The following is a 57671-nucleotide window of genomic DNA, read 5'->3' as shown; positions in this document are numbered from 1 at the left end:
TTCGACTTGACCCCAATCTGATCACCGTTTGCTCCAATAAGACGTACTTCACGCGCACGAATCCCTTCATTGACCAACATGTCTTTACTAATAATGAGCCACCTCCAAAGGATTTTAAACGGATCAAAGCACTTCACGCATATTGCTTCCATTCAGAACAAGAAATGTTGCATGCTCCTCATTCCTCATTCAATATAAAAAAAGTGCAGGCACAATACGCCCACACTTTGTTCATTTGAAAAATGAATGTTAATGTACCTGCCAACTGCCATTCGCGTCAATCAGGTGAGAAGCGGGCGCTTCTGCTTTGTGTCCAATGTGTAATTGTTTACTTGCCAACTATAGCATACCCGTTGATAGGTGTCAACTCGTTTAGCGACCGACCTATTTATTTTAACGTTAACAGGCTGAGATTGCAATGACGAATTTTTTCTATTGCTGCTTACTTCTTTACTTCCGCACTCAGCTGCTCAATGAACTGCGCAAGTGGGACGGATTGCGAGTCCTGCTCCCCGTACTTGCGGACGTTGACGGCGCCTGCTTCCATTTCCTTATCACCGATAACGAGCATATAAGGAATCTTCTGCATTTGCGCTTCGCGGATTTTGTAGCCGATTTTTTCATCGCGCTCGTCAATATGAACACGGGCCCCGAGCTGCTGCAACTGCTCCTGCACCTGTTTTGCATAGTCCAAATGGACATGCGGTGAGACCGGAATGACCTGAACCTGCACCGGCGCGAGCCATGTCGGGAAGGCGCCCTTGTATTCCTCAAGTAAAAAGGCGACAAACCGTTCCATGGTTGAGACGACACCACGGTGGACGACGACTGGTCGATGCTGTGCGCCATCCTCGCCGACATAAGTTAAATCAAAGCGCTCCGGCAGCAGGAAGTCAAGCTGGACGGTGGAAAGTGTTTCATCCTTGCCGAGAGCGGTGCGGACTTGCACATCAAGCTTCGGCCCGTAGAAAGCAGCTTCTCCTTCCGCTTCATAATAGTCGACATCGCCAAGCTCATCCATCGCTTCCTTCAGCATTCCCTGCGCTTTTTCCCACATCGCATCATCATCGAAGTACTTCTCCTTATCCTCTGGATCGCGATAGGAAAGACGGAACTTATATTCCTTGATGCCAAAATCCTCGTACACTTCGCGAATGAGGTGAACGACACGGAGGAATTCCTCCTTAATCTGGTCAGGACGGCAGAAGATGTGAGCATCGTTTAACGTCATCCCTCTGACACGCTGCAATCCGGAAACCGCACCTGACATTTCATAGCGGTGCATCATTCCAAGCTCGGCAATCCGCAATGGCAACTGACGGTAGCTGCGCATGTCCTGCTTGTACACCATCATATGGTGCGGGCAGTTCATCGGACGGAGAACGAATTCCTCGTTATCGCGCTCCATGACTGGAAACATATCATCCTGATAGTGATCCCAGTGGCCGGATGTCTTGTACAGCTCGGAGCTGCCTAGAATCGGTGTATACACATGCTGGTAGCCCAGACGCTCTTCTTTATCGACGATGTAGCGCTCGATGATGCGGCGTACCGTCGCTCCTTTCGGCAGCCAGAGCGGCAGCCCCTGTCCCACTTTTTGCGATAAGGCGAAAATACCAAGCTCTTTTCCTAGCTTACGGTGATCCCGCTCCTTCGCTTCTTCAAGCAGGCGAAGATGCTCCTGCAGGTCTTCCTTCTTAAAGAAAGCTGTCCCGTAAATACGTTGCAGCATTTTATTTTTGCTGTCGCCACGCCAATAGGCGCCCGCCAAACTGAGCAGCTTGAATTCCTTCACCTTATTCGTGCTCGGGATATGAACACCGCGACAGAGATCAAAAAACTCTCCCTGCTCATAAATCGTCAGCTTTTCCCCTTCCGGAATTGCCTCGATTAATTCAAGCTTGTACGGGTCACCAAGCTCTTCGTAAATCCGAACCGCTTCATCCCGGGTGACTTCAACGCGCTTGACTTCAAGATTTTCGGAAATTATCTTTTTCATTTCCTTTTCGATCTTCGGCAGATCCTCTGCCGTAATTGATTCCTCGGCATCTATATCGTAGTAAAAGCCGCCTTCAATGACCGGCCCTATCCCTAAGTGAACATTTTTGTGCAGCCGTTTAATCGCCTGGGCCATAATATGAGCCGTGCTGTGGCGCAAAATGTCCAACGCATCCTCGCTATCCTGCGTGACGATTTCAATCTTTCCATCCGTCTGAAGCGGTGTTCTTAAATCAACCAGTGTACCGTTATGCTTCCCAGCCAGCGCTTTCTTTTTCAGTCCCGGACTAATCGAAGCCGCAACCTCTTCTGTCGTTGTCCCTTTGGGAAACTCCTTTACCGCGCCATCGGGAAACGTTAATTTCATTGTCATGACTGTCCACTCCTTCTTTCTGATTTACTTGAGTACAACAAAAAACACCCATCCCTCTATTGACATAGAAGGGACGCGTGTCATTCGTGGTTCCACCCTTATTCAAGACTGAAAAATTCCTTTAGTCTCCTCATTTGATGCAGGATAACGGCTGCATGCCGGCGCCAGTTTCCACAATGCTGTGTTCCCCTCGCGCAGTTCAGAGGTGGTAAGCGTGCGATTCATGTTAAGAAGCTCCCAGCAATCACTTCTCTCTCTGAAAACAGAATTTTCCGCAGCTCGTGTCCTCGTCGTGACCCTTACTCATTTGACTGTTGATATGTAGTATTATAGGGAGCGCAAGCTGGAAAATCAAGAGGATTTCAAAAGTTGGTTGATTCTGGCTCATAAGCCCGCAATGGATAAAGGCGCAATCTTTCTTCAAAAATAGCCTGCAGCGTCAGGATCACCCCGTCATCCGGCTCATCGGTGAAAAGATAAACCCTCCTTGGCAGCAGACTGACAAGCGGGCTCACGACCATTTCCTCAACTTCAAGCGCTTCTTCAAACATAAGCTCGACATTCAAATGAAACAGCAGCTCCTCACGCGTCAAACGACGGAAGTGCTCATCATAGAGCGTGAAGCCCTGATCATGGACGATATGCAAACATGAAAATTTCGGCTGATGCGATTTGACATAATGCCGGAGGTCTTCAATCATATTTTGATATTCCTGCTCAAGCATATATTCATCAATCGCCATTTCCACACAATCAATCAGCATCTCTCCATATTCCCGCAGGCGGAACGTCAGAAAAGGCTCATAAAAAAAGCTCGTTTCTTCTTCGACATGATTGGCAAATGCTTCATAAATATAGGCGCGGCGATTGAAAAACGTCTTCATCATCGGCAGATCATCGCGATCTCCTTCTAAAATGGCTCGAGCAATGGTGATAATTTCCTGTTGCTCCTCCTTGGCTGTAAAATAGAACATCGTTTCGACGATATCAAGCAGCCATTCCTCTTCCTTCGTACTGATCACATAATCGGTCAGCACGGAAACGAGCAATGGGTGAAAGGAATCATAGAAATTAACAAACTGATTTTCATAGTTCAGTAAAATCGTCGTTTCTCCTTCTTTTTCCACCGTTCCTTTCAATCCATAGGCAGCGTAATTTTGGATATACGTTCTAAGCTGATCGAGCAGCTGCTTGCAATCATCGGTCTCTTCAAAATGGATTGCGATCAACGCTTATTCCCCCTTACCGTCTAACGAACTTCTTCTGCTTCCTTTTTCCTTATCCGTATTCAGACAGGCTCTACTCCATCCTATGACCGCTTTCCAAAAAAGATGATGGGGAATATGCGAAAAACGCGTCTTTCAGTAAGAAAAACGCGTAGCTTCCTTGCTAGCAGCGGCGTGTGGAGCCGTTACCATCGTTTAAGAATGAAGAATCTTGAAATTTTTTTACTTTCTTACTCCTAAAAAAAAGCTGTCCCAAAGGCTTTCCCTCTGGAAACAGCTGATTTTCGTTTTTTAATTTTGCATAATAAAGTCTTTCTCCGCCTGCTCCTCACCTTCAAACACGTGAAGAATTTCATACTTTGTATTGCGCTGAGCCGGTATTTTCCCAGCTTCGCGAATAAGCTTGAGAATTTGGTTCGTGTTAACCTTATGTGTTGTACCCGCTGCCGAGACGACATTTTCCTCCATCATCGTGCTGCCGAAATCATTGCAGCCGTATTGCAAGGAAAGCTTGCCGACCTCTGGTCCCATCGTCACCCAGGACGATTGGAAATTGGCGATATTATCGAGAAACAGCCGCGAGATCGCGACGTTTTTTAAATAGTCTCGTGAGCTGAGCTTTTTCGTTTTCCACATTCCTGTATTTTCCGGCTGAAAGAGCCAGGAAATAAAGGCGGTAAAGCAATTTGAGCGATCTTGAGCATCACGGATGCGTTGGAGATGCAAAGCGCGCTCCTCATAGGATTCACCAAAGCCGATGACCATCGTCGCCGAGCCAAACATCCCGACGCGCTTCGAAGCTTCCATCGCTTCAATCCATTGCTCCCACGTGATTTTCAATCGGCTGACACGAAGTCTTGTTTCCTCGGTCAGGATTTCCGCCCCGCCGCCAGGCATGCTGTCAAGCCCCGCTTCGTGCAGCTCGCGTAAGACGTCCTCAACACCAAGTCCTGACACTTCGGCGATTTTCCACACTTCAGCCGGAGAAAAGGAATGCATCCATATCGGGAAGCGCTTTTTGATCTCGCGCAGCAAATCGGTATAATAGCTAAGAGGGAGATCCGGATTCGTTCCTCCCTGCATTAAAATTTCTGTTCCGCCAACAGCGACGGTTTCTTCGATCTTTTTGAAAATCTCTTCATCTTTTAACACATAGCCTTCTTTGCTGCCAGGCGCCCGGTAAAACGCGCAAAAACGGCAATACGTGTCACAAAAGTTCGTATAATTGACATTTCGGCCAATCACAAATGTCGTAACCGGTTCCGGATGCCATTTCTTCATGATCGTATTCGCCGCTTCGCCCATCTTCTCCACTTCATCGCTCTCATAAAGAGCAACCGCATCTTCCATCGACAACCGCTCACCATTGACCGCGCGCTCTAAAATCGCATCAATGCTCATATATATCGTAACCCCCGAATCTTTCAAAATAGGATACTGTTATCGTATCATAGAAAAGCTGATTTATCTAACGCGAGCGGCGGTTTTTCCCTTCTACCGTCACAAACGCCGTGAAATGCTTGATCCGCTCCATAATCCGCTTCGCCTTCAGTTCCTCAATCCCACCGCGGTCCGAGTAAGCAAGATGCTCCTCCAGCTCCTCATAATCATAATTGGATGTAAATAAGGTCGGCAGCTTTTCCAGCATCCGGTGCTGCAAAATCGCACCAAGTACATCGTCTCGAATCCAGCCGGAAATCGTCTCGGCGCCGATATCATCCAGTATGAGCACCTGGACATTTTTGACCATATCCAGCTTCTGCTGAAAGCTGCCGTCGCCGATTGCCTGCTTCATTTCCCGGAAAAAATCAGGCGTGTAGACAATCATCGAGCTGATCCGTCTGCCTTTTAACGCATTCATCACCGCGCCCATAATATGTGTTTTGCCGACGCCGAATTTCCCATAAAGGTACAGTCCTTCTCCGTTCTCGCCCGGGTTCGCATGCAGCGCAAACGCAAGTGCCTTGCGACAGGCTTCCGCCCTGTCCTGGTCGCGGTCAAGCGTATCGAAGCTCGCTTCGAGAATCTCTTTCGGCACATAGAGAGAGCGCATTAGCTGCTGCTGCTGCTTCTTTTCATCCTCTTCACGCTTTAAATGACACGGATGGTAATGGAGGTCGAGCGCCCCTTTCTGGCTGATCAGCTCCGGCCGGTAGCCTTTCATCATGTTCGGACAATTCGCGAGCCCCGGACATGTTTCGCAATGATAGCTTTCCTTGCGAAATTCATATAACTTAACAAGACCCTGCTCAATACTTTCCTGAGTAATGTCCGGATTGCGTTGTAAAGCAGACTGCACGAGAGGGTCCGTCAACAATTCCTGCATCGCCTGATCAAGCCGCTCTCTCAGGCTGCTGCTTTGCATCCAGTCGGTTAACGATGATTGAATCGATTTCACTTAGCTCTCTCCCTTCCCGGCCTTACTTTTCTTCAGCTCTTCCAGCATCTCTTCAAAGCTCTTATCCCCCGAAACCGGAAGTTCGTTTCGCCCGGAAGGAGGAGAGGCCGCCGCTTTAGTATCCTGCTCTTTCTGCTTTTCGGCAAGCAGCCATTTCGGCAGCTTGTCCCGCCGCGGATTCGCTTTGCCCTTCGTTGAGGCTTTCGGATAAGAACCGGACCGCCGGCTGTTTTGATTTGACTTATTCTGCTCAAGCAGAGCAAGCTGCATCGCTTCCTTCACCGTTCGCACTTTCTTTCTCGCCCAGTGACTGGCGATTTTATCAACCAACGCCTTGCTGAGCTTCATATCCTGACTCCAAAGAATAAAATCGAGCAGCACGTTGATCACACCAGGCAACAGCTTATGATCAAGCATCAGTGATTCTATTATTTTAACATCCGCCGCCGCGACTTTGGCTCCATCAGAGCGGATTTCCAGCAAGGTAAGTGGTGGCGTCGTTTCATAAAAATGGATGATCCGCTCCTCCTCTGTCGCCGGCTCGCGGGCAGTTATGCTCCGTTCCTTTAAAGGATGAGTCCGTAAGCCGAGAGCAGGCGGCTCTGTTCCCTGTTCAATTTTGTACCATTCCTGCACCTTTTTACGCAGCTGCTCGCTGCTGACCTCCTCCTCATGGATGAAGGTCTGTTGAACGATACTGCTCATCTCCAGCGGCTCGATTTTATAGACAAAGGCGAGCCTGATAATCGCCGACTTGATCTCTTCCGTCAACGCCGAGTCCGGGACAATCGACTTCGATAAGCTTTTTTCAAACAGCTCAAAGTCGAATTGATTCGAAGCAAAGGTGACATCCTGTTCATCCTGCCTGCTTATGAGCGCTTTTCGCTCATCAACATGCAGCACCTTCCCCGTTTCCGACTTCAGGTTCGAGACCATTTCAGAATGGTGGAGCGATGCGTATACTTCATCAAAGGCGTATGTCAGCTCTGTATATTCCTCACGTGCGACTTCATCAAGCATAAATCGTTCGCGCAGCTGACGGTAATAGGTCTTACCGAGGCGATTAAACAAATAAACGCTCAGAACATCATTTTCAAAAAACTGCCTTGGTGTCATCGGCGGCTGCAATTCATATAAATACGTTGACCCTTCCTCATCCTTGCGCTTGAAGGTTTTCAGTAAGCCGATCGCCTCCAGCTTCTTCCGCTCCTCATAAATCACCTCGAGCGATTCACCAAGTAAGAGCATCAACTGGCGGTGAGTGAGTTCCCCGCTCCAATATTGATCGCGTTCAAGCTGGGAAAGAAGCGTCAGATAGAGACTATGGGCACTTGCTCCGATTAAAGGCTGATACAGTAAAGTAAGTGTCAACCGATCCTGTTCTGCCAGGTAATAGCTCGTCCGCACGGTAAACCGATCAACAGGTAGTAACTCTTTCCAATGCCATGTCACCAAAGGTCCCCTCCTTTTCATGATGTCTGTCGTGCTCTCTGATTGGTATGTACAGCAGGCCAAAACAGCGTAAAAAGAGCTTGCAGCGCTAGTTCGCTTTAAGCTCCATCGTTACTCGTTCTTATTCATCAAATCGGTCAGCTCTTTAATAAACACATTAATATCTTTAAATTGACGGTACACCGACGCAAAACGTACATAGGCGACATCGTCGACATCGGCAAGACGCTCCATCACCAGCTCTCCGACATCATGACTGTGTACTTCGTTTTTTCCTCTGCCTCGCAGCTCCCGTTCAACACTGCCTACAATCTGTTCAAGTGTTTCGAGCGAGACCGGTCTCTTTTCACAGGCTCGAATCAGACCGCGAATGATTTTATCCCGGCTGAACTCCTGGCGCGTTCCGTCTTTTTTGACAACGATAAGAGGAACCTCTTCGACCATCTCAAAAGTCGTAAAGCGGTGGTTACAGGCTTCGCATTCCCGGCGGCGGCGAATCGAGCGCCCTTCATGACTTGGTCTTGAATCAAGAACCCGAGTTCCATTATGGTGGCAGGCAGGACAACGCATTGAATCATCTCCACTTTCCCCAGTCGTACTTTAACATTATTATCTTTCATCATATAGAAAAAAGGAATCGCTGACAAGCATCGTTATGATAATTCGTCCCCTAAACCCGATCCTATGTACGGCAAATTTTGGTCTAACGCTTTGTAAAAAGCCAAAATCGCTTTCCGGCTTTGTCCAAAATCGGATGGCAGCACCGTGTCAATCGAACAGGACACATCGACCGCTGTCCGGAATGGTTTAACGGTAATGACCGTTACGATAAAAAGATTTTTCCCGTTTACGCTTGTCGCAACAATTTCACCGCGCTCCGCCTCGACTCTTTTCACCGTCCACTGCTGATTCTCTATGACCTTCCCAGCTGCCTCGAGAGCCTTGTCCTTCGTCGTTTTATAATAACGGGTCTTCAGCTCGTTCAGCGCGTGCTGTTCGCCCGTCTCCGTCCGTTTGCTAAAGAGCTGCCCGAATGTGTCCTTCAGTGCCATTTTTCCTCCCCCGTCCTTGTTGGCTTGATATCCTTATCATACCATACCAAGCCTGGCAGCGCGTGAAAAGACGACGGAATTGCTTAAAGGGGCGCCCCAAAAGCTACCGCTTCTAGGACACCCCTCTTCTTATAGTGCTTGTACTTTTGATTTTTCAATTTTGACCGGGCCCATTCCTCTAGGTACCTCAATCACTTCTGTTGTGGTAGCTCCAAGGGCCTCTGCAATATAGTTAGATGCCACGTTAGGATCGATGCGATCCCCACACGTATAAACATCAATGCTCGCATAGCCATGTTCTGGAAAGCTGTGAATTGTCAAGTGAGATTCAGAGATAATCACTACCCCGCTCACACCATGTGGTGCAAACTTATGGAAAGCAACCTCCCGGACTTCCGCTCCTGACTTTAATGCAGCATCCACAAAAACCTGTTCAATATAACCCATATTATTCAACTTCTCCACGTTACAACCCCAAAGCTCAGCAATGACGTGACGACCCATAGTGTCCATAAGTTGAATCCCCCTTTACAAAGAAATGTCATGCCTTCTCAAACATGTAGGAACGTCTATTTACACGGGGGAAAGTTAGTCCAGAGAGGTCCTAACCCTTTCTGCAAATGAATCATCCCTAATTAACTGTAATTGAAGTTCACGAAAATCAGTATACTTCGTTTGTAATTTGATTGCAACAGTTAGAATTAAATTTTTTTGAAGACTTTTGCCAAGCAAGGATCCTCCTCCCATTCCAACAGCAAAAAGGAAGGAGCCCGGGGCAAAAGGTTGATTTTCCCTTTTGCCCCGGGCTAAAGCAGTAAGCGAATACCATACTGATGTCTCAAATCCGTACCGATGGAACGACTTTCCGCACAACGGAGCCGCTGTCACCTGTTTCATCTGAACTCAGCTTCTGTCCCAGCCCTAAAATTAGGATGTCTCCAGGCGCTGAACACTATGCATTGCTCTTCCGTAGTGAACAACCGCCTACGTCCGTCTCTGAACATCGCTTGTAGCCGCTTTTATGAAGCAGAATGAACCTCTTCCTTTACTAACAGCTTCCCGGCGACGAGATGAAGCAGATCGACAACGCGGCAGGAATAACCCCATTCATTGTCATACCAGGCCAGCACTTTCACTTGCCGCTTATTCATGACCATAGTCGACAAGCCATCAATAACCGATGACTGTTCTTCCCCGTTAAAGTCAATCGAAACAAGCGGTTCATCTGTAAATCCAAGAATTCCGTTCAGAGAACCGGCCGCCGCCTGCTGCAATGCCGTGTTGACTTCCTCAACGGTTACATCCTGCCCGACGGTCACGACGAGGTCGACAAGTGAAACATTTGGTGTCGGAACGCGAAGCGCCATCCCATTCAGCTTTCCTTCGAGCTGTGGCAGCACCTTCGAAATCGCCTTGGCCGCTCCCGTCGACGTCGGAATAATCGACTGTCCGCAGGCCCGGGCACGTCTTAAATCCTTATGCGGATTGTCAATGTTCTTTTGATCATTTGTGTATGAATGAACCGTAGTCATCAGTCCGCTTTCGATCGAAAACGCCTCATCAAGCACCTTGGCGACAGGAGCCAGACAATTCGTTGTACAGGAGGCATTCGAAAGAATGTGGTGCTTGTCGCTATCATAAGACTGCTCGTTAACGCCGATCACGATTGTCTGGTCTTCTTCCTTCGCCGGAGCAGTGATGATCACCTTTTTTGCGCCGGCCTCAAGATGATAGCCCGCTGTTTCCCGCGTTTTGAATTTCCCCGTTGCTTCAATGACAATATCGACGCCAAGCTCCTTCCACGGCAGCTCACGCGGGTCTCTTGATTGAAGCAGTTTCACTTCTTTTCCATCTATAATAAGCGATTGCTCTTTAGCCTCAACCTTTAAAGGAAAGGTTCCATGTATGCTGTCATACTTAATGAGATGAGCCAGCGTTTCTGCAGGGTAGCTCGCATTAATCGCTACGATATCAACTTTTTTCTCCTGCATTGCCTTTCGAAATACCATTCGCCCAATCCGCCCAAATCCATTTATGGCTGCTTTTGCCTTCATTAGAACGACTCCTCTCAGAAATAAGCTATACTTTATATCCTCTATTTTCAAAAATAGTATATCACATTATATGATTAAGTACGATTATTTTCTGCCCAAAAGTGAAATTTGTTGCATTTTTGGACGAATGCCACGGATAAACTACCTTAAGGGAAAAAAGGGAAGGGAATGTAGAACGTCGCAATCGATAAGAATCCGATCTCTTCATAAGGATGTATAATTAAATCGCGATGTTACGAAGGAAAGAAAGGGCTAAGGCTATGATTAGTAAAGCTGCTCAACTAACAATCCTTGTGAAGGATCAGGAGGCGGCCAAACAATTTTACACAGAACAACTTGGTTTTGCTGTTTGTATGGATATGGAATTTGGTTCAGGTGCTCGCTATTTGGCGGTTGCTCCAAGAAGGGATAATGAAACCTTATTCGAACTCGTAAAAGCGACCACACCGGAGCAAACAGCTTTGATCGGCAAACAGAGCGCAGATCAGGTTCTGATTATGTTTGAAACAGACGATATCGAAAGAGCGTACAGGGAAATGAAAGAACGTGGTGTCAGCTTTCACGGAGAGCCCACTGCCGTTCCCGGGGGAAAGGGAGTCGGCTTTGAGGACTTGTACGGCAATCAGTTTGATTTGTTTCAAGCGGATAAAAAAACGCAGAGCGGCTTTTTTTAAAAGCGGCGTGCGGAGTCGCCGCCCTTCCTAATATCAACCCGGAAATTTTATCCTTTCTTACCTTTTAAAAAAAGAGACAAACAAAAGGTGGATCGCCTTTTGCTGTCTCCCGTTCCGTGAGCGAAGCTGTCAGCGCATGCTGACTCCCCATTGCTGCAAAATTTCTTTCAGCTGCGCCTCGGTCTCCCCTTTTGTGCCTGAATTGTCAATCACCGCATCGGCCCGCTTGCGCTTTTCCTCCAACGACATTTGCGACGCGATGCGTTTGCGTGCGTCCGCTTCCCCTGCCTGATCACGCGCCATCAGCCGGGAAAGCTGCGTCTGTTGATCAACATAAACGAGCAACACTTTATCCACTAAATAAAACAGCTCACTTTCAAACAGAAGTGGAATATCATAGACAATCGTCGTCTCTCCCTGTGCGAGATAATCGTCCTTCCACTCCGCCATTCTCTGTCTGACAGCTGGATGAATGATCGCGTTGAGCGCTTTCCGTTCAGCCTCATCCTGAAAAATAATCGCTCCGAGCGTTTTTCGCGCCAGTGTCCCATCCTCATTCAACACACCTGGACCGAAATGATCGACAATCCGCGCCAGTGTGTCAGTGCCGGGCTCGACAACATCGCGCGCCGCCTGGTCGGCATCAATGACCGGAATCGAATACGAACGTAGCATTGCGCTGACCGTTGATTTCCCGCTGGCAATTCCACCTGTTAAGCCGATAAACAAGAGACATCCTCCTTACAAGCTGCATACCCCTAATGTAATTAACAATAGGCCAGGCAAAAATGAAAATTTCTTCAGCCATCGCGAATCAGAAAAGCGGTAGCCGCTTCTCATTCCGAGCGTAATAAACAACGCGCTCATTCCGGCGACGCTGATCGCCATCCAGACAGGAGAAAAGCCGATCAGGGCTGCTCCAAGCCCTGCTCCAAAGGCATCGAGAGATAACGCAATTCCCAGCAGTAATGCTTCAGGTCCATTAATCGTCCCGGAATTGTCAAAATCGGCAATCATCGGTTTTCGTAATATGCGAATCACGACGCCAAGTACTTTAATTTCAAAGCTGAGAATGACTTCATCTTCTTTTGTTTTCTCAGTGTTTTTTGCTGGCCTATACACCTGATAAAGGGCCCAAGCTCCTATTGTTATTAAAATAATTCCTCCGATAGACCCTGCCACCTCCGGCGAGAGGTAGGCCTCCATAATCGTACCGAAAAACATCGCAACCAAAATCGAAACAGCCGAACAAGCCGCAATAAACAGCAAGGATCGCCAAGGAAGCTTCATTTTACGCAACCCGTAGGTTAATCCGACACCGAAGCTGTCAAGACTAACGGCAAGGGCAAGAGTCAATAAGGAAACTATTTCAACCATCGTGATAAGCCCCTTCCTTTTCAACACTATGATAGTATATGGCAGGGGCCTATTCGATGTACGTTACTTTTTTTGACAGCTTGAGCAGAAATGCGTTCCTCGTCCGCCAACAACCGTTTTGCTAATGAGCGTCCCACAGCGGACGCAAGCTTCATCTTTTCTTCCATATACTTGCAGCCGCTGCTGAAACATGCCCATCTCTCCCTGGCCGTTGACATAGGATTTGATTGAGCTTCCTCCCTGCTCAACGGCGTCGCGCAACGTCTCTATAATGTCCTTGTGGAGCCGGACAACCTCTTCTTCCGTTAAAGAAGCCGCCGTTCTTTCAGGATGAAGTCCGGCGCGAAACAACGCTTCATCGACGTAAATATTTCCGAGTCCGACCACTGTTTTTTGATCAAGCAAGAACACCTTTATTGACCTGTTTTTATGTCGGGTTGCTTCATATAAAAGCGCCGCTGTAAACCGATCCGACAACGGCTCAATTCCGAGCTGCGAAAGAGGCAGCGCGCCCTCCTCCTCACCCTTTTTAAAAATGTGCATCGTTCCAAACTTCCGCACATCCTGATAACGAAGCTCCGTCCCATCGGTAAATGTAAACAGGACATGTGTGTGCGGCAGCACCTCATCAGTCTCCTGATAAAGCCCGTAGCGCCCTTCCATCCGCAGATGGGAGACGAGTGTCAGCTCATCAAGCACAAACAGCAAAAACTTCCCTCTTCGCTTCATCGCACGAATCGTCTGGCCCACTAAGGCATCCTGAAACTGCTCAACCTCGCGTGGCTGCTTAATAATATTCGCCCATCTCACCTCGACGGCGTCAATCGTTTTGTTTACAACGAGTGTTTCCAATGTTCTTCTGACTGTTTCAACCTCTGGTAGTTCCGGCATCCTTCTCTCTCCTTACTTCGCGTCATACCATGTATCGCCGAATGACACATCGGCTTTCAGCGGAACCGCAAGCTCCATCGCCTGTTCCATCACATCCGGAACGAGCTTCATCACCTCGTCTAGCTCCGCTTCCGGCACTTCAAAAATCAATTCATCATGCACTTGCAGCAGCATGCGCGTCTTCAGCTTCTTATCATCTAGCGCAGCGGCCATATCAATCATCGCCTTTTTAATAATATCGGCAGCCGTTCCCTGAATCGGCGTATTCATCGCCGTCCGTTCGGCAAAGCTGCGTTTATTGAAATTACGGCTTGTCAAATCCGGCAAATAGCGGCGCCGCTGCAGGAGGGTCGACACATAGCCTTTCTCCCTTCCTTCTTCGATGATAGTGTCCATATATTCTTTTACCTTCGGGTAGCTTGCAAAATAGCGCTCAATAAAGGAGGCCGCTTCTTTTCTCGTAATGCCGAGGCTTTGCGACAATCCGTAATCACTGATTCCATATACGATGCCGAAATTCACGGCTTTCGCGCTCCGTCGCATATTGGCCGTCACTTCCTCTTTTTCGACATGAAAGACATCCATCGCTGTTTTTGTATGAATATCCATGTCCTTCCGGAACGCTTCGATCAACCGATCATCCTTGGAAATATGCGCTAAGACGCGCAGTTCAATTTGCGAATAATCGGCCGCAACAACTTTCCAGCCCGCTTCAGACGGCACGAAGGCTTTGCGGATTTTCCGGCCTTCTTCCAAACGGATCGGGATGTTTTGCAAGTTCGGGTCGGTTGAGCTTAATCGGCCGGTCTGCGTCAATGCCTGGTTAAAGCGGGTATGGACTTTCCCGGTTTCCTTCCGCGTCACTTTAAGCAGCCCCTCAATATACGTCGAGCTTAATTTGCCGAGCTGTCTGTAATGCAATATATGCTCAACAATCTCATGCTGGGGCGCGAGCTTTTCCAGCACATCGGCCGAGGTCGAATAGCCGGTCTTTGTTTTCTTGATCGGCGGCAGACCGAGCTTTTCGAACAAAATTTCCCCAAGCTGCTTCGGTGAATTAATATTGAAAGCCACCCCAGCCAGCTGATGAATCGTCTCCTCAAGCTCCCGAAGCCGGCGCTCCAAATCTTCGCCCATCGCCTTTAACTGCTCCGTATCAACCTTCACACCGGTCGTTTCCATATGGCCGAGAATAACAGAAAGCGGCATTTCGAGCTCGCGGTAGAGCTTTTCCTGCTCGTTCTTTTGCAGCTCTTCTTCCAGCAATGGCTTGAGCTGATAAAGCGCGTGCGCTTTGCGGGCGAGGTGCAGACCAAGCTTGTCCTGCTCCGGCACCTTCAGCTTCGCTCCCTTCCCATACACGACTTCGTCCTCCTGCACATCCTCAATTCCCTTGCGCTTTGCGACATCGGTTATTTCATGTGAGGAGAGCGATGGATCAAGCAAATAAGAAGCCATTTGCACGTCAAAATCAATCCCATCCAACAGCAAATCACGCCAACCGAGTACAACCACAGTCCGCTTTGCGTCAAAGACCCATTTTTTCGCTGTAGCGTCCTTCGCCCATGCGCGGAACAGCTCCGACTGTAAGGCAACCTCTGTCGGCACGAAAAAATGGCCTTCTTCATTTGAGATGGCGATCCCTTCAATCTCGGCCTGATGATAATTTTCTTTAAGCACTTCGACAATTAAAGCCGCCGGGCTCGTCAAATGTCTTTCTTCAATTTGACTGACGGTCTCATAATCGAGATCAGCAAGCTCTTTTTCCTCTTCCGCTGTCCCGTCATGATCAAATTTTGCCAGCAATGATGAAAAATCCAGCTCCTTCAGCAGTGCGACAACCTGCTTTGAATCATAATCGCCGAATTGCAGCTCTTCCAGCTCCTTCTCGTAAGGCACCTCCGTGTATATCGTCGCCAGCTCTTTACTCATCAAAGCCTGCTCTTTATGCTCTTCAAGCCGCTCCTTCATTTTCTTGCCTGAAAGTTGCTCAATCGAGGAAAGCACCTTTTCCACTGTACCGAATTCCTTTAACAGCTTCAGCGCCGTCTTTTCGCCAATTCCTGGTACTCCGGGAATATTGTCGGAGCTATCTCCCATCAGGCCTTTCATATCGATAATCTGCTCCGCTGTAATGCCGTATTTTTCGGCAAGCAATGCTTCATCATAATAATCGACTTGTGTAATCCCTTTTTTCGTCAAGGCAACCGTAATCCGTTCCGAAACGAGCTGCAGCAGATCTTTATCGCCGGAAAAAATTTTTACTTCCCAGTCTTTGTCCGCCGCCTGCTTTGCCAGCGTGCCAATAATGTCGTCCGCTTCATAATTCTCAGCTTCATAGCGGGCGATGTTAAAAGCATCAAGCAGTTCTCGCACTAAAGGAAATTGTTCGGACAGCTCAGGCGGCGTCTTCTGCCGGCCCCCCTTATATTCACTGTAGGTTTGATGCCGGAATGTCGTTTTGCCCGCGTCAAAGGCGACGAGCATATGCGTCGGCTTCTCTTCTTCAATAATTTTCAGTAACATCGTCGTAAAACCGTAAACAGCATTCGTATAAACACCTTTGTCATTATTTAACAAAGGCAAGGCAAAAAAAGCGCGATACGCAATACTGTTTCCATCTATTAATATGAGCTTCTTCAATCAAAAGGCCCCTCTCTGTTTCAAGTTTCGCTGTTTCTATTGTAGCATAGGCGTGTAAAAATGAGAAAAAGAGGGCGTGTTAAAAGGAGTTACATTCCTTTTAACACGCCCCTGGAACTTGAAGGCTGATGTCACTCGCCGAGTTTTAGCCAAACGGTCAAAAACCAACCATTTGGCTAAAACTCTTAATCAATATACCCCATCAGGATGCGGGCGTATGGTGAGTCGGCTGGGAGAACTATGACAGTGTCGTCGCCGATTGTTGTTTCATAGGATTGGAGAGTACGGTACAGCTGATAAAACTCCGGGTCGCGGCCGAAAGCATCATTGTAAATCCGGGCGGCTTCCGCTTCCCCTTCCCCGATGATTTCATTGGCGTCTGCTGTTGCCGTCGCAATCATTTCCTTCACTTCACGGTCGGTATTTGCTTGAATCCGGTTCGCTTCTGCTTCCCCTTGAGCCAAATACTCCTGAGCTGTCGAGTGACGCTCCGATATCATTCGACGATAAACCGCCTCTTCATTCTCGGCAGGTAAATCGGTTCGCTTCATCCGAACATCTGTTAACAGAATCCCATAATTGTTTCGTTCAAGTGCTTCGTTCACCCGATTAAGCACCAATTCATTAAAATTGCCTCTTGTCGGCGTCATCTCTTCATTAATAATTTCATCAAAGTCAAGCTGACCGAGCTCTGCCCGGATCGCCGAGAAAATCAATTCACCCATGATCGCTTCTGCCTGCTCCAAAGTTCGGGCATTGGCGATCATCATTTGCGGATTGTCAATCTTCCAGAGCGCGTAATGATCGGCAAGCATCCGCTTTTTATCGCGCGTATTAATTTCGGCGGGAGGGATATCATAAACCATCTGATATTTAGGCAATGTCGTCACCGATTGGATAAATGGCAGCTTATAGTTCAATCCCGGCTCGTCTTCGATCCGCACAACTTCCCCAAACTGTCTGACTACTTTGTATTCGCCTTCTTCGACAATGAAGAGGTTGCTGATAATGATCGCCAAAATGGCCACTAATACAACGGCAATAGCCCCAAGCTTAATATACTTACGCCACTCCCCATTCGGACGGCGTTCATTTAAATCAACAATGTTTTCATCACTCATTTAGTTCGTTCCTCCTTCTGCAGCAGCTTCCGTGCGCCGCTCAAGCGGTCGAATCGGTAAATAACTTACTGTATCTCCATTGCTGTCCATAATATATATTTCTGTCGACGGTAATACGCTCTCCAAAGTCTCCAGCACAAGCCGCTGGCGCGTGACTTCAGGGTTCACTAAATACTCATCATAAAGCGCCTCAAACCGGGCAACATCCCCGCGCGCCCGTTCAATGCGCTCAGTCCGTGTTCCTTCCGCTCTGGACATAATTGCGTCCTTTTCTCCTTCAGCGACATTAATTTCTTGATTGCGGTACTTCGTCGCTTCATTTATCTTTGTTAAACGCTCCTCACGCGCATCAGTCACTTCGGTAAAGGCCCGGCGCACTTCCTCAGTCGGAAGCTCAACGTCCTGAAGCTTCACATCCTGGATGCTCACACCGATTTGGTAGACTTCCAGCAGTTCAACAAGATTTTCAAACACCTTCGCTTCAATCTCAGGACGCTGGTCGGTCAGCGCATCATCAATATTTGAGCTGCCGATAACCCCACGCAACGAAGCAGAAGTCGCATTGTAGAGCACTTCCTGTGGATTCTCCGTGCTGTAAAGATACTGTTCCGGATCAGTAATCCGCCACTGGACGGCCAAATCGGCAAATAATATATTTTCATCACCGGTAATCATTTTGGCCTCATCCGTAAATTCAATCAATTCACCTTCATTTTCCTGATAACCTACTTGAAGGTTATATGTACCCCGTGACAAAATTTCCACTTTTTGAATCGGCCACGGCATTTTAAATTTCAGACCCGGCTCTGTAATCGTTTCATCCACTTTACCAAATGTAATCAGGGCCGCTTGCTCTGACTCGTCGACAATATACCAGCCTGTAATTAAAAATAATGCTAAAATGGCAATTCCAACTAACGAAACAAACCCTACTAACAATTGCTTAATCGTCATCTTATCATCCTTCCATTCTTTCTACCTTTATTTACGAATATGCAAAAATAAAGGTTTCATTCTTTTTTAAGATTCCTCACCCTTTTCTCACATTCTTATTCATTATAGTACAAAGCACTGAAGAATTGGGTAGAAAGAAATTGTAAATTGTCTGTATAAACGAAAAAAAGGACGGAAGCTAAAGGGGGTGCTTCCGTCCTGCCTAAGGGGATGTAACAACTTCACAAAAAGGAGTCCTCTTTGTCAAGCATGATAAAACCGTTCAGTCTTTATTTTAGAAAACAAAGATTAAGCAGGAATAAACGTCGTGTAAAAAGTTTGTAAAGACTTAACCCGATTGTTCTTCTTCCTGTTTGCGGGGAAACGTCAGGCTAAAGCAGGTTCCTTCTCCAGGCTCGCTTGTCACATGGATGCTGCCGTGATGGGCCTCCACGAGATGTTTAACGATCGCCAGCCCTAAACCGGTCCCTCCGGAATTCCGGCTTCTCGCGCGGTCAACCCGGTAGAACCGTTCAAAAATGCGCGGAATTTCTTTTTCACTGATGCCGACGCCTGTATCCTGCACAAGCAATTCAACCTCATTCTCCTTCCCCTGAAGGAAAAGATCAATTTTCCCACCATCCGGGGTGTACGTGATTGCATTGTTTACGAGGTTGATGACAATCTGCTTCATCCGCTCCGGGTCACCTTCTATTCGGCTTTCCCCGTTTGCATGAAGCGAAAGAGAGATACCCTTCTCCTCTGCTTTTTCCTTTAAAATGACGATAACATCCTCAATCACACGCTCGACATTCGTCGGCTGCCAATTCAATTCAAAGTACTGCTGTTCAATCCGCGAAAGCTCAAGAAGATCATGAATTAACCCTTGCAGACGTTCGCTTTCCTTATAAATAATATTTAAAAATTTCTCCCGCAATGGAGCAGTCTCCATCGCCCCGTCAAGCAATGTTTCGCTAAAGCCTTTGATCGACGTAACCGGCGTTTTCAATTCATGGGAGACATTCGCGACGAAATCCTTTCTTACTTGCTCAAGCTTTTTCAACTCTGTAATATCATGGAGGACTAGAGCGATTCCTGTCAGGCGATCATTTCGGCTCATAATCGGCGCGGCATAAATATCGAAATGCCTGATTTCCTGTTGAACGACAAAATGGATTTGCTTTCTCTGCCTTTTCTCCGTAATAAAGATCGCCTGCACGATCTTGTTCAGCTCTTTATGCTTAATAACATCATGATAAAGCTGATTGATCCATAAATCAGTATTCTCGTGAAAAATATCACGACAGGTCCGGTTCATCAAGGTGATATCTCCGCGGACATTGATCAAAATCAGTCCGCTTCCCATATTCTCAATTAATGTCTCCAGCCGTTCTTGCTGTGTTTGATAGCGGGTCGTCATTTGCTCCAAATTATGGGCAAGCACATTAATGGAGCGGGTCAGCTGACCAACCTCGTCTTTTCTGCCTTCCGATGTCCGCGCTTTATAGTTCCCTTCAGCCAGCTCATTAGCCACGGCGGTAGCACTTTCAATCGGTGAAATCATTTGGTTGGCGACACGGTAAGTGACGGCAACAATGATAATAAAAGCAACGGAAAAACTGATCGCCAGGATGCCCCAAATCGTCTGATTCATCTCGGCGAGTGTCGTTGTCGGAAGGCCAAGGCGAACAAATCCGATTTCCTCATTCGCCTCGCCGACGATTGGAACCGCATAGTAGAGCAGCTCTTCTTTCACCGTTTCGCTAAAGCGAATGCTTTGACCTTCCTGCCCTTCCAACACCGCCTGAATTTCAGGCCTTAAATCATGTCTGCCCATTAAAGCTGGGTCTGTCTCCGATTCGCCGACGACTGTGCCATCGGCCAAAATAATCGTCACCCTGGCCTGCAGCTCTTCCGAAAAGTCAATCGCCAGCTGCTGAACCTCGTCTGAAGCAAGGTCCTCCTTCGCCAGCATATACGCTGTTAAATCAGCTTCCTTTTTCAGACGTTCGGTTAAGCTGTTTAAATAAAAATCTTCATAGAGCTGACCGATAATAAAGCTCAAAGTCGCCATGACGATCAGTGTAATACTGACGACAGCAAGAACAAGCCTGAACCTAAGCCTTAGCATGGAGCTGTGGTTCCTCTAATTTATAACCAAGTCCACGGATCGTCTTAATGTAAATCGGCTTTTTTGTATTCGGTTCAATCTTTTCACGCAAATGGCTAATATGAACGTCGACAATCCGTGTGTCACCGACAAATTCATAATCCCAGACAGCGTTCAACAATTGATCGCGCGTCAGGACCCTGCCCTTATGGTTGGCAAGATAAAGCAGCAACTCAAATTCCTTTGGCGTCAGCTCTAATACCTTGTTTTGATAATGCACTTCATAGTTATCCGGGAAAATTTCGACCTCGCCACATGTCAGGACCGTGACAGCCTCTTTCTCCGTTTCTTCCTTTTGTGAAATAGTCGACTGCTGCTCGACTCTGCGCAAAATAGCACGAACTCGTGCGACAACCTCACGCGGGCTGAACGGCTTTGTCATATAGTCATCAGCCCCCAGCTCGAGGCCCAGTACTTTGTCGAATTCATCATCCTTTGCCGTCAGCATCAAAATCGGCGTCAAAATCTTTTGTTGTCGAAGCTGCTTGCATACTTCAATCCCGTCCAGCCCAGGCAGCATAAGATCAAGAACGATCAGATCAAACGGCTCCGAACTGGCGAGCTTCAATGCCGAAGCGCCATCCATCGCTGTTATGACATCATATCCTGACTGCTCTAAATTGAATTGTAATAACGTAACGATTGATTCTTCATCATCCACTACCAATAAACGCTGTGACATCATTCCATCCTCCAAACTTAAACTTCCCCCAAAGTTCAAGCTAATATTGTAACGGTTTTTCCCTCTTCTCCTTTTTTAATAGTATATCAAAAAAGAGACTGCTTTTCCTTGTTAGGACAGCTTTTTTCGAAGAAAGCGCTTCCTTACCTTTTTGGTGAATGTAAAAGAAGAGAGGCGGCCTAAAAAGCGAACGCTTTTCGGACAACCTCTCTTCATGCAAGTGGCAGGGGCACGGCCTCTTCTGCACCCGCCATCAGTACAAACAAATTCTGTTTATCTGTTTACTCCTTCGGTAATGCTTCCATCACATTACGAATCGATTGAATTGATTTGGCAAGAGCCACTTTTTCATCCTCGGTTAATTCAAGCTCAATTACCTTTTCAATTCCATCCCCGCCGAGAATCGTCGGCACACCGGCATAAATATCTTCGTAGCCATACTCGCCTTCAAGGTAAGCAATTGTCGGAATGACACGCTTTTTATCCTTAATGATCGCTTCAACCATTTGTGTCAGGGAAGCGGCAGGCGCGTAGTAGGCACTACCGTTTCCGAGCAAGCCGACGATTTCGCCGCCGCCTTTGCGTGTCCGCTCGACGATTGCATCAAGACGGTCCTGCGGAATCAGCTTCTCCAGTGGAATGCCACCGGCATAGGAATAGCGGATAAGCGGAACCATATCATCGCCATGCCCGCCAAGGACAAAGCCGCTAATATCTTCTACCGACAAGTTAAGCTCCTGGGCGACAAATGTCCGGAAACGGGCGGTATCAAGTACCCCGGATTGACCGATGACACGGTTTTTCGGGAAGCCGGACTCTTTGTAAACCGTATATGTCATCGCATCAGCCGGATTCGTTAAGACGATGATATAACAATTCGGCGAGTACTTCACAACTTCTCTCGTTACGGCCTTCATAATTCCCGCATTTGTATTGACCAGATCATCGCGGCTCATTCCCGGCTTACGAGCAATCCCCGCCGTAATAACAACGACATCTGAGTCCTTCGTATCTTCATAATTTGAAGTTCCGACAATCGCTGAATCGATTCCTTGAACAGGAGTCGATTCAAGCATATCCAATGCCTTTCCTTTTGTCGGACCTTCCATTTGTGGAATATCTAATAACACGACGTCTCCAAGCTCTTTTTGGGCAACCATCAGAGCTGTTGTAGCTCCAGTAAATCCACCGCCAATGACTGAAATCTTGCGACGCTTTATTGCCATCTGCATCCACTCCAATTTTTATTTAATAATCTAACCTCTTATCCGTTTCCTGATTAAAGGTTCTTAATTAATTCATCTGCAAAACCAGAGCATGATACTTCTGTTGCGCCATCCATCAGACGAGCGAAGTCATATGTGACGACCTTGCTGGCAATCGTTTTATCCATTGACGCCATAATCAGATCAGCCGCTTCTGTCCAGCCAAGGTGACGAAGCATTAGCTCACCTGAAAGAAGAACAGATGAAGGATTTACTTTATCAAGTCCGGCATACTTTGGCGCAGTACCGTGAGTCGCTTCAAAAATAGCGTGTCCTGTTGCATAGTTGATGTTCGCGCCCGGTGCAATCCCGATTCCGCCAACTTGTGCAGCAAGCGCATCAGAAATGTAGTCCCCATTCAAGTTCATCGTCGCAACAACGTCGAACTCTTTTGGACGAGTAAGAATCTGCTGTAAGAAAATGTCGGCGATTGAATCCTTAACGATAATCTTTCCAGCTGCTTCGGCATCCGCCTGTGCTTTATTTGCTGCGTCTTTTCCTTCTGCTTCGGCAATCTTGTCATATTGAGCCCATGTGAAGACTTTATCGCCAAACTCGCGCTCAGCTACTTCATATCCCCAGTTTTTGAAAGCTCCTTCAGTGAACTTCATGATGTTCCCTTTATGAACAAGTGTCACGCTCTTGCGGCCTTCATCAATTGCATACTGAATTGCTGCACGAACCAGTCGGTCTGTTCCTTGCTCAGAAACTGGCTTAATTCCGATACCAGATGTTTCAGGGAAGCGGATTTTCGTTACGCCCATTTCGTTTTGAAGGAAATCGATTAGCTTTTTCACTTCATCTGAGCCTTCTTTGTACTCAATACCAGCGTAAATATCTTCAGAGTTTTCACGGAAAATGACCATGTCCGTATCTTCAGGACGCTTTACCGGTGAAGGTACACCTTTGAAATAACGAACCGGGCGAAGACATACATAAAGGTCAAGCTCTTGACGAAGAGCAACGTTTAATGAACGGATTCCGCCGCCGATCGGAGTTGTTAACGGACCTTTGATTGCGATCATATATTTACGAACCGCTTCAAGCGTTTCTTCAGGTAACCATTCACCTGTTTGATTATATGCCTTTTCACCGGCAAGAATTTCTTTCCATTCGATTTTCTTTTCGCCATTGTATGCTTTCTCTACTGCTGCATCCATGACTCTGGAAGCTGCCGCCCAAATATCAGGACCGATTCCATCTCCCTCGATAAACGGTACAATCGGGTTATTTGGTACATCAAGAACACCATTATTCACTTTGATTACTTCTGCCATATTGAATGACCTCCTTCATATATTGTAAAACAGCAAGGAATGAAAAAATACTATGTACAAGGAGAGAATTGCTCCTCCTGATGTACGCGATTAACGTTGTTCGACCGGCACGTATGAGCGCTTATCGTGACCAACATATTCAGCGCGCGGACGAATTAGTCTGTTGTTGCTATACTGCTCCAAAATGTGGGCAAGCCAGCCGGATGTACGGCTCACGGCGAAAATCGGAGTGAAAAGATCATGCGCAAACCCCAAGGAATGATAGACGCTCGCAGAATAAAAATCCACGTTAGGCAACAGCCCTTTTTCCTCGGTGATCATCTTATCAATTTTGACGGACATTTCATACCATTTTGGTTCGCCGGTAATTTCAGTTAAACGTTTGGACATTTCACGCAGATGCTTCGCACGCGGATCGCCGTTTTTATAAACGCGGTGACCAAAGCCCATAATCTTTTCTTTATTATCCAATGCTTTACGGATATAAGGCTCAACATTTTCAATCGTGTCGATCTCCGTCAGCATCTTCATCACACCTTCATTGGCTCCCCCGTGAAGCGGGCCTTTTAAAGCACCGATCGCCGCTGTCATCCCGGAATAAACATCAGATAAGGTTGCCACGCAGACACGCGCTGTAAATGTGGAAGCATTCAACTCATGATCCGCATGTAAAACAAGTGCTTTATTCAAGGCATTCACAGCAATTTCATCAGGCTCTTCGCCAGTTAACATATATAAGAAGTTAGCGGCGAAGCTTAGGTCGTTACGCGGAGACACCGGCTCAAGACCGTCCCGTAAACGCGAGAAAGCTGCCACGATCGTCGGGATCTGAGCTTGAATTTTAACCGCTTTGAGGCGATTTGCTTCCTCTTCCATCACATCAGCTTGTTCATCAAATAATGCCAGACTTGAAACAGCCGTACGCAATGCAGCCATTGGATGGACTTTGTCTAACGGAAGTGCTTTCATCTGCTCGATGATCTCATTTGGAATTTCTGCATGGTCAGCCAGCTGCTGTGTAAACTGAGTAAGCTCAACCTTTTTTGGTAAGTCGCCATTCCAAAGGAGGTAAATTACCTCTTCAAAACTCGCATTATCTGCTAAATCATCAATGTCGTACCCTTGATAGGTCAGGACACTATCAATTATCGAACTAACACTTGAAGTCGTTGCTACAATACCCTCTAGACCACGAGTTGTACTCACATTAACCTCTCCTTTTCTCTAATGTTCTTCCTTTTCCCCGAACTAGTAAATGCTTACATTTACAACCAGTAAACATAAGCGCTGCTATGTAGGAAGATGTTGACACAGTCCATTATACCGATTTATTACGCTTTTGTGAACGTTTTACGTTAAACTAATTCTCGACAATCCGATCACTTTGCCCGCTTTACCTGGATGAAGCCCCTTTTCTTCGCATTAGCCGCCGAGCTTTGAAAAAAATTCAACCGCTCTCATAGCCAAATATGCAATGCCGGCACCAATTAATGGCCCGACCGCAACTCCATTGAATAATGTCACAGCGAGAATCGTTCCAAAAACGAGAGCCGTCGTAATATGCGGATCTGTCCGCAATAAATCAATTCCACTGGCTGCGATTAACGCAACAAGGATTCCGGCTCCAAGCGCAATCCAGGCATAAGAGGAACGCACCGCTTCCCCAAGCTGCTTAAACCCGATCTCACCGGTAACAATCGGCGTTAAAACGGCAATCGTAATGACCGTGACGCCAATATTAATTCCCTTTTGCTGAATAAAAGGAAAGACTTTATCTCCTAAACCTACCCATTTCAAAAGCAACAGGCAAACAACAGCAACAATTAAAGACTGGTTTTTCGCCATGATGGCGATCGCCAACAAAATAAGCATAAAAATCGACGCCTGTGAGAACAAAAAACAATCAACCTTCTTCCTAAAACAAATCTGCCTCATCCCGCATAGGCCGTTCCAACATCCATAGCAATGCTTGTTTATCATACCATAATCCTACATGATTCGCCATCAGCGCCCAGCTTCTGTTACCTTCGATTGCTCATAATAATAAAGTTTCCATTTTTGATGAGACGATGAAATATTTTCAGCAGCAGTGCTTTCGCAACCGTTCTCGTTTGCGGAATAAGCAAAAAGAAACCGATCGCATCCGTAATAAATCCCGGAGTGAGCAACATGAGCCCGCCGATAAGAATACAGATCCCGTCAAGCATGACCCCGCTTGGCACTTGCCCTTGCTGCGCCTGCATTTGAGCGAGCCTGATCGCCTGTAGTCCTTCCCTCTTCGCCAGCCATGCCCCTAGTATTCCAGTTGCGATAATCAGAAGAATCGTCGGCCAGACACCAATCGTTCGTCCTGATAGGAGCAACACCGCGATTTCAAGCGCGGGCACAACAATAATAAACAACAACAGGAACCGAAACATCTGAGCTTCCTCCTTCCGCCAACCTCATTTCCTGTTAAGGAAAAAAGTTTGTCTCAACAGACATTCGGCTTACTTGAGACAAACTTTCTAATTCTGCTTAAAGCACGCTCGTATGGCCACGATAAATATCGCCGCGCGCACTGTCTACTGTAATTTCCTCCCCATCTTCAAACAGCTCCATTGCCCCTTCGACTCCGACAATGACAGGGGTACTCAAGTTAAGACCGACGACCGCCGCGTGAGAAGTCAGTCCACCTTCTTCGGTGATCACGGCCGCGGCCATTTCAAATGCCGGAATCATATCCTTATCCGTACTGTACGTAACAAGGATTGAGCCTTCTTTCATTTTCTCATTGGCCTCAAAAGCGTTTCTCGCCACCACTACTTTCCCTGATGCCGTCCGCCGGCCGATCCCCTGGCCTTTGGCAACGACCTCGCCAATAACATGGACCTTCATAATATTTGTTGTTCCCGTTTCCCCGACCGGTACCCCCGCCGTGATGACGACCAAATCACCTTGTGCCACCATCCCTGACGATACTGCGGATTCCACAGTCGATTCCAGCATTTCATCGGTGGAAGCTGCTTCTTTGCCAAGAACAGGATAGACGCCCCAGACGAGGTTAAGTCGGCGGATGACACGCTCGTTGCTTGTGACAGCAACGATTGGTGATTTCGGCCGGTATTTTGAAACCATCCTTGCCGTATAACCGCTCTCCGTCGCCGATAAAATAGCCGCCGCTGACAAATTAGACGCAGTATGCGCTACTGATTGACCAATCGCGCTCGTAATCGTGATATGCGCTTCCTTCGTTTTCTTCCGCAGCATCGCTTCATAATTTAACGCTTCCTCAGTCCGTCTGGCGATGTTGTTCATCGTCTGTACGGATTCAACCGGGTAATCACCGGCTGCTGTTTCCCCTGAAAGCATGATCGCGTCAGTTCCATCAAAGATCGCGTTGGCAACATCACTTGCTTCCGCTCTTGTCGGGCGCGGGTTGCGCTGCATCGAGTCAAGCATCTGTGTTGCGGTAATAACCGGCTTTGCGGCGTAGTTGCATTTTTTGATTAGCTGCTTTTGCACAAGAGGAACCTCTTCAGCTGGAATTTCAACACCGAGGTCTCCACGGGCGACCATCAATCCATCCGACACTTCCAAAATCTCGTTGATGTTGTCGACACCTTCCTGGTTTTCAATCTTCGGGATAATATGAATATCCGTCCCATTGTGGCGTTCAAGAAGCTCGCGGATCTCCAGAACATCAGTGGCGCGCCGGACGAAGGAAGCCGCGATAAAATCGACGCCCTGCTCAATGCCGAATTTAATATCAGCAGCGTCTTTTTCGGTAATCCCCGGCAGGTTCACACTGACATTCGGCACATTGACACCCTTTTTGTTTTTCAATGTTCCACTGTTTAAGATCTTTGTCACAATTTCCTCGTCACGGATTTCCACGACCTCCAAGCCGATCAGTCCGTCATCGAGAAGAATTTTCGAACCTGGATGAACATCGTCGATTAACCCCGGATACGTGATCGAAATCTTCTCCGCATTTCCAACTACCTCTGTCATGGAAATGATTAATGTTTCACCCGCCTTCAGTTCGGCTACTCCCCCCTCCAATGTTTGCGTCCGGATTTCCGGTCCCTTCGTATCAAGCAGGATCGCTACTTTTTGCCCGGTGCGCTTCTCTGCTTCACGAATATTTTCAATCCGCGCCCCGTGCTCCGCAAAATCACCGTGTGAAAAATTCAGCCTGGCGACATTCATACCAGCTTCAATAAGGGCAACAAGCTTATCGATCGATTCACTCGCCGGTCCAATCGTACATACAATCTTCGTTTTTCGCATATTAGCCTCCTAAAATAGTCATTGTTTAAATCGATAACTCCTGTGAGAGCTTGTACATCTCCTGGTCAATTGTATGCGGACGGGATAAAGCTTCGTTTATATCATGGTAGACTAGTTCATTACGCTGAATTCCGACAGTTACACCAGCTTTCCCATCAAGCAGCAGGTCAACCGCTTTAGCCCCGAGCCGGCTTGCCAGTACACGGTCAAATCCGGTTGGTGAGCCGCCGCGCTGGATATGGCCGAGCACAGTAACACGCGTCTCCATCTTCGTTGCTTCCTGAATGCTGCGGCCGAACTCAAATCCGCTTCCGACTCCTTCCGCTACAACAATAATACTATGCTTCTTCCCCCGGTCTTGTCCACGTTTTAATCGGGAAATAATCGCGTCAAAGTCATAGTCTGCTTCCGGAATCACGATTGTTTCCGCCCCATCAGCAAGCCCCGACCAAAGCGCCAAATCACCGGCATGCCGTCCCATGACTTCGATCACATATGTACGTTCATGCGAAGTTGCCGTATCGCGGATTTTATCTATCGCATCAATGACGGTGTTTAACGCCGTGTCAAACCCGATTGTGAAATCCGTCCCCGGAATATCGTTGTCAATCGTTCCTGGGACACCGATCGTTGGAAATCCGTGCTCGGTTAATTTTTGCGCCCCGCGGTATGAACCGTCTCCGCCGATCACGACAAGCCCTTCAATCCCAAACTTCTCCAGCTGGGCGATCGCCTTTTTTTGTCCTTCTTCTGTTTTAAACTCTTCACAGCGTGCTGTATATAAAATCGTGCCGCCGCGATGGATGATATCGCCTACAGAGCCGAGCTCCATCTTCTTAATATCACCCTCGATTAAACCGGCATATCCGTAAGAGACGCCATATACTTCCACCTCATGATAAATCGCTTTCCGCACGACAGCCCGAATGGCAGCGTTCATTCCTGGAGAATCGCCCCCGCTTGTCAGAACTCCGATACGTTTCATTCTATGTACCCCCTCGACTTGTTTTGGCAAAGTGTTTGTTCTTCTTTCCCCTTACCCTGCTTTTTGGACTTGTAATAGTATCTTGCTCTCAATTAAAAAAAATACCATTTTCACCGCCGGAACACAATACAGATGATTTAGCCGGCGGTAAAAAGAAGCGGGGCTGTCAAATTGCTTCCCGACTATCGCAAATCCGCGCCACAGAAGGCCTCCAAAGCTTCACGGCGGTCAGGCACAGCACATAGAGGGTGTCCCAAAAGCCAGCACTTTTAGAACACCCTCTCCTTTATTCAACAGGCATGACATCGTTTACAAGCCCGTATTCTCCAATTTTTTTGTACTTTTCATAGCGATTTTCTATTAGTTCTTCTTCAGACAGCTTCGATAATGCTGTCAGAGAAGCCGTCAATACGTCGTCTATCGCTTCTGCCTGTCGCTTGACGTCTTTATGGGCACCGCCCTTAACTTCATGGATAATTTCATCAATAATCCCTAATTCTTTTAAATCCGGCGCTGTAATTCTCATTGATTCTGCCGCCTTTTGCGCCAGCGAAGCATCCTTCCAAAGGAGAGCCGCTGCCCCTTCCGGCGAAATAACGGAATAGGTCGAATTCTCGAGCATATGAACATGATTGCCGACACCTAACGCCAGCGCTCCGCCACTGCCGCCTTCCCCAATCACGACGCAAATAACAGGCACCTTCAATCCGGCCATTTCAAGCAGGTTTCTGGCAATCGCTTCACTTTGACCACGCTCTTCAGCAGCCTTTCCAGGGTAGGCTCCTTTTGTATCGATAAAGCAAAAAATCGGCCGATTAAACTTCTCAGCCTGTTTCATTAAGCGCAGCGCTTTCCGGTACCCTTCAGGATGGGGCATTCCGAAGTTTCGGCGAATGTTTTCTTTTGTATCTTTTCCACGCTGATGACCAATCACCGTGACCGGTCTCCCGTGAAATTTCGCGATGCCGCCGACAATCGCCTCATCGTCGCCAAATAAGCGGTCGCCATGCAGCTCAAGAAAGTCGGTAAACAAATGCTCGATATAATCCAGTGTCGTCGGCCGCTCGCTGTGACGGGCCAGCTGAACTCGCTCCCAAGGCTGCAAATTGCCGTAAATCTCTTCCTCCAGCTTGTGCAACCGTCTTTCCAGCTTAACAATTTCATCTGTTAAATCGATATCTTTTTCTTCGGTGAAATGTCGAAGTTCACTGATTTTATTTTTCAATTCGAGAATAGGCTTCTCAAAACCTAGTTCACTCGCCATGCTTGAGCACCTCCTTTTTATAAAGCGTGATGGATATCCAGTATTTGTCGAAGGGTTTCTTTCATCTCCAGCCGGGGAACAACACGGTCAAGCTGGCCATGCTTCAGCAGGAACTCCGCGGTTTGGAAATCATCAGGCAGCTCTTGGCGAATCGTCTGTTCAATAATGCGTCGTCCGGCAAAACCAATCAATGCTTTCGGTTCAGCAAAATTATAATCACCGAGCGAAGCAAAGCTCGCTGAAACTCCACCCGTCGTCGGATGCGTCATAACGGAAATAAAAAGTCCACCCTCACGATGTAATTTCTGCAAGGCAGCGCTCGTCTTAGCCATTTGCATCAAACTAAGAACCCCTTCTTGCATCCTTGCTCCACCGGAAGCGGAAAACAGAATGAATGGCAGTTTCTTTTCAATTGCCCGCTCTACGGCCAATGTGATCTTTTCGCCGACAACAGACCCCATGCTTCCCATCCGGAAGCGGGCATCCATGACCGCTACCACAGCGCCGAAGCCGCCAATTTGCCCTTCGCCGGTCACAACTGCTTCATTGATCCCGGTTTTCTTGCGGTCAGCCTCAAGCTTTTCCTCATAGGAATCAAAACCCAATGGGTTAAGACTGGTCATCCCCTGATTAAATTCAACGAATGTTCCACTGTCAAATAGACTGTTCATCCGGTCATATGCAGCCATCCGGTGATGATGACCGCAGGAATCACATACATATAAATTCTTCTTCAATTCCTTCGTATACATAATCGTCCGGCAAGCGGGACACTTCGTCATTAAGCCTTCCGGCACTTCCTGCTTGGCACGCTCAGAAGGAATTGTCGCATACCGCTTTTTCTTCTTTAAAAAATCCTTAAGCATTCTTCCACCTCACTCGCTTAAGCTGTCTGAATCTATTATCTAAAAACGAAACAGCCTCAATCAAAAACGGCTATTTTGCAAATGACGTTTCATCGCCGCGATTGCTGCTTCGCTGTCTCTTTCTTTAAGTGCATGATAAATCTCTTCATGTTCGGCAATGGAAGCGCTCATTCTTCCCGCTCTTTTCAACGATTGTTCAATCGCGACCTTGTTGTACTCGACCAATGCCATCCAAAGATTAAGCAGAAGCTGATTCTGGCAGGAGGTGACGATCGTTTTATGAAATAAATAATCCTCTTCTACCGGCAGGTCACCATGGGACCACTCTTCTTTCGCTTCGCAGATCAGCCTATTCAAACGTTCGATTGCTTCGTCGTCGATGCGTTCACATGCCAATCGCAGTGCTTCCACTTCGACAATTCTTCTCGTTTCGCTCAAATCCTGCCTGGCACTTTCACTTTTCAATAAAAAAGATAAAATAATGTCAATTAATTGAAAGCTGCCAGCCGGCTTAATAAAGGTACCTTCCCCGCGCCGTGTTTCAATTAAATCGAGAAGCTCAAGCGCCCGTAATGCTTCTCTGACAGAGGAGCGACCAACGTCAAGTCGGTCGCTCAGTTCTCTTTCAGAAGGAAGCTTGTCTCCACTCGTTAACTGATCATGCTGGATAATTTGGTTAATTTTCTTGATGATTTCTACGTATATCTTCGGCTGTCCTGATGACATAGTGTCATCCCTCACCTTTTATTCGTTACCGATAATAGCCATTTTTCTCGTTCTTTCAGCTATTTCTTCAGGGTCCACTTTCTTTCTTGCTACGCCAGTTTCCATCGCTGTCTTCGCCACAGCCGCCGCGACAGCAGGAGCAACGCGCGGATCAAATGGAGCCGGAATGACGTAGTCAGGAGTAAGATCTGCCTCTGCAACAAGATCGGCAATCGCATATACGGCGGCAACCTTCATTTCTTCGTTAATATGAGTCGCACGTACATCAAGCGCCCCGCGGAAGATTCCCGGGAAAGCAAGGACATTGTTAACCTGGTTAGGGAAATCAGAGCGTCCTGTACCAATGACCTTCGCGCCAGCTGCCTTTGCTTCCTCGGGCATAATTTCAGGCACCGGGTTCGCCATCGCGAAAATGATCGGATCAGCATTCATGCTCTCAACCATCTCTTTTGATAATGCGCCGGCAACGGAAACACCGATAAAGACGTCAGCGCCTTTAATCACGTCAGCCAGACTTCCCTCTAAACGCTCAGGGTTGGTGAACTTCGCCACTTCGTCCTTCATCTGGTTCATGCCATAAGAACGACCTTCGAAAATCGCCCCTCTTGAATCGCACATAATGACATCGCGAATTCCCATGCGCTGCATTAATTTAATAATCGCGATACCGGCCGAACCTGCGCCGTTCGCCACCACTTTAATCTCTGACATTTTCTTTCCTGTCAGCTTTAAGGCATTGATTAATCCGGCCAGCGTGACAATCGCCGTACCATGCTGGTCATCATGGAAGATCGGAATATTGGTTTCCTTCTTCAGACGCTCTTCAATCTCAAAGCAATCTGGAGCGGCAATATCCTCAAGATTGACTCCGCCGAAAGTCGGCTCCAGCAATTTCACCGTTTCAACGATTTTATCAATATCTGTTGTGCGCAAGCAAATTGGAAAGGAGTCAACGCCGGCAAACGACTTAAATAAGACAGCCTTTCCTTCCATTACTGGTAAAGAAGCTTCCGGACCGATGTTCCCCAGTCCAAGCACAGCAGTACCATTACTGACAACGGCCACCATATTTCCTTTCATCGTATATTCATATACGCTTTCAATATCTTCAAAGATTTCCTTACAAGGTTCAGCCACACCCGGTGAATAAGCTAAGCTTAAGTCCTGAGCATTTCGAACAGGAACCTTCGACGTTGTCTCCAGTTTTCCTTGATTTTCGCGGTGGATATGTAAGGCTTCTTCTCTAGTTGTTGCCACAACAGACACACTCCTTCTTTTATGAATAAATTTTATTTTCTTAATCGAATCCTGTTTTTGACTAATGGTCTGACCACTTAAAAACAACCTTTATTATATAGAAAGTTCAGTCATAAGCCAAGAGATATTCCTGATTTCCCTTATTTATTATACGACTGCAGCACGACATTTTCCTTCCCCAGCAGCTTGAATAATTCATGCAAACAATCATCGGTCGGATGGACGTAACAGTCTTGCGGCAGAATCTTTTTTTCTTTTGTTTCAGCATCATAAAGCACCACCGGGACCGTTCCCGGATATGCATAAAGCTGTGTTTTCACCTGTTCGATTTTCGAAGCGGTCTCCGGCAAAATCCGTAAAAACAAGAGCTTGCGCGGCTCGACGGTCAGCTGCTGCAAACGGATCGCCTTTTCAATGATGAGCTGCTGCCGTTTCAGATCGGCCCTGCCTTCCACAAACAGAAGCTCACCTTCTTTGAAAAGCTCGGCCGCCGCCTTCCATGCCGATGGAAAAACGACCAATTCCGCTTCTCCCGTCTCATCACTAAGCTTGGCGAAAGCCATCTGCTCATTGTTTTTCGTTTTGATTTCTTTGACCTGGACGACCAGACCCGCCGCCCTGATCACGCCTTTGGCCGACAACGCCCCATTCAATGTCCGGCGTCCCGTTCCTTCCAGCTTATCCTGATAAATTTCCACAGGGTGGGAGGAAAGGTAAAACCCGAGCGCCTCCCGTTCCATATCGAGCTTTTCCTGCACGGTGAGCGGTGGGGCGGACTCATACTCCGGCGGCGGCACTTCGACGGTAAACAGACCGTCTGTTTCTTCCTGAAAGCTTTTGACGGTAGCGGCAAAGTCAAACGCCGCTTGAAGGGAATGGAGCAGCGTCGCCCGATCCTCGGCAAACTCATCCAGCGCACCTGCCTTGATCAACTGTTCGATTGCCTTTTTCGTAACGAGCTTCGTGTCAACGCGGACGACAAAGTCAAACAGATCTGAAAATGGCTTCCGCTCCCGCTCCGTTAAAATTGCCTGTACGGCCTTGACTCCTACGTGGGCAACCGGCAAAAGCCCAAAACGGATCGCTGATTGCTCCAGTGTAAAGAGGTGACCGCTTTTTGCCAGCGATGGCGGCAGGATTGTATAGCCGGTGCGCCGGCATTCCTGGAGATGATGAGCCAGCTTTTCATGATGGTGCCAGACGCTGGAGAGCAGCGCGGTGTAAAACGCCAGCGGATAATGGGCTTTCAAGTAAGCGAGCTGATAGCTGAGTATGCTGTACGCGACGGCATGACTCCGATTAAAGCCATAGTCGGCAAAGCGTTCAATTAAAGCAAAAACCTGCTCCGCCAGCTCCAGCTCGTATCCTTGGCGTACCGCCCCCTGCTGAAAGGCTTCTTTCTGCCGCGCCAGTTCGACTTTGTTCTTCTTGCTGATCGCCCTTCTTAACAAATCAGCTTCCGCCAGGGAAAAGCCGGCGAGCACCGAAGCGATTTGCATAATTTGCTCCTGGTAAATGATAACGCCATATGTTTTGGCCAAAACCGGTTCCAAATCCGGATGAAGATAGTGAACCCGCTCCGGCTGGCGTTTGCCGCGAATATAATCCTCGATAAACTTCATCGGACCGGGTCGGTAAAGGGCGTTGACGGCGACGATATCTTCAAAATCGGTCGGCTTCAGGTCGATTAGCGTCCGGCGCATCCCCGGTGATTCAAGCTGAAAAATCCCCGTCGTATCGCCGGCACCGAGCAGCTGATAGGTCGATTCGTCATCGAGCGGGATTGCGGCCAGATCAATCGGCTGATGCTGCTCCCTGACAAGCTCAACGATCCGCTCCAGTAGCGTCAGGTTCCGCAGTCCGAGAAAATCAAACTTCAGCAGGCCGAGCTGTTCAACGACCTCCATCGCCGCCTGGGTCAGCGACACTCCGCCCTGACCGGCCTGCAGCGCGACAATTTCCGGCAACGGTTCGGCACTGATCACGACACCGGCGGCGTGCGTCGAGGAATGCTTCGGCAACCCTTCCAGCCGGGAGGCGAGCTTCCACAGCTTCTCCGCTTGAGCGGATTGTGTAATCAGCTGTTGAAGCTGCGTGCTGCCTTTCAGTGCTTTTTCCAGCGTGATCCCCGGTGAAGCTGGTACTTCTTTGGCGATTTGCTCGGTTACCGTTCCCAAATCAAGCACCTTGCCAACATCACGGATGACGGCTTTTGCCGCCAGCGTTCCAAAAGTCAGAATTTGCGCCACATGCCGGTCCCCGTACTTTTCCTTGACATAGGCGATAATCTCGTCGCGGCGGTGGTCGGGAAAGTCAAGGTCAATATCCGGTAAGGAAACACGCTCCGGATTCAGAAACCGTTCAAACAGAAGGTCATATTTCAGCGGATCGACGTGGGTAATATAAAGCGCATACGCCACAAGTGATCCGGCAGCCGAACCTCTTCCCGGTCCTGTATGAATCTGCCGCTGTCTCGCATAGCGTAAAATGTCCCAGACGATTAAAAAGTAATCACTGAAGCCCATTCTGATAATGGTCCCCAGTTCATGCTCCAGTCTGGCGCGCATCGGTTGCGTCACCTGTTGATAACGTTCCTTTACTCCCTGCTCGCATAATTGCCGCAGCTGCTTTTCCGCCGGCAGCGTGGTATCAGCTATAAATTTCGGCATACGATGTTCGCCGAGCGTCAGCTGAACCGTGCAGGCAGAAGCCAGCAGCTGAGTATTGTGAAGCGCCTCTGGCTCCTTTTGAAAACGGACGCTCATTTCAGCCGGGCTGTGTAAGTAGGCGTTCTGTTCGAGAGCGGTAAAAATGCTGTCTGCCAGCTTGCTCCCCTGCTGAATCGCCCGCGCCACCCGATACGCGTCAACGTCTTCCTTTTCTGTGAAAAAAACCGGAGGAGCGGCAAGCAGCCGCAAGCCGGAAAATTCGGCGAACGCCTTACGTGCCTCATAGTCCACTCCATCGTCTTCTTCAATCGCAAGAAACCAGTCGGAGTGCTCCGTTGCGCCTTTCCAGCGATTGATCCAATCAAGCGCTTTTGGATACCGTCCTTCTTGCAGCCAAGCATCGAGGGGGCCGGTCCGGTTCGGCAGCACGACAAGGACATCTCGCAAATAAGGAAGCATTTCCTCCTGCGTGAGAAAAGGCTCTTTTTCCTCTTTATGCCCAAGGATCGTCGCCAACTGCAGTAAATGGGCATAGCCCTGATTGTTCTTTGCATAAAGGCGGAGGAAAGCGGTCGTCTGCTGCTCCGGCTCAGCCTGGATGGTCAACTCAAGACCGATGATCGGCTTGATCTGATTGGCAAGGCAAGCCTGGTAAAAGGGGACCGCCCCGTACATCACATGACGATCACTTAAGGCCAGCGCCTGATAGCCAAGCTCTTTTGCCCTTTCGACGAAAGCGGGCAACCGATTTATAGCAGATAGTAAGCTGTATTCACTATAAACATAGCTTTGAACAACCATCCAATCGCCCCCTTCATAAATAAGTCCGTGTATCCTAGTATAGTATAAATGATCGGCTGCTGTCTCATTAGCTGGTTGTCCATTGCTTTTTGCAGCGCCCTGGACAACGAGAGTCATATTTCTGTCCTCATTCCGTATATATAGTAGTACGGATAAGCCTTTGTACGGAAGCACGACAGCGAAAGGAGGAGCGGAGTATGTTGAACCGGGAGCTGCTGGCTACCTTAATTATTGATTTCTTTGTCGCCTTCGGTGTTCTGATCGGCGGTGCGATTATCGGCGGGATCGGTGCCTTTCTCATAGGGAAACCTCCCCTGTCTGTCATGAATGATCTGGCCAGCAGCTTAAAAATCTGGGCAATTGTTGCGGCGATCGGTGGAACCTTTGATGCAATTACAACCATTGAACGGGGACTGTTTAACGGGGCGCATGATGATATCTTCAAAACGGGATTAATGATCTTCGCCGCCCTTTGCGGCGCTCATTCCGGTACGCTGCTACTGCAATGGATCGTAGGAGAATCTCTGTCATGAGGGTCCCTCCCTTCATCGAGCGGCCAAGCTGGCAGCGCTTTTTTGCCGGGGTGATCATCGGAATTCTTATCGGCTGGGCCTTTTTTATCTATCAGTACGGACAAGTGTATGAGGGCTTGATGCTGCGTATTTCCAAACAGGAGGCCCTGATCCATAAGCAGGAGGAGCGTATTGAGGGCCTCGTCAGTGAGCAGACGAAGCTGAATGAAGAAAATCAGAAGAAGCTGACGATCCAGCAGATTGAAATTGTTTACGTAAATGACCGGCGCCTGCGTCTTAACCAGCTGACATTGTTTGAATTAAGAGAGCAGGCCCTCAACGAGCTGCAGTTTATTGAGCGCAAAGATATTGAAACGGTAGCCACGATGAAAGATTCAATTATAAAAACATTGGAGAATAAAGTGTTTCATGTCGGAGAAGGCCGCTATCAGCTTGATGTCAAGGAAGTGTATTTGTTTACGACGCTGCGGCTTTATGTCGAAATCACGCTGCCAGGAACCTAACGACCCGGCAGCGTCACCAAAAGCTTTCTTTCTTGACTGGCTGCGGCTCCTTTGTCAGCCCTTTTTTCAGCTTGAAGCCTGTACAAGCTTCGCGACAATCTCCTCTGTTTCCTCCCAGGAATATGCTGTCGCTCCAGCGGCCATCGGGTGGCCTCCACCACCATGCTCGGCAGCAATCGAGTTAATCACCGGCCCCTTGGAACGCAATCTGACTCTGATCTGATCATCCTCCTCGACGAAGAAAACCCATGTCCGCAAACCTTCCACATCAGAAAAGCTATTTACAAGCTGAGACGATTCATTGGCTGTCACTTGAAACTGCTCCAACAGCTCCTTTGTCAGCCTCATCACGCCAACGCGCCCGGCGATAATCGAAAAATGCTGCAGCACATAGCCCTGCAGGCGAATCATTTTCAAATCCTTCTTATGAAAGTTGGAATAAAACGCGTTCTGGTCAAAGGCTTCAGCGACAAGCAGACTTGTTCGTCTCAACGTATCGGCGCTCGTGTTTGAAAAGCGGAACCGGCCCGTGTCCCCGACGATGCCCGCATAAAGCAGCTCAGCAGAGGCAGCATCCAGTTCCAGCCCGCGCTCCTTTCCCTGAACCGCCAATTCAACGATCATTTCACTGACAGAGCTAAAGCTCGTGTCCACCCAGATAAGATCACCATACGGCTCCTCATTCGGATGATGATCGATTTTGATTAGGTAAGCGCCGCTGTCAAAGCGTGTATCACTGATCCGCGCCGTATTAGCCGTATCACAAACGATTACGAGCGCCCCCTCATACTGCTCATCACTCACCGTATCCATCTTCCCTAAGAAATCCAGGGAAGGCTCTTCCTCACCAACGGCAAAAATGTTTTTTTCCGGGTAACGCTTTTTAAGTAGCGCGGCAAGACCGAGCTGTGAGCCCAGTGCGTCGGGATCCGGCCGTTCATGCCGATGAATAATAACCGTCTCATAGACGGCAATCTGATCTAAAATGTTGGCAATCAATTTGTTCAGCTCTCTTTCTGTTCATCTTTCCTTCACTGGTATTCTTTCTCGACAAACGGTACAATATCAGCATGACCTATGAAACAAGGAGGACTTTTTGTGGATAAAATCTTTACAATTATCATTGTCTTTTCCGCCGTCTTTTTTATTTATAATAAAATAAAAACATGGCGTACTCCGCCATCTTTATTAAATCGTCTCTATCAAACGAAGGCGACGCTTTCGCTCGGTTTTTTTCTCACTGCCTTCGGCGGCAACCTGCTGTTCATGCCACGCGGTACAATCGACATTGTCGTCGGCGCGGTTTTCACCCTGTTAGGAATCGCCAATATCGTTTTCGGCTACCGTGCTTACCGCCATTACATCCCTCAACTTGACGATTAACGCCGCGCACATGAAAGAGAGCGAACCTGCACTGGTTTCCTCATGCTAATCTTTCGTCTCTTTCACGCGCTGCGCCATTGCTTTATCCGGTCACTCCGTTTGGCCGCCTTTTCCCAGCTGATTAAGGCTCAATCAGCTGGGCCATCATCAAGGCCTTGCCGACAATTTCCCCGTTAAAATACAGCTCGACGTCAATCTTTCCGTGCTTGCGTCCGATTTCCAATATTTTCGGCCTGATCATGATCATACTCTCGATCTGGACAGGCTTAATAAAGTAAATCGTAATATTCTCGACTACAAGATCACCTTTTTTGTATTTCCGCAACACCCGGCTGCCGCTTTCGGTGACAAGCGTCGTCATGACGCCATAGGAAATCGTCCCAAGCTGATTCGTCATTTGCGGGGAAACCTCGCATTCGTACATATAGCCTTCCTCGACGGGCTTTTCCTCAATCCGGCTTGTGACGATATCTTCGATCGTTTCGCCGACATGCGGCTGCCGTTGCACCATTTGCAGCGCCTTCAGCACATCCTGCCTGCTAATAATGCCAAGCAGCCGGCGCTGTTCGTCAATAACAGGCAGCAGCTCGATTCCTTCCCATACCATGACGTGCGCTACAGCGGCGACAGTCGTATGCTCATTCACCGTAATCGGATTTCGGGTCATCACCTTTTCAATCGAAGTTTGCTTCGTTGCCCCAAGCACATCCTTCGCGGCGACCATGCCCTGGATCTTCATCTGCGCATCAATGACCGGATAGCGGCTGTGGCCTGTTTTTTCATTCAGTTCATGCCACTTTTCAACATTGTTCTGTGTCGTCATGTAATACGTATCCTGCAACGGGATCAAAATATCATCGACGAGAACAATCTCCTTTTTGATTAACTGGTCGTAGATCGCCCGGTTAATCATCGTCGCCACAGTGAACGTATCATAGCTCGTCGAGATAATCGGCAAATCCAGTTCATCGGCCAGCTGAATGACTTCTTCACTCGTGTCGAAGCCTCCGGTAATCAAAACAGCGGCCCCCGCTTCCAAAGCGAGCCGGTGACCCTGATAGCGGTTCCCAACAATGAGAAGGTTTCCAGCTTCCACATAGCGCATCATCGCATCAAGCTTCATCGCCCCGATCACAAAGCGGTTGAGCGTCTTATACAGACCCTGCCGCCCCCCGAGGACTTGTCCATCGACAATGTTTACGATTTCAGCAAAGGTCAGCTTTTCAATATTTTCCTTCTTTTTTTTCTCGATCCGAATCGTCCCAACACGCTCGATTGTGCTGACGAGCCCTTGATTTTCGGCTTCTTTAATCGCACGGTAGGCCGTGCCTTCACTCACGAGCAATGCTTTGGCAATCGAACGAACAGAAATTTTTTCTCCTACCTCAAGCTCGGTAATATACTCGATAATCTGCTCATGCTTTGTTTTTGTCGGCATACCGCCACCACACTTTCCTACTCTCACTGTATCTGTTATTTTTTCTCTCTGTATTACTGCCATTATACGTTGGAAAGAGTAGGGGAGCAAGGCTATCTTTCGCTATTCTCTTTGTCTCAGCTGTTTTTTTGCAGCAGAGGGAAATGATACAGATTCCTTTTTTGTTTCCTTTCTATATAACAGATGTAGACTATTTCCAATTAAGACAATAATCGCAAATACCACCCATGAATAGGCAAACGCCTGGGCAAGCGGTTCTCCTTGGAAAGGAAGAAACGAAAAACTGTAAAGTAACATGAAAGCAGACAGCAAGCAGCAAAGGAACGCCCGTTGACGCATACATACCACCCTTTCATTCTGACTCTTTTTCCATACTTTATGCTGCCACTAGAAAAAAAAGACCCCTGTCCAGGTCTCCGTTCGATTGATGCATGAAGAAAGGGGGGTGCCCAAAAGGCGGCAGTCCCCCCTGCTTTTTTCTCTTATGACGACCCGCTCTAAAGCTCGATTGATTCTCCCACTTCGAGAGCCAGCCCTTTTTTGCCTGGCAGCTGTTCTGCAAACTGCTTGCCGTCCTGTTTGATTAATGGGAACGTATTGTAATGAATCGGAACGACCCGCTTCGCCTGCAGCCATTCCGCAGCAACCGCGGCATCGTCCGGTCCCATCGTAAAGTTATCGCCAATCGGCAGGAAGGCGAGATCGATCGTATTGCGTTCGCCAATAACCTTCATGTCTCCAAATAACGCGGTGTCCCCGGCATGAAAAATCGTTTTTCCTTCCGTCGTCAACAAAATACCGGCCGGCATCCCCGTGTAAATAATCTTTTGCTCCTCTTCGATCGTAAACGCTGAACCGTGGAAAGCCTGTGTTAATTTGACCGTTCCAAAATCAAATTCGTGCGCTCCGCCAATGTGAAGCGGGTGAGTGTTAACCCCCTGCCAGCCTAAATATGCCGCAAGCTCGAACGGGGCAATCACGAGCGCATCATTCCGCTTCGCCAGCTCTACCGTATCGCCGACGTGATCATTATGACCGTGCGTCAATAAAATAACATCAACCTCCACTTCATCGGCTTTTAAATCCGTTGTCCCGTTTCCGGTGATAAAGGGATCGATGATAATTTTCTTACCCTTTGCTTCTACAAGAACAACTGAATGACCATGATAACTAACCTTCATTTGCATTCGCTCCTTTTATAAAGATAAGTGTACATACAAGTGGGAGAAGTCGCTGTGCGGTTTTCTTAAACACGTTCATTATGTAAGCAGACAGACGTCGCAACAGATAACAAGCCATTCATCTGTTCCTTATACCCCATTGTATATTACTTAACCATCTCCCTGCATGAATCCTGCTTGTTTATCAATCTTTTTTTTCGCCCGTCGAATTAAAGAAGGTTGCTTTTTTTACACCCGAAGTCTCTGACACATAATACGCTTCCAGGACAGCGCTTGGATCGACCGCCATGACAACTTCCTTCAGTTTTGGGTACACAAAGCGGTTCGTTATGCAATAAATGATTAGTCGTTCATCCCCTGTGTAGCCGCCCTGTCCATAAAGATAGGTAATCGAGACATCCAGCTCCTTCAGCAGCTTTTGCCCTACTTTATGCGGCGTATCGGAAATAATCATCACCGACTTTCCCTGGTTTAACCCATCAAGCACAAAATCGATCATTTTCGAAACAATATAAAAAACAGCAACACTGAACATTGCCTGTTCAAGTGTAAAAACAAACGCTGCGCCTGTCAGAATAAAAGCGTTGATCGCCAGCAAAAACGTGCTGACCGGGATATGGAAGCGCCGCTGCGCCCAAATCGCGATCATCTCTGTGCCATCTACCGCCCCGCCCGCCTTAACGACAAGGCCGACTCCAAGCCCCAAAAGCAGCCCTCCGTAAAGGACAATCAGTACCTCCGAAGACGTGATCGCCAGCATCGGACCGAGCCATGCGAGAGAAGCAGCTGTTATCACATTTGCGTATAAAGTCCGAATGACAAACGTTCTCCCCATAAAGCGACCTGAAAATAATAAGGACGGAATATTAAGGGCTAAAAACCCGACCCAGATCGGCCAATCAAACAATTCATTTGCCATAATCGCGATCGCTGTCACTCCACCGTCGACAAGACCATTCGGAGCCAAAATCAGCTCCAGCCCCGCTGCTACAAATATCGAACCAATCGTTAGAAGTAAATAATGAAAAAAAGTCCTCATTCCGCTTCTCCTCCACCCATAGTTAGCTTAATTTTACCATATTCCTCCGGATGAAGAATAATCGGAACTAAGCGCCTTTCTTGGCTGAAGCCGGCGACATTCCTCAGTGAAACAAAAAAAGGCCTCCAAAGGTAAAAGGACCTTTGGGGGCCCGCTTCAGAAACGCTGAAGGAAGTCAGCCTTCTGTGACAGGTATTTTCTGTCATGAAGCGCACTATTCAGGTTTGTGCCACACCCATGTAAAAAGCTTGCCGTCCCCGTTCATATAACGGATATCGACGCTCTCCACTTTAGGATAGAGCGATTGCTGAATCCGCGAGACAAGCTCTTCGATCGTCGCCCTTTCATCAAGGTTGATTTTCTTCAGTACGCGCTCGACCTCTTCCTTTGCTTCCTCCCCTTTAATAACCCGTTCTCCTGTTTCAAATTCATAGTGATTGGGGCTATCGTATTCCCATTGATGTTCAATCCCGTTTTCAATAATCGTCAGCCGGAATGAAAAGCTGTCCATTAATTCTGTACCGGCAGCATGAGCAGGAAAGCCGGCGAACAAAACGACCAATCCAAGAAAAAGCATCCACGCTTGTTTCACTTCTTATCACCTCACTAGTAAGGTGCGTGAAAAATGGAATATTATACATCCTAACGGTAACGGTGGATGACATCCACTCCGCCCGTGACTTCCAGCACCGTTCCGGTCACCATATCGGCATCCTCTTCACAGAGAAAGAGAATCGAGCGGGCGATGTCTTCCCCCGTACCGGAGCGCCCGATTGGCGTTTCGGCATCAGGATGCCGCCGCGCTTCGGCAATGGTCGCTTCCTTCATCTCTCCTAATATATTGCCCGGACAAACCATATTCGCGGTAATTCCATATTCCGCTTCCTCTATCGAGACCGTTTTCATTAACGACACAAGACCGACCTTCGCTGCGGCATAAGCGGAGCGGTACAGCCAGCCCGGGGCGCTGTTCGCTCCCTGGAAGCCGTATGTAATAATTCTGCCAAACCGCTGCTTCCTCATAATCGGTACGATTTTTTTCAACAGGTAAAAAACCGCACTTAAATTGCCATCCATCATTTGATACCATTCTTCTTCTTCATAGTCAACGAGCTTTTTCCGTTCAAACACATACGGCCCTGCATTGTTGATTAACAGATCAATCCGTTGAAAACGATCCATTGCCGCTTCGACAGCCCGATAAATATCAGCTTTTTTCGTTACGTCCGCCTGGATAAATTGGAGCCGTTCCTCATAGGCCAGCCAGCGCTCTTTCAGCGCCCGAACAGCCTCTTGATCACTGCGAAACGTCACCGTCACAGAATAACCCTTCGCTAACAAGCTTTCCGTCACCTGCACTCCTAAGCCTTTTGTTCCTGCCGTAATAAAGGCATGACGCATGCAATTCCCTCCTATGTCCTCAAGTCTCCTTGTCTTCTCGATCATACTATGTTTTTCCTCTTTCGTTAAGAAAAGCGACTGCGTCATTCTTTCAGTTTATAAAAAAACCGCACAGCGGCTTTTCTTATCGTCCCAAAAAGGCTGTCCAAAAGGTCAAAAAAATGAACCCTTTGAACAGCCTCATATATAGCAGGACGCGGTGTCGCTTTAGTTGTTACGCACCAGATCGTTCCTTTTATGCCGGCACGCTGCCGCACTTTTATCTACTCAGCAAGGCATTGCTTCGCCTTTTCGAGCGCCGCCTTCACCTGGTCAAAGCCTGTGCCGCCTGCGCTGTTCCGCCGGGCGACAACCGTCTTCGGCTGCAGCACCTCGTAAATATCGTTTTCAAATAATGAGCTCGCCTCTTCATAATCGGAAAATGGTAAATCAAGCAGGAAGACACCCTTCTGAATTGCGACTAGCACAAGCTTTCCGACAACTTCATGAGCCTCGCGAAATGGCATTCCTTTCGTCGCCAAATAATCGGCGAGCTCTGTCGCATTTGAGAAATCCTGGTGAACGGCCTTTTCCATTGTATCGGTATGAACCGTTAACGTCTCGATCATCCCGGCGAAGATATGTAAGGAGCCTTTTACGGTTTCAACCGTATCAAACATTCCTTCCTTATCCTCCTGCATATCCTTATTGTAGGCAAGCGGAAGTCCCTTCAACGTCGTCAGCAGAGAAAACAGATTGCCGTAAACCCGCCCTGTTTTTCCACGGATCAGCTCGGCCATATCCGGGTTTTTCTTCTGCGGCATGATGCTTGACCCCGTCGCAAAGGCATCATCGATTTCGACGAATTGAAACTCCTGTGACGACCAGAGAATCAGCTCCTCACACAAGCGCGACAAATGCATCATCAGCATTGATGCATTGCTGAGAAATTCAACGATAAAGTCGCGATCGCTGACCGCATCGAGACTGTTTTCATAAATGCCGTCAAAGCCGAGCAATTCGGCCGTATACATCCGGTCAATCGGAAAGGTCGTTCCCGCCAGCGCCCCGGCACCTAGCGGGGAAAGATTGACCCGCTTCATGCTGTCTTCAAACCGTCCCAAATCACGCTCAAGCATCCAGAAATAAGCGAGCAAATGATGAGCGAAGGAAACTGGCTGTGCCCGCTGTAAATGGGTATACCCGGGAATCAGCGTCTCGACATGGGCAGCGGCCTGGTCGTATAAAGCCTTTTGCAGCTTTTTCAACGCCACGGTAATTTCGTTAAGCTGGTTGCGCAAATAGAGATGCATATCGGTGGCCACCTGATCATTCCGGCTCCGCCCTGTGTGAAGCTTACCGCCAACCGGTCCGATTTCATCAATCAGCATTTTCTCAAGATTTAAATGAATGTCTTCCTGGCGCACGGAAAACTCCAGCTCGCCCTTCTCTGCTTTCTCACGCAATATGCTCAAGCCTGCTTTAATTTGTTCGACTTCCTCCTGCGAAAGAATGCCACACTTTCCAAGCATTGTAACATGGGCCAGACTTCCTTCGATGTCTTCGTTGACCAGAGCCTGGTCAAAGCCGATTGATGCCCCAAAGGCATCAACCCACTCTTCCGCTGTTTTCGTAAATCGTCCACCCCAAAGCTTAGTCACTGTGTGACCTCCTTTTTCTCTTTGTTCACCATACTGTGTACTTTTGTTGTCAGCCCCCATAAGGAGATAAATCCAACTGCCGCACTATGATCAAATTCATCATCGGTTGAATACGTTGCGAGCTTCTCATCGTAAAGAGAATAAGGTGATTTACGTCCTTCGACGATTGCATGACCTTTGAACAGCTTCACCCGGACTGTGCCCGTTACCGATTTTTGTGTTTCCTTCAAAAATGCCTGTAACGCAGACTGGATTGGAGAGAACCAAAGTCCGTCATAAATCACTTCCGAAAGCTTCTTGCTAATGACCGGCTTGAAGTGCGCAACTTCCTTTGTCAGTGTAATATCCTCAAGCTCTTTATGCGCTTTAATCAGGGTCATCGCTCCCGGGCATTCATACACTTCACGGGATTTAATGCCGACGAGACGATTTTCGACATGGTCGATCCGTCCGACTCCGTGCTTACCGGCCACATGATTCAGTTCAAGAATCAGCTGGTCAAGCTGGTACGAAACCCCATTAAGCGTTACCGGGACCCCTTGTTCAAAGCCGATCTCGATGATTTCAGCCTGATCCGGCGTATCCTCAATGGCCGCTGTTAATTCATAAGCACCCTCCGGCGGTGTCGCCCACGGATCTTCCAAAATGCCGCATTCATTGGCGCGTCCCCACAGGTTTTGGTCAACTGAATAAGGATTATCCAAATCAATCGGAATTGGAATATTATTCTTTTTCGCATATTCAATCTCTTCGTCACGGGACCATGCCCATTCACGTACCGGCGCCAGCACTTTTAAATGAGGATTCAGCGCCTGAATAGACACCTCGAAGCGCACCTGGTCATTTCCTTTTCCCGTACATCCGTGCGCAACGGCTGAAGCCCCTGTCTGCTCTGCGATTTCAACAAGCTTCTTTGAAATTAACGGACGTGACAACGCAGATACGAGCGGATACTTTTCTTCATACAAAGTGTGTGCCTGAAGGGCAGGTAAAACAAACTCCTCGGCAAATTCCTTTTTCGCATCGATTGAGTAGGATTCAATTGCACCGACATCAAGCGCCTTCTGCTTAACGAAGTCAAGATCCTTTCCCTCGCCGACATCCAGACCGACCGCAATCACATCATACCCTTTATCTGATAACCACTTAATAGCGACTGAAGTATCTAATCCACCTGAATATGCTAGTACAACCTTCTCCTTCATTTTACATTCCTCCAATGAATAATAATACCCATAATATTATTTTTATACATTTCTGTGAAAAAAAAGAGCAATCTTAAATTTTTTATGACTGCATAAAACCTAACACATTTCTTATTAATATTCATTACTTTAACAGGGCTTATCGATTTTGGCAAGTGTTTTATTCATCTATTTTTTATGTTTTTGTTTTCATTTTAACAAATGTCCGTTATGATCAACGGTATAGAAATCGATAGCTGTAACAGATGAGGTGAATAGACATGAGCATCACATTTCGCTATGACTCCCGGCTCGGCATTCCACTGCCCGTGCTGTCATGCCGGTGGGAGGAGATTGACCCCTTTGTTCAGGAAAGAACCCTTCTCGAATGGGAGGAAATCAGAGGCACAATCCCGGATAAAGTAAAAGAGCTTGAACAGCAGATCGAAGCCGTTCATGCAGAGCTTTCGGAAGAAGAAGACTTCGAACGCTCTTGTGCCTTAAACCTTAAAATGGCCGAGCTTGCCTCCGTCATTAATGATCTGTGGATTTATTTCCGCACGACGCCCACCCTCTCAGCGTAGTGCGGGACTCCCGATCTTGCGATGAACAATCGCGCTTCTATTGCTGCAGCAGTCTCCTGATCTGATAAAAGCGCTGTCCAACTTCAATGACCTGTTGAGTGAAGCGGTAATTGAGGCCGGCCCCGACGGCCATCCCTACTAATGGTACGCCTTGCACCGTTTTTTTCCTTAACATGGCGATCATAAAGCTTTTTGCGACTTGCGCAAGCAATTGATCGAGCCATTTCTTCTGAAAAATCGAATCATCTCCCTGATAAAAAACATCATCTGCCTGCTCTCCGACCTCGGTTAAGAGCTTGTCCCATTCTGCCTTTTGGTACGACTTCGGTAGAGTGGCCACGTAAAGCAGCTTTAAAAGATACACCATTTCGACCGGCTTTCTGCTATCAAATCCATACACTTCAGCCAGCTGTTGCAAGGAACGCAGTTGAATAAGCGCCATTGCCGGCAAATCCACTGATAAGAGAAAGATTCCTCCCATTCCTGTCAGCCCTCCCTGGCCCAAAGCAAGCAGCCGCTGCTTCGCCATCAACTGCTCGGCCAAATAATCGAGCTGCTCCAACGAAAGCTGTTGCAAATCGGCAATCGACGAGACAGTGGCGTCAAATATTCGCGCATACTGAATAATCCGGCGCCGGTTTTCTTCATGGGAACGACTATGCTGACTCCATGCTTGAAGATGAAAGAGACAGTCATCAACTTTGGTGAGCCATTTTTGCTTGCGCTTTTCCCCGAGCTGATTAATAAGCAGCTCCGTCCATTTATGATAAGACTTTGCGAAATCAGAGCTTTCCGCGCTAAAATACGTTTCTTCCCAGTCCTTTATTTCCTGCCAGCGCATTTCGAGTTGACCGTCCGTCATATCCTATTCCCCCTTGTTCCTTTGCTCCGTATACATTTTCCGTTTAAAAAGTGATGAATATGTCCATGGCTCACGCGCATTTTCAGCGATCATTTCAAAGGCGTGCAGCTTCGTATTCAACTGTTTAATATAATGAAAAAAGAGAGCCTCTGCCGTCTTTGGAGAAACCGTACTTCCATAGCCGTCATCAACCTCCCCCATTTGACTGGCGATACAATGCTTTAATGCTAACAGTTCGGGATCCTTCACCGAGATTCCTGCCTCCCGTGCCGCCTCGGAGATCAATTCCAGCCCTAGCGCAAGATGTCCAAGCATTTCTCCCTCTGTTGAATATTCAGGCGCCACCACTTCGGTGAAAACCTCAGTCTTACCGATATCATGCAGCAGGCAGGCAGTGAGGACAATGTCGCGATTGACAAACGGATAAAGCGGCAGGAGCTGATAAGCACTTTGCGTCACCTGAACAATATGGTCGAGCAATCCTGCATAATAATGATAATAGGCCTTTGAAGCGGGGATCGTCGTCATTCGCTCACGGATCGTTTTCTGGCTGTATAACTGCTTGACGATCGCGCTCAGTACTTCTGAATGAATATCTTCCATCATCATTCTCAAATCATGCCAAAGCTCTTCGCGCAAAACCCCTTTGCGGGATATCAACTCGGAAACATTGACGCCATCATCTTCGGTCGCCAGGCGGACACGGCGGATGTTCACCTGTTTTTGTCCTTTATAGCTCGTGATCGTCCCTTCCAGCTTTACAACCGCTTTACGCTGCAGCTGATTTCTTTGTTCAGCAGTTACATCCCACAGCCGGGCTGGAATCAGTTCAAGGTTGCGTTCAAGAATAAAATTGGCGTACTCACTGCCGTTCGAGGCTTGCTTTATTTCGCGTTCGCGCACCAGAAAAAAACCCGAAATCAACTCCCCTTCATTCATATCCAAAAAAGCCGACATACCAGCACTGCCTCCTTGCCATTATTCTTCTCGTTTCCATTCTATACCCTGCATACACCTTACTCACTCTCATTCTATCGCTCCCTCCTTAACAAAGTAAAGGACTTGTCCTGAAGGTCAATATTATTACCTTTTCGGGGCAAGTCCGGAGCAGCAGGCATAATTGGATAAAAAATGAGCAGGGAACCGATTCCCTGCTCATTTTGCCCATTCATAAACCCGGGTTACCCTTCTGAAAGCGCCCCTGTCAACCTCACCGTATCGCGGGCAATCATTACTTCCTCATTTGTCGGCACGATCAGCACTTTAACAGGAGAATGCGGATAATTAATAAACGCTTCTTTGCCGCGCACTTTATTCAAACTTGGATCCCAATACACGCCCATAAATTCAAGACCTGTCAGAACCCGCTCTCTGATCACATCACTATTTTCTCCAATGCCGGCTGTGAAAATAATCGCGTCGACCCCGCTCATTCTCGCCGCATATGAGCCGATATACTTGTGAATGCGTGAGGTGAACACTTCAAGCGCCAGTTCGGCCCGCTTGTTTCCAGCGGCTGCCTCGCTTTCAATATCACGTAAGTCACTAGAAAAGCCTGACACGCCCAGCAAACCGCTTCGTTTATTTAATGTTTCCAGCACCTCATGGGCATCCTGATTCGTTTTCTCCATAATATATGGAATCAGCGCCGGGTCAATATTTCCTGAACGTGTTCCCATTGTTACACCAGCCAGTGGAGTGAACCCCATTGACGTATCAATCGACTTTCCACCTTGAATCGCCGCAATACTGGCTCCATTCCCTAGATGGCAGGAAAGCAGACGCAAGTCTTCAATTGGTCGTCCTAACAGCTCGGCAGCACGTTGGGAGACATACTTATGCGATGTCCCGTGAAAGCCGTATTTGCGAATGCCATACTTTTTATAATAATCATACGGCAAGCTGTAAAGAAACGAACTTTCCGGCATTGTTTGGTGAAACGCAGTATCGAACACCGCTACAGCCGGTACGTCTGGCAGAATTTCTTTAAACGCCTGGATGCCGACGAGATTTGCCGGGTTATGAAGCGGGGCAAGTTCTGATACTTCTTTAATGCCTTCAATCACTTCCTCCGTCAGCAAGACCGAATCATTAAACTTCTCTCCGCCGTGGACGACGCGATGACCAATACCTTCAATATCAGAAAGCGAGTTGATGATTCCGAGGCCTGTCAGCCTGTCCAGCAGGATTTTCACCGCCACAGAATGATTGGCGACTTCCAGGTGCTCCTCGTGCTTTTCCCCATTTACCTCGATCGAGAATACTCCTTCTTCAAGGCCGATTCGTTCGAACAGCCCTTTTGTCACGACTCTTTCCTCAGGCATATATAAAAGCTGGAACTTCAGGGATGAACTTCCCGCATTAATCGCGATAATATTTGCCACTCATAAACAGCTCCTTTTCAATAAAGACAACATTCCTTTCCATTTAAGCACCGGAACCCGCTAATTTCAAGTGAATCCTCTTGTTTATAAGCGCTTTCTCCTGAATTCTTTTTTTTCTGAATTGAGCATGTTACCAGAAAAAGGATCGAGCCGTGCCAAAACCAGAGATAAGGACCGGGCAAAAGGTCAGAGGACAACCTTTTGGCCCGGCCGATCTGTTCTACTTTAAATTGCGGCTTACGCCATTCCCAACTCTTCTTTGTACCATTTGTTGATTTGTTCAATCATATCGGCGAGAGCCTGTTTATTTGAAAAGGAAGGCAGCTCCGCTAACAGCGCTTGTCTCGGCTGCCGGACCCCTTCCCCCTTCTTTTGCAGCATGAAAATACTGCGGCCGAACGTTTCTGACTGAAACATGCTCTTTGGAAGCTGGAGCAAGCCGAGAATATTCGCTTCCTGCTTAATGTACGTATGCAGCCGGTTCGCCTGCTCACTTTCAAAAAGGAAATTCGGAACAACGAAATACAAAAAACCGCCATCCTTCGTTTGCTGAATCGCCTGTTCAATCATTAAATGATGGAGAAAGGAATGGCCCTCTTCTGCCTGAAGCTGATAGCTTTCAGCGACATCATCCTTCGGGTAAAAGCCAACCGGCAAATCGGTGACGACAAGATCAACCTCAGGAAAAGCGAGCGGCTCGATGCTGTCCTGATGAAACAAATCCAGTTCATTTTCCTGCAGGTTTGCACTGACATAGGCAAGCTTAACAAGGGTCTCATCGACCTCGAACCCGCGGGCAGACAACGGCTGTATCGCGTTATTTAGTAGCGCGTGAACGAGATTTCCCGATCCCGCGGCAAGGTCGAGCAAGCTGGCCGGTTCTTTTCTTTTTTGTAATCCTTTATTCACTAAATAGCTTAAAAACAAGCAAACGGCATCCGGCGTCATGGAATGATGCGGCTGAACAGCCCCCTTCATTCCTTTTAGCACGGCCAGCTGGAAGGCCTTGCGCACCTCTTCCTTGGCAAAGGCCTCCTCGTTGACCGTTTTCAATTGATTCTTAAGCCATTTCTGTTGTTCCGGCTCAAGCGGCTGACAGACTTCCTGCCGAAACAGATTCTCACCTGCCTCAGCGACCCCTTCAAGATACGTGCAATTCCAGTGCTTCTCCAAATACAAAGCCGCTTCATCCAAATATTGATACAAAACTTCGACACGTCGATCCTTCATCTACTTCCCACCTTCATTAGCTTCCACTTTCTTCTATTGTAACAGAAAGAAAAGGCTGTCCCAAAGGCTTCACCCTTTAAGACAACCTCATTTCCTCATCCTCTTCTTTCCTAGGCTTTACTTTGCCGCTTTTGCAGCTTCCAGCGCTGCTTCGTAATCAGGATGATTTGTAGCCTCGGCTACATATTCTGCATACGTTACCGTATCCGAGGAATCAACGACAAACACCGCTCTTGTTAAAAGGCGAAGTTCCTGAATGGCGACACCGAATGCCTGTCCGAAAGAAAGATCGCGATGATCAGAAAGCGTTTGGACATTCTCAATCCCGGCAGCCGCGCACCAGCGCTTTTGCGCAAACGGCAAATCAACGCTGATCGTCAGAATTTCGACATTTGGCAAGCCTGCCGCTTCTTCATTAAAACGGCGTGTCTGCTGATCGCACACCCCTGTGTCAATTGAAGGAACAACACTGATAAGGCGCACCTTACCGCTAGTTGAAGCGAGTGTTACTTCGGATAAATCATTTGCGAGTACCGTGAAATCAGGAGCTTTGTCTCCTACTTTAACTTCATTGCCCAGCAATGTAATCGGGTTGTTCTTAAACGTCACTTGTGCCATGCTGATTCCTCCTTTTTCGATTGGAAATATGTACATCCCTATCTTACACGAGAAGAGGAACCGCTGACAACAAAAGAGTACCCTGAATGTGGACACCCCACCCCGAGATAAGAAGCCATCGGCTTAGCAACGCGGGAAGATCGCTCCCGTTTTAAAGACCCATCCCGCAAAAATCAGCTTTGGGATGGGCTTGAGTCTATGGCTATCGACCTTTGCTACGGCGCGTAATTGTTTACACCGGCGGCTGATCGTGGCGCGGCTGTTGATAATGGTTATGCTGCTGGCCCGTTTGATAGCTTGAATTTGTTTGCTGTTGATTCGAGCTGAGCATTTGCTGGATTTTTTCAACTACTTGCGGCGCAAAATCAAGCAGCTTTTCATAAAGATGAGTGTTGCTGTCAAGATGCACCATTTTCACCCCGTGGCTGTTTACAACCAGAAAAGCAATCGGCGTAATCGAAACCCCGCCGCCGCTTCCGCCGCCAAACGGATGACCAGCTTCATGCCCCTCACCGTGGTGAGAAGATTCCATTACAAACTCACTACCTCCCGCCGCAAAGCCAAAGCCGACCTTTGAGACAGGCATGATCACGCTGCCGTCCGGCGTTTCAACGGGATCACCGATAATTGTATTCACATCGACCATTTCTTTTAAATTTTCCATTGCCGTTTTCATTAAGCCCTGAATCGGATGATCTGACATTTTTTCTTCCTCCTGTCGTTACATAGTTTCTTGAACCGCGTCCTTTTGGGACCTTGTCGGCCTTTGTTTCCAATGCTTAAGCAGCATTAGACCTGCAACGATAGCATGTCCGATTCGAAAGGAAAACATGCATGAAAAGGAAACTTGGGTGATAACCTCTTGAAAGCGGGGATCCACCTGAAGCTTCGGAAGCTGCCTGACTTTTACATAATGTGATATTAGACCAACGATACTCCCTTTCAACCCCCAGATTACTCCGCTTAACTGGGCCGTCATTGCCGCTTCTCCGACGCCAAAGACAGTATGCCAATCCAGCTGGTTAAGCGTAACATGGCGCAGAAACCGTTTCGTAATTTGATGAAGACCGACGACATGATGCACTAAATCATTAAATAATTGAATATCATTCAATAACGTATGTATCGTAAACGATTGTGTCTTATTTGTTTTTTTCGGGCCGACCTTCTGCTCCTCTTTGACGATTAAAGAAAGAGATGTATCATCGAGCTGAATAACCGGAGCAGAGAATGTATAAACACGCATCCCCCAAACGTGAACAATGACTTCGAGCAGATCATCATCCTTCAGATGACGATAAATGATCGAAATCGTCAGCTTCGTTACCATGATGAGGAGTAGCAGCAGAGCTAAAATGATGATAATAATCAGGAACCAGCGCATGTCATTCTCCTTATGCAGCATAATGTGGAAATGTTCCTATTTTGCCCTTTTCCCTGATAAATTAAACGAAAAGGGGATGAGACAAGGTTGTTATTACCTTTTACTCATCCCCTTTAAGCAATGCGCAAAGTCTGAACATCGGTTTAAGGTCGGAAGGAAAGTAATACCCTTCCCTCCCAGACATGCGCAAGAACGAAGCCACTGCTCCCCTTTTATTTCACCTCGACAGGCTGGTAAACCATCTGCTCCGGTTCCTTCTCCTGGATAACAAACGTATCGGCGATCATGTCATGCAATCCCTGCTTCCGGGCAGTGAATGCCACAGTCACATAGAGGACTTGCAACAAGAAAAAAATATGGTGCAACAGGCGGCCGACACCCTCCCGAAAAAGAATTTGTCCCCAGGTTAATGGCTGACCATTGGCCGACACCACCCGTAACCCGAAAACCATCTTGCCGACCGTCTGGCCCGCAACCTTCGTCATAATTGCAAAATAAAGGAAAAACAGCAGCGCCGTAAGCACAGTTTGCCCGCTAAAGGACGCAATCGTTATCTCTCCTCCTCCGGCAAAGCGCCAAAGAGGGGACAGGAGTAAGCCATTTATCGCATAAACGGTTACAAGATCAAGCAGGAAGGCCCAAAGTCTCAGCCAGAATCCTGCCAGATAGAAGGGCCTCTCTGCCGCTTCCGGCTGGGTGACAAATTCCTGCTCTTGTTTCCGCTGAACCGCCCGATGGCGCAATTTGCCATTTACCGTTCTTCTTCCTTCAGCACGTGGTCGTTGCTCCACTTCCTTCAGCTCCTCCCTTAGTTGGTATAAAGATACTTTAACGTTGGCGCACGGTGTTCCGTCAATAAACGGTGAAGACCGGCAAGCTCATCCTCAGATGACAGCATCTTGTTTACCGACATGGAAAACAGCTGAGGAAAACCAAGACTTGTTTCATATTGGACGACGCTGTAATCTGCTCCTAAATAGTCCTTGATCGCCACGATCGTATCATCGAGACTTCCCAGCTGATCGACGAGGTTTAATTCCAATGCCTGCGCGCCACTGTAGATGCGCCCGTCCGCCAGCCGGCGTACCTCCTCCTCGGCCATGCCCCGGCCATTGGCGATAACAGAGACAAATTCATCATAGGATTCGTCGATTAAAGCCTGTAATATCGCTCTGTCTTCCTCGGTCATCTCGCGGGTCGCAGACATAATGTCCTTATACGGTCCGCTCTTGATCGTATTCACTTTCACACCATAGTTCTCCGCTAATTCCGCTACATTGATCGACTCCATAATCACACCGATCGACCCGGTAATCGTCTGCGGACTGGCGATAATTTGTGTTGCCGGCGCGGCGATATAATACCCGCCCGAAGCGGCCATGCTCCCCATTGAGACAAACACCGGCTTTCCATATTCCTCTTGCGCCTCGATAATCTTTTGATGAATCTCAGCGCTTTCGACTACTCCGCCTCCCGGTGTGTTGACCCGTAAAACAATGCCTTCCACAGCAGGGTCCTTTGCGGCATGCTCCAATTGTGACAGCAGCAGGCGGTGATTATAGCTAGAGGTTTGCAGCCATCCCGTTTCCCCGTTATCCTGCAGGACGCCATTAACATCGAGTAACGCGATAAAACCGCTGCCGTCTTCTCCCCGTTCCACAATTGTTTCATCCCATTGATTCCCGCCCGGGATCCCCCAGGCACTTGATTCCGAGAAAATCGTAGCCGTCGCTACATTTATCGCGGCAGAAGCGACCAACAGCATCGCCACTGCAATTAAGGCCAACCAGCGTTTTCGACTCATTCTTCCACTCCCTTACATGATTCATCTTTTTATCAACGTTCATGATACCACACAATCTATTCATTGACAGTTACGATGCCGCATCGTGATCCTCCGAGCTGCTGTACATCACCGTATCATCGACAACCGTCATCACTACCTTGGCAGAGACAATCCGATCAGGCTCACACGTAAACAAGTTCGTGTCCAGCACCGTAAAATCTGCTGTAAACCCAGGCGCGATTTTTCCCCGCTCATTCTCCTTGTTAATCGCATAGGCACTCCCTCCGGTAAAAAGCGTCACCGCTTCAAATACAGAAAGCTTCTGTTCCGGTAGGTAGCCTTCATGCGACTCGCCGGCTTTTCTTCGCGTCACTGCAGCATGAATGCCAAGCAACGGATCAACCGGCTCAATCGGAGCATCCGAACCACCGGCGCAATGTAAGCCCCGCTCCAGCAGACTTTTCCAGGCGAACGAATGCGGCAGCCTGTCATGGCCAAGCCGTTCCATCACCCACGGAAAGTCTGAAACGACGAAACGAGGTTGAATATCAAGCACAACAGGGAGCCTTTTCATTTGCTCGATCAATTCGTCCTGAACAACCTGAACATGAATCAAGCGGTCTCTGCCGTTCCCGGCCGCTAACGGATATGTTTCGATCGCTGCCAACGAGAGTGCCAATGCTCGGTCACCGATTGTATGCAGGGCGACCGGACGTCCTTTCGACCTCGCCAGCTTGACAAGCTTCAGCAGCTCTTCTTCCGGATGGATCGCCACACCGGATGTCGAAGGATCGTCCGTATACGGATCAATAAGCAATGCTGTCCTGCCACCAAGAGCGCCGTCAACGAAGATTTTAACCGCGCCCAGCTCCAAAAACGGGCTCACTTCCCGTTCATTGATGCCTGCCGCTTCCATCTCGGCCAGCGCTTCATGGTGGATAAGCAGGTGGGCGCGGAATTTTCGCCGCTTGCCATCTATTACGTCCCGAAACTGCTTGAATGTCCGCAAAAAACCGCCATAATAAAATAAATCCTCCGTATGTCCGCCGACGAGCCCGACCTTTACTAAATCATCAACAGCAGTCGTCAGCGCCTTGCGTATGTATTCTTCTGTTACAGGCGGGATCACCTGTTTTATTAATTCCGTCGCCGTATCTAATAAATAGCCTGTCGGTTCCCCCTGGAGATCGCGGACAATCACTCCCCCGGGAGGATCGGGAGTCGCGCTTGAAATGCCCGCACGCTTTAATGCTTCACTGTTGACGAGCGCGGCATGGCGGCAAATTCTGCTCAAATACATCGGCTTGCCGGGAGCAATTTCATCGAGCTCAGAGCGGTGAAAAATTTTACGGTCGCTGAAATTGTTCTCATTCCAGCCTTCAGCAAAAAGCCACTCTTCTCCTTTGCTCTCCAACGCCTTTTCCTGCAAAAGCTGTTTCATTTCCGCTGCTGATTCCACTTCTGACAAATCAAGCCGAAGCAGCCTTTCGCCGTGCCCGATCAGATGAAGATGACTATCGACAAAACCAGGATAGACATAGGCGCCGCCCACGTCCTTTTTTGCTGTAATGTGATCTTTATATTGCTGCTCAAGCCTTTCCTTTTCTCCGATGGCCTGAATCGCTCCATTTTCGACATAAACGGCTTCTGCCGCTTCTCCTTCTTTATTCATCGTGAAAAAGGTTCCATTGTACCACAAGGTTCCCATCCGCATTCTCCTTCCACCTTCTTCTACTCACCTACTATCGTGCCAGAATGAATCAGAAGATGCAACGCCGACGGGCTCGCACTGCAAAAAAGCAACGCAAAAAGGGTGCCCGGTTAGGACACCCTCTTAAGCCATACTATATTATTGTTGTTGGAAACCACCCATTTGTTGTTCAGCCATTTGAACAAGACGCTTTGTGATCTCTCCTCCTACAGAACCGTTGGCACGAGAAGTAGAGTCAGCTCCTAGTTGCACACCAAATTCTTGTGCAATTTCATATTTCATTTGATCTAAAGCTTGTTGTACACCTGGTACAAGTAATTGATTGCTGTTACCGCTGTTGTTGCTTGCCATGTGTCTCACCTCCTTCTGTACTCATAGAATGAG

Annotated in this window: 54 protein-coding genes and 1 other annotated feature (1 of these 55 running past the window's edge); of the genes, 5 read left to right on the top strand and 49 right to left on the bottom strand. The window is 48.0% G+C overall.

All coding sequences use genetic code 11. The annotated features are described in order from the left end of the window. The 10 genes from infC to M3212_RS02645 all read right to left on the bottom strand — a co-directional run. A protein-coding gene (gene infC, locus M3212_RS02690; protein ID WP_251192580.1) for a translation initiation factor IF-3 crosses the window boundary here: on the bottom strand, nt 1–80 show its start. Its footprint begins 424 nt before the window's first position; only the first 80 of its 504 coding nucleotides appear in the window; its start codon is at nt 78–80; the stop codon falls past the left edge of the window. A 111-nt stretch (nt 81–191) separates the two neighbouring features. After that, nucleotides 192–314 (bottom strand) — a sequence feature (ribosomal protein L20 leader region). Between the two features lie 128 nt (nt 315–442). Beyond that, entirely contained in the window at nt 443–2371 is a 1929-nt protein-coding gene (gene thrS, locus M3212_RS02685) for a threonine--tRNA ligase (protein ID WP_251192402.1), read from the bottom strand. 362 nt (nt 2372–2733) lie between these two features. Next, nucleotides 2734–3600, bottom strand: a complete 867-nt coding sequence (gene ytxC / locus M3212_RS02680; RefSeq protein WP_251192401.1) for a putative sporulation protein YtxC — start codon at nt 3598–3600, stop codon at nt 2734–2736. Nucleotides 3601–3888: 288 nt separating this feature from the next. Beyond that, a complete protein-coding gene (gene mqnC / locus M3212_RS02675) occupies nt 3889–4998 on the bottom strand; it encodes a cyclic dehypoxanthinyl futalosine synthase (RefSeq protein ID WP_251192400.1) in 1110 nt (369 codons plus the stop codon). A 67-nt stretch (nt 4999–5065) separates the two neighbouring features. After that, entirely contained in the window at nt 5066–5995 is a 930-nt protein-coding gene (gene dnaI / locus M3212_RS02670) for a primosomal protein DnaI (protein WP_251192399.1), read from the bottom strand. Then, the gene (locus M3212_RS02665; RefSeq protein ID WP_251192398.1) at nt 5996–7447 is read right to left on the bottom strand and encodes a replication initiation and membrane attachment family protein; all 1452 of its coding nucleotides are present in this window, start codon (nt 7445–7447) and stop codon (nt 5996–5998) included. A 111-nt stretch (nt 7448–7558) separates the two neighbouring features. After that, the gene (gene nrdR / locus M3212_RS02660; protein WP_251192397.1) at nt 7559–8017 is read right to left on the bottom strand and encodes a transcriptional regulator NrdR; all 459 of its coding nucleotides are present in this window, start codon (nt 8015–8017) and stop codon (nt 7559–7561) included. 83 nt (nt 8018–8100) lie between these two features. After that, complete coding sequence (locus M3212_RS02655) at nt 8101–8499, bottom strand: DUF1499 domain-containing protein (RefSeq protein WP_251192396.1); 399 nt, start codon at nt 8497–8499, stop codon at nt 8101–8103. A gap of 129 nt (nt 8500–8628) precedes the next feature. Then, a complete protein-coding gene (speD, locus tag M3212_RS02650; protein WP_285873973.1) occupies nt 8629–9012 on the bottom strand; it encodes an adenosylmethionine decarboxylase in 384 nt (127 codons plus the stop codon). Nucleotides 9013–9518: 506 nt separating this feature from the next. Next, complete coding sequence (locus M3212_RS02645; RefSeq protein WP_251192395.1) at nt 9519–10553, bottom strand: glyceraldehyde-3-phosphate dehydrogenase; 1035 nt, start codon at nt 10551–10553, stop codon at nt 9519–9521. 260 nt (nt 10554–10813) lie between these two features. On the opposite strand from M3212_RS02645, the gene M3212_RS02640 reads away from it, so the two are divergent. Further along, a complete protein-coding gene (locus tag M3212_RS02640; RefSeq protein WP_251192394.1) occupies nt 10814–11227 on the top strand; it encodes a VOC family protein in 414 nt (137 codons plus the stop codon). A 129-nt stretch (nt 11228–11356) separates the two neighbouring features. Here M3212_RS02640 and coaE read toward each other — a convergent pair whose 3' ends face one another. From coaE to dnaE, 20 genes are all read right to left on the bottom strand, one after another. Next, nucleotides 11357–11956 (bottom strand): dephospho-CoA kinase, encoded by a 600-nt coding sequence (gene coaE, locus M3212_RS02635; RefSeq protein WP_285873972.1) that lies wholly within the window; start codon nt 11954–11956, stop codon nt 11357–11359. Between the two features lie 12 nt (nt 11957–11968). Then, nucleotides 11969–12604 carry a sporulation membrane protein YtaF gene (ytaF, locus tag M3212_RS02630; RefSeq protein WP_251192393.1) on the bottom strand — a complete coding sequence of 212 codons (636 nt, stop codon included), beginning with the start codon at nt 12602–12604 and terminating at the stop codon, nt 11969–11971. Between the two features lie 63 nt (nt 12605–12667). Then, nucleotides 12668–13495: a DNA-formamidopyrimidine glycosylase gene (mutM, locus tag M3212_RS02625; RefSeq protein WP_251192392.1), complete on the bottom strand. Its 828-nt coding sequence runs from the start codon at nt 13493–13495 to the stop codon at nt 12668–12670. 12 nt (nt 13496–13507) lie between these two features. Continuing rightward, a complete protein-coding gene (polA, locus tag M3212_RS02620; RefSeq protein ID WP_251192391.1) occupies nt 13508–16138 on the bottom strand; it encodes a DNA polymerase I in 2631 nt (876 codons plus the stop codon). 185 nt (nt 16139–16323) lie between these two features. Next, a complete protein-coding gene (gene hflC / locus M3212_RS02615) occupies nt 16324–17259 on the bottom strand; it encodes a protease modulator HflC (RefSeq protein ID WP_251192390.1) in 936 nt (311 codons plus the stop codon). Continuing rightward, nucleotides 17260–18213 carry an FtsH protease activity modulator HflK gene (gene hflK / locus M3212_RS02610; protein WP_251192389.1) on the bottom strand — a complete coding sequence of 318 codons (954 nt, stop codon included), beginning with the start codon at nt 18211–18213 and terminating at the stop codon, nt 17260–17262. It lies immediately after the preceding gene. A 328-nt stretch (nt 18214–18541) separates the two neighbouring features. Then, on the bottom strand, nt 18542–20323 hold the full coding sequence (pnpS, locus tag M3212_RS02605) for a two-component system histidine kinase PnpS (RefSeq protein WP_251192388.1): 1782 nt from the start codon (nt 20321–20323) through the stop codon (nt 18542–18544). Continuing rightward, complete coding sequence (locus tag M3212_RS02600; protein WP_251192387.1) at nt 20310–21044, bottom strand: response regulator transcription factor; 735 nt, start codon at nt 21042–21044, stop codon at nt 20310–20312. The genes pnpS and M3212_RS02600 overlap by 14 nt, the downstream gene beginning before the upstream one ends. A 281-nt stretch (nt 21045–21325) precedes the next feature. After that, nucleotides 21326–22270, bottom strand: coding sequence for a malate dehydrogenase (gene mdh / locus M3212_RS02595; protein ID WP_251192386.1), 945 nt, complete (start codon nt 22268–22270; stop codon nt 21326–21328). A gap of 53 nt (nt 22271–22323) precedes the next feature. Beyond that, entirely contained in the window at nt 22324–23586 is a 1263-nt protein-coding gene (icd, locus tag M3212_RS02590; RefSeq protein WP_251192385.1) for an NADP-dependent isocitrate dehydrogenase, read from the bottom strand. 90 nt (nt 23587–23676) lie between these two features. Then, nucleotides 23677–24792, bottom strand: a complete 1116-nt coding sequence (gene citZ, locus M3212_RS02585; RefSeq protein ID WP_251192384.1) for a citrate synthase — start codon at nt 24790–24792, stop codon at nt 23677–23679. A 216-nt stretch (nt 24793–25008) separates the two neighbouring features. Continuing rightward, complete coding sequence (locus M3212_RS02580) at nt 25009–25482, bottom strand: DUF441 domain-containing protein (protein WP_251192383.1); 474 nt, start codon at nt 25480–25482, stop codon at nt 25009–25011. A gap of 125 nt (nt 25483–25607) precedes the next feature. Continuing rightward, nucleotides 25608–26006, bottom strand: coding sequence for an FxsA family protein (locus tag M3212_RS02575; protein ID WP_251192382.1), 399 nt, complete (start codon nt 26004–26006; stop codon nt 25608–25610). A 97-nt stretch (nt 26007–26103) separates the two neighbouring features. Continuing rightward, complete coding sequence (pyk, locus tag M3212_RS02570) at nt 26104–27858, bottom strand: pyruvate kinase (RefSeq protein ID WP_251192381.1); 1755 nt, start codon at nt 27856–27858, stop codon at nt 26104–26106. Nucleotides 27859–27883: 25 nt separating this feature from the next. Then, on the bottom strand, nt 27884–28843 hold the full coding sequence (gene pfkA, locus M3212_RS02565; RefSeq protein WP_251192380.1) for a 6-phosphofructokinase: 960 nt from the start codon (nt 28841–28843) through the stop codon (nt 27884–27886). 286 nt (nt 28844–29129) lie between these two features. Next, nucleotides 29130–30107, bottom strand: coding sequence for an acetyl-CoA carboxylase carboxyl transferase subunit alpha (gene accA / locus M3212_RS02560; protein WP_251192379.1), 978 nt, complete (start codon nt 30105–30107; stop codon nt 29130–29132). Nucleotides 30108–30124: 17 nt separating this feature from the next. Further along, nucleotides 30125–30973 (bottom strand): acetyl-CoA carboxylase, carboxyltransferase subunit beta, encoded by an 849-nt coding sequence (gene accD / locus M3212_RS02555; protein WP_251192378.1) that lies wholly within the window; start codon nt 30971–30973, stop codon nt 30125–30127. Nucleotides 30974–31033: 60 nt separating this feature from the next. Beyond that, the gene (locus M3212_RS02550; protein ID WP_251192377.1) at nt 31034–31699 is read right to left on the bottom strand and encodes a FadR/GntR family transcriptional regulator; all 666 of its coding nucleotides are present in this window, start codon (nt 31697–31699) and stop codon (nt 31034–31036) included. 18 nt (nt 31700–31717) lie between these two features. After that, the gene (locus M3212_RS02545) at nt 31718–32956 is read right to left on the bottom strand and encodes an NAD(P)-dependent malic enzyme (RefSeq protein WP_251192376.1); all 1239 of its coding nucleotides are present in this window, start codon (nt 32954–32956) and stop codon (nt 31718–31720) included. A gap of 140 nt (nt 32957–33096) precedes the next feature. After that, on the bottom strand, nt 33097–36543 hold the full coding sequence (dnaE, locus tag M3212_RS02540) for a DNA polymerase III subunit alpha (protein ID WP_251192375.1): 3447 nt from the start codon (nt 36541–36543) through the stop codon (nt 33097–33099). An 83-nt stretch (nt 36544–36626) separates the two neighbouring features. Between dnaE and M3212_RS02535 the strand changes: the two genes are divergently transcribed. Beyond that, nucleotides 36627–36959, top strand: a complete 333-nt coding sequence (locus M3212_RS02535; RefSeq protein ID WP_285874006.1) for a YtrH family sporulation protein — start codon at nt 36627–36629, stop codon at nt 36957–36959. Continuing rightward, nucleotides 36956–37462, top strand: coding sequence for a sporulation membrane protein YtrI (gene ytrI / locus M3212_RS02530; RefSeq protein ID WP_251192373.1), 507 nt, complete (start codon nt 36956–36958; stop codon nt 37460–37462). Before M3212_RS02535 ends, ytrI begins: the two co-directional genes overlap by 4 nt. Before the next feature lie 66 nt (nt 37463–37528). On the opposite strand, the gene M3212_RS02525 is transcribed toward ytrI, so the two are convergent. After that, the gene (locus tag M3212_RS02525; RefSeq protein ID WP_251192372.1) at nt 37529–38461 is read right to left on the bottom strand and encodes a DHH family phosphoesterase; all 933 of its coding nucleotides are present in this window, start codon (nt 38459–38461) and stop codon (nt 37529–37531) included. Nucleotides 38462–38560: 99 nt separating this feature from the next. Between M3212_RS02525 and M3212_RS02520 the strand changes: the two genes are divergently transcribed. After that, nucleotides 38561–38845, top strand: a complete 285-nt coding sequence (locus M3212_RS02520; protein ID WP_251192371.1) for a YtpI family protein — start codon at nt 38561–38563, stop codon at nt 38843–38845. 121 nt (nt 38846–38966) lie between these two features. Here the strand turns inward: M3212_RS02520 and M3212_RS02515 are convergent, their stop codons facing one another. The 7 genes from M3212_RS02515 to M3212_RS02485 all read right to left on the bottom strand — a co-directional run bounded on the left by M3212_RS02515 (nt 38967) and on the right by M3212_RS02485 (nt 46749). Beyond that, on the bottom strand, nt 38967–40283 hold the full coding sequence (locus tag M3212_RS02515; RefSeq protein WP_251192370.1) for a CBS domain-containing protein: 1317 nt from the start codon (nt 40281–40283) through the stop codon (nt 38967–38969). Nucleotides 40284–40780: 497 nt separating this feature from the next. Further along, nucleotides 40781–41464 (bottom strand): metal-dependent hydrolase, encoded by a 684-nt coding sequence (locus M3212_RS02510; protein ID WP_251192369.1) that lies wholly within the window; start codon nt 41462–41464, stop codon nt 40781–40783. A gap of 184 nt (nt 41465–41648) precedes the next feature. Continuing rightward, a complete protein-coding gene (locus M3212_RS02505; protein ID WP_251192368.1) occupies nt 41649–42503 on the bottom strand; it encodes a YitT family protein in 855 nt (284 codons plus the stop codon). Between the two features lie 214 nt (nt 42504–42717). Then, a complete protein-coding gene (locus tag M3212_RS02500) occupies nt 42718–43095 on the bottom strand; it encodes a hypothetical protein (RefSeq protein WP_251192367.1) in 378 nt (125 codons plus the stop codon). A gap of 50 nt (nt 43096–43145) precedes the next feature. Continuing rightward, nucleotides 43146–43904: an SDR family oxidoreductase gene (locus M3212_RS02495; RefSeq protein WP_251192366.1), complete on the bottom strand. Its 759-nt coding sequence runs from the start codon at nt 43902–43904 to the stop codon at nt 43146–43148. A gap of 263 nt (nt 43905–44167) precedes the next feature. Next, nucleotides 44168–45544: an argininosuccinate lyase gene (gene argH, locus M3212_RS02490; protein ID WP_251192365.1), complete on the bottom strand. Its 1377-nt coding sequence runs from the start codon at nt 45542–45544 to the stop codon at nt 44168–44170. Continuing rightward, nucleotides 45541–46749, bottom strand: coding sequence for an argininosuccinate synthase (locus M3212_RS02485; RefSeq protein WP_251192364.1), 1209 nt, complete (start codon nt 46747–46749; stop codon nt 45541–45543). Before M3212_RS02485 ends, argH begins: the two co-directional genes overlap by 4 nt. A 260-nt stretch (nt 46750–47009) precedes the next feature. Between M3212_RS02485 and M3212_RS02480 the strand changes: the two genes are divergently transcribed. Then, nucleotides 47010–47312 carry a hypothetical protein gene (locus tag M3212_RS02480; RefSeq protein ID WP_251192363.1) on the top strand — a complete coding sequence of 101 codons (303 nt, stop codon included), beginning with the start codon at nt 47010–47012 and terminating at the stop codon, nt 47310–47312. A 37-nt stretch (nt 47313–47349) separates the two neighbouring features. Here the strand turns inward: M3212_RS02480 and M3212_RS02475 are convergent, their stop codons facing one another. The 11 genes from M3212_RS02475 to M3212_RS02425 all read right to left on the bottom strand — a co-directional run bounded on the left by M3212_RS02475 (nt 47350) and on the right by M3212_RS02425 (nt 57638). Beyond that, a complete protein-coding gene (locus tag M3212_RS02475) occupies nt 47350–48174 on the bottom strand; it encodes an EcsC family protein (protein ID WP_251192362.1) in 825 nt (274 codons plus the stop codon). A 3-nt stretch (nt 48175–48177) separates the two neighbouring features. Continuing rightward, nucleotides 48178–49131: a 3'-5' exoribonuclease YhaM family protein gene (locus M3212_RS02470; RefSeq protein ID WP_251192361.1), complete on the bottom strand. Its 954-nt coding sequence runs from the start codon at nt 49129–49131 to the stop codon at nt 48178–48180. A gap of 224 nt (nt 49132–49355) precedes the next feature. Beyond that, the gene (locus M3212_RS02465) at nt 49356–50558 is read right to left on the bottom strand and encodes an acetate kinase (RefSeq protein ID WP_251192360.1); all 1203 of its coding nucleotides are present in this window, start codon (nt 50556–50558) and stop codon (nt 49356–49358) included. A 237-nt stretch (nt 50559–50795) separates the two neighbouring features. Further along, nucleotides 50796–51788 carry a class I SAM-dependent methyltransferase gene (locus M3212_RS02460; RefSeq protein ID WP_251192359.1) on the bottom strand — a complete coding sequence of 331 codons (993 nt, stop codon included), beginning with the start codon at nt 51786–51788 and terminating at the stop codon, nt 50796–50798. A 117-nt stretch (nt 51789–51905) separates the two neighbouring features. Further along, nucleotides 51906–52406 carry a thiol peroxidase gene (gene tpx, locus M3212_RS02455; protein WP_251192358.1) on the bottom strand — a complete coding sequence of 167 codons (501 nt, stop codon included), beginning with the start codon at nt 52404–52406 and terminating at the stop codon, nt 51906–51908. Between the two features lie 232 nt (nt 52407–52638). After that, complete coding sequence (gene ytfJ / locus M3212_RS02450; protein WP_251192357.1) at nt 52639–53109, bottom strand: GerW family sporulation protein; 471 nt, start codon at nt 53107–53109, stop codon at nt 52639–52641. 18 nt (nt 53110–53127) lie between these two features. After that, complete coding sequence (locus M3212_RS02445) at nt 53128–53790, bottom strand: DUF2953 domain-containing protein (RefSeq protein ID WP_251192356.1); 663 nt, start codon at nt 53788–53790, stop codon at nt 53128–53130. A gap of 212 nt (nt 53791–54002) precedes the next feature. Continuing rightward, nucleotides 54003–54581 (bottom strand): RDD family protein, encoded by a 579-nt coding sequence (locus M3212_RS02440; RefSeq protein WP_251192355.1) that lies wholly within the window; start codon nt 54579–54581, stop codon nt 54003–54005. Between the two features lie 17 nt (nt 54582–54598). Then, nucleotides 54599–55594: a signal peptide peptidase SppA gene (gene sppA, locus M3212_RS02435; RefSeq protein WP_251192354.1), complete on the bottom strand. Its 996-nt coding sequence runs from the start codon at nt 55592–55594 to the stop codon at nt 54599–54601. A gap of 70 nt (nt 55595–55664) precedes the next feature. After that, nucleotides 55665–57284: an amidohydrolase gene (locus tag M3212_RS02430; RefSeq protein WP_251192353.1), complete on the bottom strand. Its 1620-nt coding sequence runs from the start codon at nt 57282–57284 to the stop codon at nt 55665–55667. A gap of 141 nt (nt 57285–57425) precedes the next feature. Then, complete coding sequence (locus M3212_RS02425) at nt 57426–57638, bottom strand: alpha/beta-type small acid-soluble spore protein (RefSeq protein ID WP_251192352.1); 213 nt, start codon at nt 57636–57638, stop codon at nt 57426–57428. Nucleotides 57639–57671 lie beyond the last annotated feature (33 nt).

Source organism: Halalkalibacter oceani (assembly GCF_023715705.1).
GTDB lineage: Bacteria > Bacillota > Bacilli > Bacillales > Bacillaceae_D > Halalkalibacter > Halalkalibacter oceani_A.
Note: the sequence above shows the minus strand (reverse complement) of the source record. Positions and strands in the feature narration are given on the sequence as shown.

Coding starts and splice junctions, on each gene's coding strand:
- thrS (WP_251192402.1), bottom strand. CDS start 2,371: ATGACAATGAAATTAACGTTTCCCGATGGCGCGGTAAAGGAGTTTCCC.
- mqnC (WP_251192400.1), bottom strand. CDS start 4,998: ATGAGCATTGATGCGATTTTAGAGCGCGCGGTCAATGGTGAGCGGTTG.
- nrdR (WP_251192397.1), bottom strand. CDS start 8,017: ATGCGTTGTCCTGCCTGCCACCATAATGGAACTCGGGTTCTTGATTCA.
- M3212_RS02655 (WP_251192396.1), bottom strand. CDS start 8,499: ATGGCACTGAAGGACACATTCGGGCAGCTCTTTAGCAAACGGACGGAG.
- speD (WP_285873973.1), bottom strand. CDS start 9,012: ATGGACACTATGGGTCGTCACGTCATTGCTGAGCTTTGGGGTTGTAAC.
- M3212_RS02645 (WP_251192395.1), bottom strand. CDS start 10,553: ATGAAGGCAAAAGCAGCCATAAATGGATTTGGGCGGATTGGGCGAATG.
- M3212_RS02640 (WP_251192394.1), top strand. CDS start 10,814: ATGATTAGTAAAGCTGCTCAACTAACAATCCTTGTGAAGGATCAGGAG.
- ytaF (WP_251192393.1), bottom strand. CDS start 12,604: ATGGTTGAAATAGTTTCCTTATTGACTCTTGCCCTTGCCGTTAGTCTT.
- mutM (WP_251192392.1), bottom strand. CDS start 13,495: ATGCCGGAACTACCAGAGGTTGAAACAGTCAGAAGAACATTGGAAACA.
- hflC (WP_251192390.1), bottom strand. CDS start 17,259: ATGAGTGATGAAAACATTGTTGATTTAAATGAACGCCGTCCGAATGGG.
- hflK (WP_251192389.1), bottom strand. CDS start 18,213: ATGACGATTAAGCAATTGTTAGTAGGGTTTGTTTCGTTAGTTGGAATT.
- pnpS (WP_251192388.1), bottom strand. CDS start 20,323: ATGCTAAGGCTTAGGTTCAGGCTTGTTCTTGCTGTCGTCAGTATTACA.
- M3212_RS02600 (WP_251192387.1), bottom strand. CDS start 21,044: ATGTCACAGCGTTTATTGGTAGTGGATGATGAAGAATCAATCGTTACG.
- mdh (WP_251192386.1), bottom strand. CDS start 22,270: ATGGCAATAAAGCGTCGCAAGATTTCAGTCATTGGCGGTGGATTTACT.
- icd (WP_251192385.1), bottom strand. CDS start 23,586: ATGGCAGAAGTAATCAAAGTGAATAATGGTGTTCTTGATGTACCAAAT.
- M3212_RS02575 (WP_251192382.1), bottom strand. CDS start 26,006: ATGTTTCGGTTCCTGTTGTTGTTTATTATTGTTGTGCCCGCGCTTGAA.
- pyk (WP_251192381.1), bottom strand. CDS start 27,858: ATGCGAAAAACGAAGATTGTATGTACGATTGGACCGGCGAGTGAATCG.
- pfkA (WP_251192380.1), bottom strand. CDS start 28,843: ATGAAACGTATCGGAGTTCTGACAAGCGGGGGCGATTCTCCAGGAATG.
- accA (WP_251192379.1), bottom strand. CDS start 30,107: ATGGCGAGTGAACTAGGTTTTGAGAAGCCTATTCTCGAATTGAAAAAT.
- accD (WP_251192378.1), bottom strand. CDS start 30,973: ATGCTTAAGGATTTTTTAAAGAAGAAAAAGCGGTATGCGACAATTCCT.
- M3212_RS02550 (WP_251192377.1), bottom strand. CDS start 31,699: ATGTCATCAGGACAGCCGAAGATATACGTAGAAATCATCAAGAAAATT.
- dnaE (WP_251192375.1), bottom strand. CDS start 36,543: ATGACTCTCGTTGTCCAGGGCGCTGCAAAAAGCAATGGACAACCAGCT.
- ytrI (WP_251192373.1), top strand. CDS start 36,956: ATGAGGGTCCCTCCCTTCATCGAGCGGCCAAGCTGGCAGCGCTTTTTT.
- M3212_RS02515 (WP_251192370.1), bottom strand. CDS start 40,283: ATGCCGACAAAAACAAAGCATGAGCAGATTATCGAGTATATTACCGAG.
- M3212_RS02510 (WP_251192369.1), bottom strand. CDS start 41,464: ATGAAGGTTAGTTATCATGGTCATTCAGTTGTTCTTGTAGAAGCAAAG.
- M3212_RS02505 (WP_251192368.1), bottom strand. CDS start 42,503: ATGAGGACTTTTTTTCATTATTTACTTCTAACGATTGGTTCGATATTT.
- M3212_RS02495 (WP_251192366.1), bottom strand. CDS start 43,904: ATGCGTCATGCCTTTATTACGGCAGGAACAAAAGGCTTAGGAGTGCAG.
- M3212_RS02485 (WP_251192364.1), bottom strand. CDS start 46,749: ATGAAGGAGAAGGTTGTACTAGCATATTCAGGTGGATTAGATACTTCA.
- M3212_RS02480 (WP_251192363.1), top strand. CDS start 47,010: ATGAGCATCACATTTCGCTATGACTCCCGGCTCGGCATTCCACTGCCC.
- M3212_RS02475 (WP_251192362.1), bottom strand. CDS start 48,174: ATGACGGACGGTCAACTCGAAATGCGCTGGCAGGAAATAAAGGACTGG.
- M3212_RS02470 (WP_251192361.1), bottom strand. CDS start 49,131: ATGTCGGCTTTTTTGGATATGAATGAAGGGGAGTTGATTTCGGGTTTT.
- M3212_RS02460 (WP_251192359.1), bottom strand. CDS start 51,788: ATGAAGGATCGACGTGTCGAAGTTTTGTATCAATATTTGGATGAAGCG.
- tpx (WP_251192358.1), bottom strand. CDS start 52,406: ATGGCACAAGTGACGTTTAAGAACAACCCGATTACATTGCTGGGCAAT.
- ytfJ (WP_251192357.1), bottom strand. CDS start 53,109: ATGTCAGATCATCCGATTCAGGGCTTAATGAAAACGGCAATGGAAAAT.
- M3212_RS02445 (WP_251192356.1), bottom strand. CDS start 53,790: ATGCGCTGGTTCCTGATTATTATCATCATTTTAGCTCTGCTGCTACTC.
- sppA (WP_251192354.1), bottom strand. CDS start 55,594: ATGAGTCGAAAACGCTGGTTGGCCTTAATTGCAGTGGCGATGCTGTTG.
- M3212_RS02430 (WP_251192353.1), bottom strand. CDS start 57,284: ATGGGAACCTTGTGGTACAATGGAACCTTTTTCACGATGAATAAAGAA.
- M3212_RS02425 (WP_251192352.1), bottom strand. CDS start 57,638: ATGGCAAGCAACAACAGCGGTAACAGCAATCAATTACTTGTACCAGGT.